The 57671-nt window shown below is 33.9% G+C and carries 43 protein-coding genes, 1 pseudogene and 1 riboswitch (1 of these 45 running past the window's edge); of the genes and pseudogenes, 23 read left to right on the top strand and 21 right to left on the bottom strand.

Annotated elements, in window-relative coordinates:
- On the top strand, window positions 1–155 hold the final stretch of the coding sequence (locus tag PQO00_RS19180) for a LamG-like jellyroll fold domain-containing protein (RefSeq protein ID WP_274186472.1). The gene continues 3415 nt to the left of window position 1, outside the view; 155 of the gene's 3570 nt are visible here — the last part of the coding sequence; its start codon lies off the left edge, out of view; its stop codon occupies window positions 153–155.
- A gap of 658 nt (window positions 156–813) precedes the next feature.
- Here PQO00_RS19180 and hisS read toward each other — a convergent pair.
- The 5 genes from hisS to rpsF form a co-directional block, all read right to left on the bottom strand.
- A complete protein-coding gene (hisS, locus tag PQO00_RS19175) occupies window positions 814–2190 on the bottom strand; it encodes a histidine--tRNA ligase (RefSeq protein ID WP_274186471.1) in 1377 nt (458 codons plus the stop codon).
- 396 nt (window positions 2191–2586) lie between these two features.
- Window positions 2587–3054: a DUF6495 family protein gene (locus PQO00_RS19170; RefSeq protein ID WP_274186470.1), complete on the bottom strand. Its 468-nt coding sequence runs from the start codon at window positions 3052–3054 to the stop codon at window positions 2587–2589.
- 627 nt (window positions 3055–3681) lie between these two features.
- Window positions 3682–4128 (bottom strand): 50S ribosomal protein L9, encoded by a 447-nt coding sequence (gene rplI / locus PQO00_RS19165; protein ID WP_274186469.1) that lies wholly within the window; start codon window positions 4126–4128, stop codon window positions 3682–3684.
- 13 nt (window positions 4129–4141) lie between these two features.
- Window positions 4142–4438, bottom strand: coding sequence for a 30S ribosomal protein S18 (rpsR, locus tag PQO00_RS19160; RefSeq protein ID WP_019388303.1), 297 nt, complete (start codon window positions 4436–4438; stop codon window positions 4142–4144).
- 2 nt (window positions 4439–4440) lie between these two features.
- Entirely contained in the window at window positions 4441–4779 is a 339-nt protein-coding gene (rpsF, locus tag PQO00_RS19155; protein ID WP_135874291.1) for a 30S ribosomal protein S6, read from the bottom strand.
- Window positions 4780–4979: 200 nt separating this feature from the next.
- Between rpsF and PQO00_RS19150 the strand changes: the two genes are divergently transcribed.
- Window positions 4980–5675 (top strand): LytTR family DNA-binding domain-containing protein, encoded by a 696-nt coding sequence (locus tag PQO00_RS19150; RefSeq protein ID WP_102754690.1) that lies wholly within the window; start codon window positions 4980–4982, stop codon window positions 5673–5675.
- Window positions 5676–5717: 42 nt separating this feature from the next.
- On the opposite strand, the gene priA is transcribed toward PQO00_RS19150, so the two are convergent.
- The 8 genes from priA to nadC form a co-directional block, all read right to left on the bottom strand.
- The gene (priA, locus tag PQO00_RS19145; protein ID WP_274186468.1) at window positions 5718–8171 is read right to left on the bottom strand and encodes a primosomal protein N'; all 2454 of its coding nucleotides are present in this window, start codon (window positions 8169–8171) and stop codon (window positions 5718–5720) included.
- A 192-nt stretch (window positions 8172–8363) separates the two neighbouring features.
- On the bottom strand, window positions 8364–8897 hold the full coding sequence (locus PQO00_RS19140; protein WP_274186467.1) for a hypothetical protein: 534 nt from the start codon (window positions 8895–8897) through the stop codon (window positions 8364–8366).
- Between the two features lie 17 nt (window positions 8898–8914).
- Complete coding sequence (locus PQO00_RS19135) at window positions 8915–9847, bottom strand: hypothetical protein (protein WP_274186466.1); 933 nt, start codon at window positions 9845–9847, stop codon at window positions 8915–8917.
- 31 nt (window positions 9848–9878) lie between these two features.
- Complete coding sequence (locus PQO00_RS19130; RefSeq protein WP_274186465.1) at window positions 9879–10835, bottom strand: DUF6175 family protein; 957 nt, start codon at window positions 10833–10835, stop codon at window positions 9879–9881.
- A 17-nt stretch (window positions 10836–10852) separates the two neighbouring features.
- Complete coding sequence (locus PQO00_RS19125) at window positions 10853–11374, bottom strand: hypothetical protein (protein WP_274186464.1); 522 nt, start codon at window positions 11372–11374, stop codon at window positions 10853–10855.
- A gap of 22 nt (window positions 11375–11396) precedes the next feature.
- Window positions 11397–12683, bottom strand: a complete 1287-nt coding sequence (locus PQO00_RS19120; protein WP_274186463.1) for a hypothetical protein — start codon at window positions 12681–12683, stop codon at window positions 11397–11399.
- 176 nt (window positions 12684–12859) lie between these two features.
- On the bottom strand, window positions 12860–13801 hold the full coding sequence (locus PQO00_RS19115) for a YihY/virulence factor BrkB family protein (protein WP_274186462.1): 942 nt from the start codon (window positions 13799–13801) through the stop codon (window positions 12860–12862).
- A 226-nt stretch (window positions 13802–14027) separates the two neighbouring features.
- Window positions 14028–14888 (bottom strand): carboxylating nicotinate-nucleotide diphosphorylase, encoded by an 861-nt coding sequence (nadC, locus tag PQO00_RS19110; RefSeq protein ID WP_274186461.1) that lies wholly within the window; start codon window positions 14886–14888, stop codon window positions 14028–14030.
- Window positions 14889–15015: 127 nt separating this feature from the next.
- Here nadC and rlmH point away from each other — a divergent pair, with 127 nt between their 5' ends.
- Window positions 15016–15489, top strand: coding sequence for a 23S rRNA (pseudouridine(1915)-N(3))-methyltransferase RlmH (gene rlmH / locus PQO00_RS19105; RefSeq protein WP_274186460.1), 474 nt, complete (start codon window positions 15016–15018; stop codon window positions 15487–15489).
- A 162-nt stretch (window positions 15490–15651) separates the two neighbouring features.
- Here the strand turns inward: rlmH and raiA are convergent, their stop codons facing one another.
- The gene (gene raiA, locus PQO00_RS19100; protein WP_274186459.1) at window positions 15652–15951 is read right to left on the bottom strand and encodes a ribosome-associated translation inhibitor RaiA; all 300 of its coding nucleotides are present in this window, start codon (window positions 15949–15951) and stop codon (window positions 15652–15654) included.
- A 147-nt stretch (window positions 15952–16098) separates the two neighbouring features.
- Here raiA and PQO00_RS19095 point away from each other — a divergent pair, with 147 nt between their 5' ends.
- The 11 genes from PQO00_RS19095 (at window position 16099) to thiH (ending at window position 28641) form a co-directional block, all read left to right on the top strand.
- On the top strand, window positions 16099–16671 hold the full coding sequence (locus PQO00_RS19095) for a non-canonical purine NTP diphosphatase (RefSeq protein ID WP_274186458.1): 573 nt from the start codon (window positions 16099–16101) through the stop codon (window positions 16669–16671).
- Between the two features lie 489 nt (window positions 16672–17160).
- The gene (locus PQO00_RS19090; RefSeq protein ID WP_274186457.1) at window positions 17161–19380 is read left to right on the top strand and encodes a bifunctional (p)ppGpp synthetase/guanosine-3',5'-bis(diphosphate) 3'-pyrophosphohydrolase; all 2220 of its coding nucleotides are present in this window, start codon (window positions 17161–17163) and stop codon (window positions 19378–19380) included.
- Between the two features lie 26 nt (window positions 19381–19406).
- Window positions 19407–19859, top strand: coding sequence for a Fur family transcriptional regulator (locus PQO00_RS19085; RefSeq protein WP_274186456.1), 453 nt, complete (start codon window positions 19407–19409; stop codon window positions 19857–19859).
- A gap of 12 nt (window positions 19860–19871) precedes the next feature.
- On the top strand, window positions 19872–21158 hold the full coding sequence (locus PQO00_RS19080) for an adenylosuccinate synthase (protein WP_274186455.1): 1287 nt from the start codon (window positions 19872–19874) through the stop codon (window positions 21156–21158).
- A gap of 1137 nt (window positions 21159–22295) precedes the next feature.
- Window positions 22296–22389: riboswitch (TPP riboswitch) on the top strand.
- Window positions 22390–22515: 126 nt separating this feature from the next.
- A complete protein-coding gene (thiS, locus tag PQO00_RS19075; protein ID WP_274186454.1) occupies window positions 22516–22719 on the top strand; it encodes a sulfur carrier protein ThiS in 204 nt (67 codons plus the stop codon).
- A gap of 117 nt (window positions 22720–22836) precedes the next feature.
- Entirely contained in the window at window positions 22837–24696 is a 1860-nt protein-coding gene (gene thiC / locus PQO00_RS19070) for a phosphomethylpyrimidine synthase ThiC (protein ID WP_274186453.1), read from the top strand.
- 3 nt (window positions 24697–24699) lie between these two features.
- A complete protein-coding gene (locus PQO00_RS19065; protein WP_274186452.1) occupies window positions 24700–25290 on the top strand; it encodes a thiamine phosphate synthase in 591 nt (196 codons plus the stop codon).
- The gene (locus tag PQO00_RS19060) at window positions 25291–26076 is read left to right on the top strand and encodes a hydroxymethylpyrimidine/phosphomethylpyrimidine kinase (protein ID WP_274186451.1); all 786 of its coding nucleotides are present in this window, start codon (window positions 25291–25293) and stop codon (window positions 26074–26076) included. It begins immediately after the preceding gene.
- A gap of 3 nt (window positions 26077–26079) precedes the next feature.
- Window positions 26080–26730 (top strand): thiamine phosphate synthase, encoded by a 651-nt coding sequence (gene thiE, locus PQO00_RS19055; protein WP_274186450.1) that lies wholly within the window; start codon window positions 26080–26082, stop codon window positions 26728–26730.
- A gap of 1 nt (window position 26731) precedes the next feature.
- Window positions 26732–27514: a thiazole synthase gene (locus PQO00_RS19050; RefSeq protein ID WP_274186449.1), complete on the top strand. Its 783-nt coding sequence runs from the start codon at window positions 26732–26734 to the stop codon at window positions 27512–27514.
- An 8-nt stretch (window positions 27515–27522) separates the two neighbouring features.
- Window positions 27523–28641 (top strand): 2-iminoacetate synthase ThiH, encoded by a 1119-nt coding sequence (thiH, locus tag PQO00_RS19045; RefSeq protein WP_274186448.1) that lies wholly within the window; start codon window positions 27523–27525, stop codon window positions 28639–28641.
- Window positions 28642–28654: 13 nt separating this feature from the next.
- Here the strand turns inward: thiH and PQO00_RS19040 are convergent, their stop codons facing one another.
- Complete coding sequence (locus PQO00_RS19040) at window positions 28655–28858, bottom strand: hypothetical protein (protein ID WP_274186447.1); 204 nt, start codon at window positions 28856–28858, stop codon at window positions 28655–28657.
- Between the two features lie 388 nt (window positions 28859–29246).
- Between PQO00_RS19040 and PQO00_RS19035 the strand changes: the two genes are divergently transcribed.
- A complete protein-coding gene (locus tag PQO00_RS19035) occupies window positions 29247–30284 on the top strand; it encodes a LacI family DNA-binding transcriptional regulator (RefSeq protein WP_274186446.1) in 1038 nt (345 codons plus the stop codon).
- 80 nt (window positions 30285–30364) lie between these two features.
- On the opposite strand, the gene PQO00_RS19030 is transcribed toward PQO00_RS19035, so the two are convergent.
- The 6 genes from PQO00_RS19030 to PQO00_RS19005 all read right to left on the bottom strand — a co-directional run bounded on the left by PQO00_RS19030 (window position 30365) and on the right by PQO00_RS19005 (window position 43080).
- Window positions 30365–33178, bottom strand: a complete 2814-nt coding sequence (locus PQO00_RS19030) for a pitrilysin family protein (protein ID WP_274186445.1) — start codon at window positions 33176–33178, stop codon at window positions 30365–30367.
- A gap of 24 nt (window positions 33179–33202) precedes the next feature.
- Window positions 33203–35944, bottom strand: coding sequence for an outer membrane beta-barrel protein (locus PQO00_RS19025; RefSeq protein WP_274186444.1), 2742 nt, complete (start codon window positions 35942–35944; stop codon window positions 33203–33205).
- Between the two features lie 238 nt (window positions 35945–36182).
- Window positions 36183–37535, bottom strand: a complete 1353-nt coding sequence (locus PQO00_RS19020; RefSeq protein ID WP_274186443.1) for a RagB/SusD family nutrient uptake outer membrane protein — start codon at window positions 37533–37535, stop codon at window positions 36183–36185.
- Between the two features lie 12 nt (window positions 37536–37547).
- Window positions 37548–40934, bottom strand: coding sequence for a TonB-dependent receptor (locus tag PQO00_RS19015; protein ID WP_274186442.1), 3387 nt, complete (start codon window positions 40932–40934; stop codon window positions 37548–37550).
- 276 nt (window positions 40935–41210) lie between these two features.
- Window positions 41211–42392 (bottom strand): FecR family protein, encoded by a 1182-nt coding sequence (locus PQO00_RS19010; RefSeq protein WP_274186441.1) that lies wholly within the window; start codon window positions 42390–42392, stop codon window positions 41211–41213.
- A gap of 79 nt (window positions 42393–42471) precedes the next feature.
- Window positions 42472–43080 (bottom strand): RNA polymerase sigma factor, encoded by a 609-nt coding sequence (locus tag PQO00_RS19005; RefSeq protein WP_274186440.1) that lies wholly within the window; start codon window positions 43078–43080, stop codon window positions 42472–42474.
- Between the two features lie 541 nt (window positions 43081–43621).
- Here PQO00_RS19005 and PQO00_RS19000 point away from each other — a divergent pair.
- From PQO00_RS19000 to PQO00_RS18965, 8 genes and pseudogenes are all read left to right on the top strand, one after another.
- Window positions 43622–45706 (top strand): glycoside hydrolase domain-containing protein, encoded by a 2085-nt coding sequence (locus PQO00_RS19000; RefSeq protein WP_274186439.1) that lies wholly within the window; start codon window positions 43622–43624, stop codon window positions 45704–45706.
- A 4-nt stretch (window positions 45707–45710) separates the two neighbouring features.
- The gene (locus PQO00_RS18995) at window positions 45711–46817 is read left to right on the top strand and encodes an alkaline phosphatase (RefSeq protein ID WP_274186438.1); all 1107 of its coding nucleotides are present in this window, start codon (window positions 45711–45713) and stop codon (window positions 46815–46817) included.
- A gap of 39 nt (window positions 46818–46856) precedes the next feature.
- Window positions 46857–49121: a GH92 family glycosyl hydrolase gene (locus PQO00_RS18990; protein ID WP_274186437.1), complete on the top strand. Its 2265-nt coding sequence runs from the start codon at window positions 46857–46859 to the stop codon at window positions 49119–49121.
- Window positions 49122–49139: 18 nt separating this feature from the next.
- Complete coding sequence (locus tag PQO00_RS18985) at window positions 49140–51134, top strand: sialate O-acetylesterase (RefSeq protein WP_274186436.1); 1995 nt, start codon at window positions 49140–49142, stop codon at window positions 51132–51134.
- Between the two features lie 19 nt (window positions 51135–51153).
- Window positions 51154–53451 (top strand): GH92 family glycosyl hydrolase, encoded by a 2298-nt coding sequence (locus tag PQO00_RS18980; protein ID WP_274186435.1) that lies wholly within the window; start codon window positions 51154–51156, stop codon window positions 53449–53451.
- A gap of 44 nt (window positions 53452–53495) precedes the next feature.
- On the top strand, window positions 53496–54479 hold the full coding sequence (locus PQO00_RS18975; protein WP_274186434.1) for a glycoside hydrolase family 43 protein: 984 nt from the start codon (window positions 53496–53498) through the stop codon (window positions 54477–54479).
- Window positions 54480–54516: 37 nt separating this feature from the next.
- The gene (locus tag PQO00_RS18970; protein WP_274186433.1) at window positions 54517–56814 is read left to right on the top strand and encodes a GH92 family glycosyl hydrolase; all 2298 of its coding nucleotides are present in this window, start codon (window positions 54517–54519) and stop codon (window positions 56812–56814) included.
- Between the two features lie 594 nt (window positions 56815–57408).
- A pseudogene (locus tag PQO00_RS18965) lies at window positions 57409–57671 on the top strand (transposase); the annotation flags it as partial.

The raw sequence follows: 57671 nt of genomic DNA, 5'->3' as shown, positions 1-57671 counted from the left end.
TGTTTAATATACTTGGTCAATCTTTATGGCAATTTGAACCTAAAACCAATGTCAATTATATAGAATATAGCGCAAACCAAATTAAAACAGGAAGCTATATATTGAAAATAGAAACTAAAGACGGAAAAGTATCCAAAAAAGTATTAATTAGATAATAAACTTTTTGAATTCCTTAGCGATGCTCAATGTCATTAAGTTAAGGAAATTTGCCCCTTTTTGTCACATTGAGCGCAGTCGAAATGCTAATAAAACTAGAACTCCAATTGGTCTTCGACTTTAGCCTGTCTTGAGCGGAGCCGAAAGGCTCAGACTGACATTACTGCCTTAACTTAATGACATTGAGCGATACTATACTACTAAAAAAGTCTTTACCTATAAAGTGGTATAACCAAGGCTATGAACTCATTTAAAATTTTTGAACGCGCGTACCTTCAGCGTGAAAATTACGAGTAGAACAACGAATTAATAGTTGTTTTTCGTATCAATAATTCTACGCCTTTCATGGTAATAAATGTTAAAAAACGTATTTCATCGTATTTTTATGCATTTAATCGTGTTTTATTGAAAATAAAATGTATATTAGCCTCATGCCTGTTAAATAAAAACAGTAAATTATATTTTGAAAATATAAATCAATTATGAAACCACTTCATTGATAAAACAAGTTAGTTGAGTTAGTTTATTTGAGTTAGTCGCTTAAACCAAAAATCTGCTATTTACTTAACTATGCTTTGAGTCCTAAATTAATTTTTAGGACTCTTTTTGTTTTATATCAAATGATCGTTTCTATTTTCGAAACCGTCTCTTGGAAATTCATTTGGCTTTTACAAGGGAGATTAATGCTTCCAGAGACCCTTTATGCTGCTCTCCAGAAATCATATTTTTCAATGTATAAGTATTTGAGCTTACTTCCTCCTCTCCTACTAAAACGACAAAAGGAATAGCACGCTTATTAGCATGGTTCATTTGTTTTTTCATTTTAGTAGCATCAGGATATAATTCTGAATTTATACCTTGCCATCTTAATTCATTAATAGCCTTTAAACTAAATAAGGCTTCTTTATCACCAAAGTTTATAAAAAGCACCTCAACATTTTTATTGACGGCTTCTGGGAATAAATCCAATTCTTCAAGAACTAAATAAATTCTATCTAAACCAAAACTGATGCCTACACCACTCACATCCTTCATCCCAAAAATACCTGTTAGGTCGTCATAGCGGCCACCGCCACCAATAGAACCCATTTGTACATTTGGTGGTGCCGATACTTCAAAAATAGCACCTGTATAATAATTTAACCCACGAGCAAGCGTTACATCCAATTCTAAAGTTGCTGTAGATAGCCCTAATTCTGAAATCGCCGCATTTATAAATGCCAATTCTTCAATACCCTTTTTTCCTACTTCAGAAGTACTAAGAATACTTTTTAAGCCATCTATTTGAGACTCAAAAGAACCCGATAAAGTGAATAGCGGTTGAAGTTTAGTAATACTTTCTTCTGGAATTCCTTTATTAAGCATTTCCGCTTTTACTTTCTCCTCTCCTATTTTATCTAATTTGTCCAGCGCTACGGTAAAATCTATTAACTTATCTGACGCACCAATAACTTCGGCTATTCCAGAAAGTATTTTTCTATTATTTATTTTAATCGTAATACCCCCAAGTTTTAAAGCTGAAAAAACAGTATCGTATAATTGAATAAATTCAACCTCTTGCCATAAAGATTTGGATCCAACAACATCTGCATCACATTGATAAAACTCTCTAAAACGTCCTTTTTGTGGTCTATCAGCTCTCCAAACTGGCTGTATTTGGTAGCGTTTAAACGGAAACTCAATCTCGTTTTGGTGCTGCACTACATAACGTGCAAATGGAACTGTTAGATCGTACCGGAGTGCTTTTTCCGATATACTTGATGTTAATTTATTAGAGTTTTTTGTATCGTAAGCTTCCTCATTAGCCTTAGATAAATAATCCCCAGAATTTAAGATCTTAAAAATCAAACGATCCCCTTCTTCACCATATTTCCCCATTAAGGTATCGGAGTTTTCAAAACTAGGTGTTTCAATAGCTTGAAAACCAAACGTTTCAAATGCACCGCGAATGGTATTAAAAATATAATTGCGCTTGGCCACTTGTTCTGGGTTAAAATCCCTTGTGCCTTTTGGTATACTTGGTTTTTGAGCCATAATAATTTCCTGCCTTTCGACTCCGCTCAAGATAAACTCCAGCAGGAATCTTTTAAATGATTATTGAATTAGAAGCCATATTGAATTATGGAACGACAAAAATAATTAATGAAAATGGCTTTGCGAGGCTTTTCAATAGAAAAATTCTCTTCCATTTTAATATATAGCTAGATCATTATAAAAAGTCATTTTTATTTACAGCCCAGACCTGTCAGGTCTAAACAATTGAAATACAATTGATAAGATGATATTATTTTTGATTTAAAAAAATATCTTCGAATGACATTTTATCTTGGTTTGACTATATTCATTTTGTCTTGAGATTAAACGCTTCAACTTTGCTCAGGATAAGAATACAGAGACTGAACACTACATACTGAACACTGAACACTAAAATCAATTTATCAACTCATCAAAATACTTAAATAAATCGCCTTTGGTAATTACTGCTCCCTGCTCGATCATTTTAAATTTATCTAAGTTTTTATCATCCGTATACTCTTTATCCGCTTGTAAAAACTCAACGTTTTCATCCATTAAATTTTCACGTAGCCAGTTATATCCTTCTTTAGTGGTTATATCTATATCGTTTTTTAGAGTAAGCGCTATAACATACATTTTTTCTTCAGCTAAACGAAACAAATACATATGTTGTGGAGATATATGTTCCAAATATTCTGCCTTATTTAAAACGCCTTCCCAAATGAGATCGCTAAATACATCTAGCTCCATTTCTGCCAATTCCGGTTTATTGGCCTTAAGATTGGCCCACTCATCTGCAGTAATAGATTGTGTTGCCAAAAAGTTAATAAACTCCTGGTGTAGTTCTTCAAATTGTTCTTTGGTAAGTCTTGAGTATTTCATCTGCGTTTTTTGTTATTTTTATTTTGCAGTAATTTCAAATAAAGGGTATTAAACTTAAGATCCCGCTTTTCAGCGGGATTAGTTCGATTTTCAATCTTGTAAAGTCGATGTCGACTTTACAAGATTGAATCTCACTAAAAAAATACGCCCCTTTATTAGGAGCGCAAATTTAACAATATATCTGTTATTATTTTTAGAAAATGTAACGTAATCCAAATTGTGCTTGCCGTTTGGACACTAAGCTAGAATCGTAACCAAAAGTTTCCGTTTGGTTTGTATTAAAAGTATAATACCAATTATGAATTAAAATGAGCTACAGAAAACGACATTGCTTATTTGTTTTAGCCTGCTGCGAGTTATTTGCATAGCCTAAGCTATGGAAATGATGAGTAAAGAGATAAAAACGATTAATGAATGAGTTTGAATAGCGTATTTTAATTCATAATTGGTATAAGTGCAAGAAATCCAAAAAACAAGAAAAAAAGGTAAGGGTTGTTTTTTCATTTAGTTGTCGTTTAATTTGAGTTAGTCTACTATGCATACATAGTATTTTATTCTAACAAAAAAAAGCCATTCATATGAATGGCTTTACAATATTTAAGAGTTCATTGACTAATTGTCAATATTTTAGTTTGCTTGTGCAATAACTTCAAAAGGTAAATCAACAGACACTTCTCTGTGTAAACGTACAACAGCGTTATATTTTCCTGTACGTTTAATCGTCGCAACTGTAATGAATTTTTTATCAATGGACTGTCCTTCTTTTTCTAGAGCTTCAGCAACATTAATATTATTCACAGAACCAAATAATTTATCTCCAGCACCAGCTTTTGCAGCTATTTTAATTTCCAAGGCTTTTAAAGCTTCAGCAATTTTATTAGCATCATCGATTATTTTCTTCTCTTTAAAAGCTCTTTGCTTTAAATTCTCTGCTAATACTTTCTTTGCAGAAGAAGTAGCAAGAATAGCTTGTCCTTGAGGAATTAAAAAATTTCTACCATAACCGTTCTTAACTGTTACAACATCGTCTTTAAATCCTAAATTTTCAACGTCTTGTTTTAATATAAGTTCCATTGTTATCGGTATTTTATTTTAATAAATCTGCTACGTATGGCATTAAAGCCAAGTGACGTGCTCTTTTTACAGCTACAGAGACTTTTCTTTGATATTTTAATGAAGTTCCTGTTAAACGTCTTGGTAAAATTTTACCTTGCTCGTTTACAAACTTTAATAAGAAATCCGGATCTTTATAATCTATGTATTTAATACCAGATTTTTTGAAACGACAATATTTCTTTTGTTTGTTTGTCTCAATATTCAACGGTGTTAAATATCTAATTTCTCCGTCTTTTTTTCCTTTTGATTGTTGTTCTATCGATGACATAATTAAGCTTTTTGTTTAAGTTTAACTCTTCTTCTCTCTGCCCATGAAATAGCATGTTTATCCAACGCTACAGTTAAATAGCGCATAAAACGCTCATCACGTCTAAACTCTACTTCTAAAGCATTAATTACTTCGCCTGGTACAGTGTACTCAAATAAGTGATAGAAACCACTTTTCTTGTTTTGTATTGGATAAGCTAATTTTTTAAGCCCCCAATCTTCTTTAGCTATCATCTTAGCGCCGTTAGAAACAAGAAAATCTTCGTATTTCTTTACTGTTTCCTTTATCTGGTCTTCAGATAAAACGGGATTTAAGATGAAAACAGTTTCATAATGATTCATAAAAATCTATTTTATTGTTAAAAATTGGGTGCAAAAATAGTTAATATATACATATAAAGCAACAATTATTTTAGTATAATATGCACTTACTTAATTGTGTTAAAATTATGTTAAAACAAACGCTTTAACGATGATTTTTGGTTTTTAGCCGAATTTTTTGTACTATTGTCGATATCTTAACCGAAATAATATAAAATGTTATGACATTAAACTGTGTAGTAGTAGACGATTCGGCAATACAGCGTCTCTCGATCGTTAAGTTAGTGGAGAATCACCCTTCTCTTAACTTGATTGCAGAGTACAGCAGTGCCTTAGAAACCAAAAATGGTTTAAATACGCATCAAGTAGATTTAATTTTTTTAGACATTGAAATGCCGGTGCTAAATGGATTTGAACTTTTAGACGTATTAAACAACAAACCACAAATTATTTTTGTAACCGGTAAAACCGAATATGCTTTTAAAGCATTTAATTATGACGCTACCGATTATTTACATAAACCAATTACAAGAGAACGTTTTAACACCTCTGTAGATAAGGCTTTAGAGCAACATAGATTGACTTTAGACTTTAACGAAGAAGAAGGTGAGCATATTTTTGTAAAAAGCAATCTTAAAAAACGTAAAGTTTATATTAAAGATATTAAATGGATCGAAGCACTTGGTGATTACGTAAAGCTAGTAACAGAAGAAACCAGCCTAGTCGTATTATCTACAATGAAATCTTTCGAAGCTGAATTACCAGAAGGTAAGTTTTTAAGAATTCATAAATCATACATTGTTAATCTTGATAAAATTGACAGATTTAACAGTAAAAATGTTGAAGTAGGAGCTTATGAGATTCCATTAAGCAGAAATAAAAAGACTCAATTGGTTGATGCTTTAAACAATATTTAGAGACTAACCGATACTAAGCTAAACTGGCAAACCCAAGCTAAATTAAAAGTTATCGACATTTAAAATTATTTTAACCGACCGAAAATCTTTTATATTGAAAAAGCTATTATTTATTTTAATGATAGCTTTTTTTGTTTTTGATAATGATTGTTGTTTAGGGATCTTTATGAGGATATTTTTATGAAATTGATTTCTTATTCTAGAAATAGGTGGTGATTCTGGCCCTAGTACATGATCTTTAAAAAGCTGCTTTAAAGACTTTGCCAACCAAGCTGAAGCTACATCTACCTTATGATAATCCTTATGTTTTAAAGTGATCTTTATTTGTTTATAAATAGGCGGGTATTTATAATTATAGCGGTCATTCATTTGCTCGTTGTACATGGCAACATAGTTATTAGTAGAGACTTGCTGCAAAATATTATGGTATGGATTATATGTCTGTATCAATACTTTACCTCTTTCTTGAGTACGCCCTGCCCTACCAGAAACTTGTAACATGAGTTGAAAGCTACGCTCATGTGCTCTAAAATCTGGAAAATTGAGCATATTGTCGGCATTCATGATACCGACCAACTTGACATTTCTAAAATCCAAGCCCTTGGTTAGCATTTGTGTGCCCACTAAAATATCTATTTCTTGTTGCTCTAAGGCTGTAATTATTTTTTCATATCCAAATTTCCCTCTTGTTGTATCTAAATCCATTCTAGCTACCTTATAATCCGGGAACAATGTTTTCACTTCTTCCTCAATTTGTTCGGTACCAAATCCTTTACTATCCAATTCGGCACTTCCACAAGCTTTACAATCTTTTATCATCACCGAGTTATAACCACAATAATGACAACGCAATTGATTTCTATATTGATGGTAGGTTAAACTCACATCGCAATTAGGGCATTGAGGCGAATTACCACAGGTATTGCACTCCACTATTGGAGAAAATCCGCGTCGGTTTTGAAACAATATAATTTGATGCCCTTCCCTTAAAGTTTCGGTCATCTCTTCAATAAGCCTATCGCTAAAATGCCCCTTCATTAGCTTCTTCTTGAACTTGTCCTTAATATCGACCAACTCCATATCTGGCATCAAAACGTCATTGTAGCGCTTTGTTATTTCGACAAAACCATACTTATTTTGTTTGGCATTAAAGTAACTTTCCAAACTTGGTGTAGCAGATCCCAAAAGTATTTTTGCTTCGTGCATGTTTGCCAATACAACAGCCGTATCCCTGGCATGATAACGTGGTGCTGGATCAAACTGTTTAAAAGATTGCTCGTGCTCTTCATCCACAACTATGAGCCCTAAATCATCAAACGGTAAAAATATGGAAGAGCGCGCGCCCAAAACTATTTTTGCCTTCCCAGAATTATTTAAAACATGGTTCCAAACCTCTACCCGTTCTTGCGATGAGTACTTAGAATGAAAAACAGCCACCTGTTCTCCGAAATACTCCTGCAATCGTGTAATTAACTGTGCGGTCAACGCTATTTCCGGCAGTAAATAAAGTACTTGTTTTCCTTTATTTAAAGTATCTTCAATTAACTTTACATAGACTTCTGTTTTACCAGAAGAAGTGACCCCGTGAAGCAATGTTACCGCATGTTTGTTAAAAGCGTTCTTTATTTCTTTTAGGGCTACTTCCTGATATTCATTAAGGTTTTTAGTAGCCTCATTCTCACCTCCAGAGTATTGAACACGATCTGTTTGAATATAATACTCCTCAAGAATCCCTTTATCTATTAATGATTTTATAATAGCAGTTGACGTCCCACTTTCTGTAGCTAAATCGGAAACCTTTACAGGTTTTTTAGTCGTTGCAGAAACAGAAAACAGGGTCATAATGACCTGTCGCTGCTTTGGCGCTCTATTTAAATCATCCAATAACTTTTGAAGTGCCGTTTCTGAAGAAAAGTTGCTATGTAATTTTGCATAACGAACCAATTTAGGTTTGTATTTTTCGTATACTTCTTCTTCCACAAAAATAGCCTCCTTTTCAATCAATCGCTTAATAACCGGTAAGACATTCTTTTTATCAAGGATATTGGAAATATCATGGATTTTTAAGGATGATTGATGGTGCAATGTCTCGTAAACTAAAAACTCATCATCCTTTAATACCGTTTCATCAATGGTCTTCGTCTTATTTTTTATGACCACAGTTTCACTTTCTAAAATAAAAGCACTAGGTAAAGCTGCCCGCATGACATCCCCCAACGTACACATATAATAGTTAGCTATCCATTGCCACAATTGTAATTGTTTTTGATTTACAATAGGAGCATCGTCTAAAATTTGCTGAATATCCTTGGCATCATAAGCCGTTGGTGGCTCATTATGGACTCTATAAACAATACCTGTATATATTTTCGACTTTCCAAAAGGTACAGCAACGCGCATGCCTGCTTTTAAAAAATCAGCCTCAGACGCTGTTATACCATAAGTAAATAGCTTTTTAAGAGGTACGGGGATTATAACATCTATAAAGTGGTTCAAAATTAAGTTTCGATTTCTTGAGTTAAATACGAATATAAATTAAAAACAGAAACCCTTAAAATCATTCTTCACCAAATTATTAATAAAAAAAGACTGTCTCGAAAAGACAGTCTTTAAAAGTGATTTATTCTATAAAGTTTTATTTTTAACCAATAGTAAAATACTTTACTATGATTAGCCATTCTTTTGTTATTATTTCCAAGTAATAGTCCCGTTCATTGTTAGAATAGTTTCAGAGTCAACATTAATTACAGTCGTGTTTTTAAATACAACTTGCTTTTTTGTTTTATCCACACTAAAACCCGATCCGCAATCCGTATCCTCAGAAGAATTATCAGATGGAGATGTGCACACATAACGATATTCCTCACCGTTTTTTAGTATAATCATAGAAATTGCTTTTTCGACATCTGCGTTATCTTCTACATCAAACTGAGCAGCTACAATTACAAACGCATTTGAAAAATTTGTAGGCATAAGTTCACCGTCCTCAATAGTTGTGTTTTCATCCAATAGTGTTACAGATTTTATCGTTCCTGTAGTATCTAATCCATCAACATCTATATTGCCAACTTTTAGTGAAGTGCCTAATAAATCGGTGTCTGTTCCTGATAATTGTATGGTTCCAGAAACAGCGTTATTTTCAGGGTTATTGTCATTATCCTTAGAACAAGCAGACAGGCATAAAATACTTAATACTATTATTACTAAATTAATTTTTTTCATGTTTATTTTTTTAAGCTTTAATACCACCCTCTTACATTATAAGTCATACTTTCTGGTTGATTTTCACCATAAGCAATACCAACATCTCTAGCTGCTTGAATAGTATCTGCTTTGACTTCTAAAACCTTTAAAGCATAGTTCCAATCTCTATCGCCCAATTCCTTTACACGAACTGCTATTTTAGAATATAATGTTTTTACTTGTCCAAAACACGAAGCGCTAGGTTCTATAGAAGACAATAAGAGACCTGCCTCATTTGCGGCATTAATATCCTGGTTCGCTGCCCAAATTGCTGAAGCTTCATTTAATTTAATAGTACAATCCCTGTTAATGGCTTTCGTATAAAGAGACCTGATTTTAGATTTAACAGTATTAAAACAAGTGCTTGCTTCTGGCACACTTGTGAGTACAAATAATGCTTCTTCAAATTGATTTTGCGCTTCTAATGTTTGAGATTTGTTTACCATAAGACCACAGTTTGTATTATAATAATCAATAATTTTAGCTTTTCCTTTCGAAATAAAGCTTTGTATTTGTGGATTTTTTGGTTTTACCATTTTTAAAGCAGACATATATGCTTTAGTCTCATTCGTTCCAACACCTTTTAACTGTAATGACTGGCTTGAAAATAAATTCCCTGCAACACCGTCTCCAATATAAAGTGTTAAATCTAAAGTTAACGCTACCATGGTAGGTGCAGTTCCTGTTATGTTTTTACTTAATACCGTTATATTTGGTGTTATTATAAATCTAGAGTTGTAGACATTATCGCTGATACCGTTTTCGGTTATAATACGTCCTAATTTATTCTTAAGCATACTTTGCGCATAAGATGGAATTCCCTCTGCTTGTTCTGGGATGTAAGCGCCTAATGTAATGCCATTATCGTTTTGCTGAGCTACCATGAAGCTTGAAACTAAAAACAGTGCTATGTATATGATTTTTTTCATCTTGATTATTTTATTGAATGTCTTTAATTCGTTATTTACCTCCTAAAATAATGGTAGCCCTTCCTAAACCTTTCATTACCAATTTATTTGGTATATTATAAGGAGCTCCCTTTAAGAGTTTACTCAATTCATTAACAAAACGCCTTGCATCAATAGCGCGACCGGCTTCGTTATAAAGCGGAATTCTAACTTGCTCAAACAATGCCATAGTTTCAGTCATATCTGTAGTACTAAATCTCCCCTTAACAGTATGATCTGCTAACCAATCTTCTATTTTAAAGCCTAATTCATCACCATCAAATTCTGTTTCTAAATCACCATCCCAATCATCCCATTTTTGAACGCGAACAATTATTTCTCTACCATTTTCAAACATATCATCAAAATGTGTTTGCAATGATTCAGAAAAATTATCCATATGTGCCAATACGGCTTCTGATAGCAAAACGGGTAATTCTGCCGAAAAAGAAGGAGCCCCCGTACCAACTGCTGTAGCTACTTGTTTATCTGTATAGGCATCTAAGCCTTGAAGATTGAATGTTATAGATTTTTTAGGTCCCGTTTTATTAACGGTCCAAGTTAATTGCATAATAATATCTGCTTTGGCTACCTTTTTAAAGGCATCGATCGGGCTTTCACTTATACCACTACCAGAACCTTTAGAGCTTCTCAAATTATCTTCTCCTGCATTTGAGTTTAAAGTTTTAATAACCGATTCCATGTTTTTAAGAGGGAAGCCTCTATCTGCCATCATACCGTTTATTTGACTTATAACTTGAAGCACTTCTGCATTTTCTTGAAATGCTCTTTTATAGTCTGGTACTTTAACTGGCGTGCCTTGATCATCAAAATTAAGTACATAGCCATTTTGGAAACACCAAACATCACTAGGAACCACCATAAGTGTAGGTTTCTTAGCTTGGCTAAATACTAAAGTGTTTATAAGTAATAAAGAGCATATAGCTCCTAAATGCAAAAATCTTTTCATTTGATTGTTTTTAAAAATTAAAATCCAGAAGTTAAACCTCTAATAATACCTTCGCTTTCAAGTCTTTTTCTCAATTGATCGAATTGTACATTCACAACGGCTCCAATCTTATACTCTCTTCTACTTATTTTTAAGCGATCTCCAGCAGCAATGTTACCATCTGTAGCTGCAGATACATATTTTAGATATTCACCACCATCCATAAAAAATGTATCGAAAAACGCCATAAATTTTTCTTCGGTTTCCGCAGACTTCACCAAAGGTTTTAACGAAGTACAGCCTTGACCACCTCCAGCATAACCTTTGAAAATAATACCGTGGATAGCATTTTTCATAGCATGAGAAATAGCATGTTTTGGGTTTTTAGAATAAGACCAAACTTTTACGAGTTTAGAGCCTTGTTTTGCAATGCCTTCGCACTCTATATCGTAACGCCATATTTTTGTGTCTTTATTGGCTTTTTCGTTTTTCCATTGGGCATGTGCATTACCTGCAAAAACCAACAAAATTATTATCACTAAACTGTTTTTTAATTTCATATTTTAAATCTATTTAAGAAAGTTAATTTATTTGTCTTATAAGCATCCCTGAGTAATACTTGTTTTTTGAACCTTTAAATGTTGTGTATTTTATATCAGAAGGGTTTTCTTCGTCTGCTAGATATGTATTATCCCAAATCTTGTCTTTATCAACAGTAATGACTCCTATACGCTTATATTCTATAATGCCTTCTTTATTTATAACCTGTTCTAAAACTTCGTACTTGCTACCCTTTTTTAAACCTTCTTTAAGTCCGATTTTTGCTGACAATGGGTCGCCGCTTAATAATGGTGTTTTAGTTCTAAAGACTTCGTATTCCCTTTGCAATTTAGCGATCACATTATCGGCCGCTCTTATTGTAGCAATTTCAATTAATTCTTCATTGGTCTTTTTAGTTAAAGTAGTACTTTGTATATCTGCCCACCCTGTTTCAACACCAACAAATTCTAATTTAAAAATGGAAGTTTCATCAAAAGCTTTTTTTCTTTCTAAATCCAACGAATCATCATCTGTCCAGAAATCATTATAAAAAATGGCTGCTACTTCTTCATTCCATACTAGTTTGTACAAATAAGCCCTAGTTCTCACAATATAACCTTTACCAAAAACATCTGCTCCTTCTGAGGCAGCAGCAGTAACTAAAGCAGCATCTTTGCCTGCATACGCGCCTACTGTTGAAAGGATGGATTTTGCTTTCGCTGCTACGTCTTCTTTATTGGTGTATTTATAATCATTTACTATTATAAATGTATTTTTAATTAATTGCTCTCCTGCATCTGCTAATAGTGCTTTACCCCGTTCATTTTGGTTAGCAATTTTAATATCTAAGTCTGAGGCATTATACAATCCTCTTTCTGCAACTAAACTCATATCAAAGCCTCCTTTTTCACTTCTGTGAAACCATTTGGCCAACATAGATTTAGCCACACCTAGTGAATCTAAATACTTATGAATAGCTTTTTGATCGTCTTCTTGAATTTTCTTATTGTCATTACCAAGCTTTACGGGTATTTTAGAAAGCAACCCTTTTTTCTTAGGTTTACTATCTACTATTGAATCTACTACATATACCAAATCTGCTTTAGGAATAATCCTAGTATTAACAATATGATTATTAAACTTTTCTGGAATAGGTGTATTAATAAAAGATGTTTGTATATTTTCACTGTATTCTATACTCTCGTCACCTAATATGAGTGTATATAGTGAACTTCTTTTGTACTTAATATCAAGAGGTGTTTCTTGTGAATAAGATTTAAAACACAAAATAGCAACAAAAAGTATTGTTACCTTTTTTAATAACTTCATATAGAGGGATAAATGGTTAGTTAATAGCTCGGTAAAACTAGTTCTTTTTAATTATCAAGCCTATACCGTTTAACGATTTTTTCTAGCACTTTATATAAAAAAACAATTAATAAACTCTTAATGAATCCTTAACTTAGTTTATTTCTTTTAAAAGCATAAGTTTAACAACAGCAAAATCAATAACCTTTACGTAGTTTATTCAAAGAGGCATTTAATTCGTAACCTAGCAATAAAATATTGGAATTGAGCCACAAATAAAACAAAAGAATTAGCAACGCTCCAATAGAACCGTAAAGTTTATTGTACTGTCCAAAATTTTCAATGTAAAGGCCAAATAGATACGATGATAAAATAATAAGCAGGGTTGTAAATAATGCGCCTACAGAAAAGAATTTGGAATGTTTCCCCTCTTGGGTGCCAAAATAGTATAAGGTTGCCGTAGCTAAATATACCATCACAACAAAGAATGTATACTTAGCAATATCTGCCCAAAATACATTTTGACTATCAACATGATAGCCTTTTTTTTCCAGAGCTTCAAAGAATTCCTGTACGACATATATTTGAAAATACCCTAAAACAGCAATGGTAACAATAAGTAAAAAAGCCAGTATCAATGCAATACCCAATGCATACAAGTATTGTTTAAAAACGCTGCGGGTTAATTGTTCGTGATATGAGTTTTCAAAACCAGAAAATACAGCATTCACACCATTTGCCATTAAAGCTATTGACAATACAAAAACAGATGACAATAAGCCTCCTCGTTGTGTTTTATCAATATTTTCAAATATATTTTCAAAGAAAAAATCGGACGTATTTGGTGGTAGAAAGGATTCTAAAAAAGTTAGAAATTCCATTTTAAAATCATCGATCGGGATATACGGAATAATAATGAGCACGAATAATAAAAAAGGAAATAGTGCCATAAAAAAACTAAAGGCAATAGCGCTTGCACGCGTCGTTAAGGCCCCCCTTACAATGCCTATAGCATAAAGCTCTAATAAATCATAAAACGACAACCCCTCGAGACCTGGTAGTTTTATTTGTTTAAAAACGCTCACCAAGACATTTATTACTGGAATCTTATCAAGTTTGTCCTCAATGGGTTTGGTCATTAATCTAGCTTAAAAGTTTAAAATTCCTTGTTTAGTACAAAAAGTTTTAGTGTGTAACAAAAATGAATATAAGTTCTTAAATGTCTGGTCGATCACAGTCGGGACTTTTTTATGAATGGCTTTGACTTTGTAACAAAACAACCTCTCGACTGCGCTCGAGAAGACCCCGTTTTAATTCTTGTTCTGTTAAAAACCTAAACTAATAATTAATAAGCGTGATAAAAAACTATTTTATAGCTTTTAAACTCAAATCCATGTTATGGACAGAATGCGTTAAGGCACCAGACGAAATATAATTTACACCACATTCTGCATAGTGCCTAATAGTGGTTTCATTTATGTTACCTGAGGATTCAATAAGGCACTTATCTCCTATTATTTTTACCGCTTTCCTTGTATCTTCATAATCAAAGTTATCAAGTAATATTCTATATATACCATCATTTTTTAATATTTCTTCAACCTCTACTAAATTTCTGGCCTCAACCATAATTTTTAAATCCTTATTAGTCTCCCGTAGGTACGATTTTGTCATTTCAATAGCTTTCGTAATACCGCCTGCAAAATCAATATGATTATCTTTTAGCATAATCATATCATACAAAGCAAATCTGTGATTTTCCCCACCTCCAATAACTACTGCCCATTTTTCTAATACACGAATGCCCGGTGTTGTTTTACGCGTATCGAGAATCCTAGTTTTAGTACCTTTCAATAAATCAACAAACATTCTTGTCTTGGTGGCAATAGCACTCATGCGCTGCATGGCATTAAGCACTGTTCTTTCTGCTTTTAAAATAGATTGCGAAGATCCTTCTATATACATAACAACATCACCATAAGTGACTTCTGTACCATCTTCAATCCTGACATCCAATCTTAAGTTTTTATCAACGTAAGCAAATACTTTTTTAGCAAAATTAACGCCTCCAATAACCCCTTTATCTTTAACTAAAAGTTTTGCCCTACCTTTAGCATTCTCCGGAATACACGCTAAAGAACTATGATCACCATCTCCCACATCTTCCCGTATGGCATTCGAAATTATCATTTTAACTTCTGTATCAAATTGCTCTTGTGTTATCATAAAATTTAGTTGGTTTACAGCAAAAATAAGAAATTGATTTACTAAATTAAATTTTACATTTATGAAATTTTTATTTTTTCATCTTAAAATATGCTTTTCATAAGCGCTAAATAGTAATTTTGCTACTATGACCATAAAACTTCTCGCCATTGGCAAGACCGATAATAAGGAGCTTCAATCGCTTATTAATGAATATACAAAGCGTTTGGGCTTTTATATTAAGTTTTCACTGGAAATTATTCCAGATATAAAAAATGTTAAAAATCTAAGCGAAGCACAACAAAAACAAAAAGAGGGTGAACTTATTATAAGTAAACTTAATGCTACCGATATTTTAATTTTATTAGATGAAAGCGGTAAACAATTAGATTCTGTTGGGTTTTCTGCTTACTTACAGAAACACATGAACTCTGGTATTAAACAGTTAGTTTTTGTAATTGGCGGCCCTTATGGGTTTTCACAAGATGTTTATAATAAATCAAATGGAAAAATATCATTATCAAAAATGACATTTTCCCATCAGATGGTACGTTTATTTATTATCGAACAACTCTATAGAGGATTTACTATTTTAAAGAACGAACCGTATCATCACAGATAACCCCATTTTGGGTATAATTGGTCGCAGTTTTCAGTCATCAGTTTTCAATCGCAGTCTCAAAGTTAGTAACTCTATAAAAAACTGTAAAGCATAACCCTACTTCTATTTCAACTTCATTTTCGACTTCAGCTTTAGCTTCACCCCTTCTCCAATTCCAAACGGCTAATACGTTTTATAAACTTCTTTTCGTTTTTCCAACTGACGCTCCAGATCTTTGATAGTTTCTCTTACAGATACTTCAAAATTATGCTCATTTGAGGTTGCAAAAATCCGAGGTCCTGGTAAACTTAGTTCTATATTGCAAATTTTGCCTGTATCGTGTTGGTTTTCCTCTTGTTTAAAATGCACTTGTGCACTTATTAAAAACTCATAACGATTAAATATTTTTTTTAATTTTTCTTCAGTGAAGCTTGAAAGTGTTTCACTTACATCTACGCCTACATATTGAATATTTACTGTCATATCTTTTACTTTTTTTTGTTTTAACTTTAATCTAAGATACGCGTTTTTAGAATAATTTATAGTAACAAAAGTCATAAAAAATCATAAAATATTTTTACTTATAAATCATTATAATGGTATTTTTGAAACCTTAAATCCATTTAACGTATGCAACTTGTTTTCGCTACCAACAATCTTAACAAAATAAAAGAAGTGCAGGTTTTGATGCCTGACCATATTACGTTGTTAAGCTTAAATGATATTGGTTGTTTTGAAGAAATTCCAGAAACTCAAAACACCATTGAAGGTAATAGTATCCAGAAGGCAAAATATGTAAAAACACATTATGGATATGATTGTTTTGCCGATGATACAGGATTAGAAGTAGCTGTTTTAAATGGTGCCCCAGGCGTTTATTCGGCCCGTTATGCCGGAGAGCAGCGCAATGCCGATGATAATATGGATAAATTACTAACCGAATTAAGGGCTAAAACTAACAGAAATGCCCAATTTAAAACGGTTATTACACTTCAGCTTAATGGCAAACAATATACTTTTACCGGTATATGTGAAGGCGAAATAACGAATACTAAAAACGGCCCCTTTGGTTTTGGTTACGATCCTATTTTTAAACCTAAAGGATTCCAACAAACCTTTGCTGAAATGGATTTAAGTTTAAAAAACAGTATTGGACACCGTGGAAAGGCCATACGCCAGCTAGTTGATTTTTTAAAATCTTAAATTATTGTGGTGCGATTAAAATTATCGAATATAGCCTGAAGCCTCGCTAAAGCCATATGATACCATCTCCCAATTATAAATATATTATGAAGTGGTTTAAACTTTTTATAATTGGCTGCAAAATGCCCTTTTATCCCCACATTTTATCTTTTTATTACTCCGTAGCGATGCTATGCAGTGCAAAAAAGCCTTTATGTGGGAATACCTGCCTGCGGCAGGCAGGAAATCACTATTTTTCGCTTCAATCAAAAAACATGTGCTCAGCTTGACTGGGTAGTTTAAACCACTTCTATTATTTGAACAATGCTGACTTGGACCAATTAACACTGTTTTTCAAATAGTTACAATCGTTTTTTTTGTTCTTGCCCCTCATAGCCAAGCGATCCTGTATCTTTAGTTGAACATTCATGATTCTTAATCCTTAAAAAACAGGTATAAAAAACCAGATTTCATGTTGGTAGTTAATATTCTTTATGTTATTTTTAATTTATGACAGATGAAGCTATAGAAAAAGAAAATGCAGCAATTACAAAAGCCTACAAAGAATTATTAAAAGTTAGCTATACAACGCTATCTGATGATGATAAAAAATTAATACGTAAAGCTTTTGGTGTTGCTATAGATGGGCACAAGGATCAACGCAGAAAATCTGGGGAAGCCTATATTTTCCATCCTTTAGCCGTAGCAAAAATAGTGGCTCAAGAAATTGGATTGGATGCCACCTCCATTGCTGCTGCCTTACTTCACGATGTCGTTGAAGACAGTCCAAATTACTCTGTAAAAGACATTGAAAAACAATTCGGAAAAACCATAGCCACTATTGTAGATGGACTTACAAAAATATCTTCTTTAAGTAAGGAAAAAGACATGAATGTGTCTCTACAAGCAGAAAATTTTCGTAAAATGCTGCTTACTCTTAATGATGATGTTCGCGTTATCATAATAAAGATTGCAGATAGACTCCATAATATGCAAACTATGGCAGCTATGCGTCCTGATAAACAAGAAAAAATAGCCTCCGAAACCTTATACATTTATGCGCCTTTAGCCCATAGAATTGGTTTGTACAATATTAAAACCGAACTTGAAGATTTAAGCTTAAAATATACAGAACCAGAAGTTTACAATGATCTTTATGATAAAATCAAAGAAAGCAAGGAAGAGCAAGATAAATACATTAAAGCGTTTAGTGAAGTTATACGAAACTCATTAGATAAAGAGAATTTTGAGTACACTATAAAAGGGCGGCCAAAGTCTATTTTTTCGATTAGAAAAAAAATGCTTAACCAGGGAGTATCCTTTGATGAGGTATATGATAAGTTTGCTATCAGAATTATTTATAAAAGCGATGAAGCCAATGAAAAGTTTTTCGCTTGGAAAATATACTCTGTAGTCACAGATCATTTTAGACCCAATCCAATACGCCTCCGTGATTGGATTTCCTCTCCTAAGTCTACAGGATATGAGGCTTTGCACATTACCGTTATGGGGCCTAAAGGGCGTTGGGTAGAAGTTCAAATACGAAGTGAGCGTATGAATGAAATTGCAGAGAAAGGTTATGCTGCTCACTACAAATACAAGCAGAATAAAGAGAAGGAAGATAATTTAGATAGCTGGATCAATAAATTACAGGAAGCTTTAGAAAACCCTCATAGCAATGCGGTAGATTTTGTTGAGCAGTTTAAACTTAACCTATATTCGCAAGAAATATTTGTATTTACTCCTACCGGGGAATTAAAATCATTACCTAAGGGCGCTACATCATTAGATTTTGCATTTAATATCCATACCGAAATTGGCATGAGAACAAGAGGTGCCAAAGTAAATGGCAAGCTAGTACCTTTAAGTCATGAATTACAAAGTGGCGACCAAGTAGACATCTTAACCTCAGAAAGTGCCAAACCCAATGCAAACTGGTTAGATTATGCGACCACGGCAAGAGCTAGAAGTAAAATAAAATCAGCTTTAAAAGAAGATAAAAAACGAATAGGTGAAGATGGTAAGGAAATTCTTAGAAGAAAACTAAAACAATTAAAGATCACACTAAATGAATCTTCCACGAATGAGCTGGTCAACTATTTTAAATTAAAAACAAGTCTGGATCTGTTTTATAGAGTTGGTATTGGTACTATTGACAATACCATGCTTAAAAATTACGCTGCTTCCAGAAGCAATGCTTTAATGAGTTTTATTAAAAATAAAATTTCAAGAAAGGCTCCAATTAAAAAAGAAGATTTAGAAAAAGAAGAAGTTACTGCCAAGTACGATTCTTTAGTTTTTGGTAAAGAAGAAGAAAAACTAGATTATAAAATATCAAATTGCTGTAATCCTATTCCAGGAGACGACGTTTTTGGCTTTTTAACTGTTAATGAAGGCATTAAGATTCATAAAAAAAATTGTCCTAACGCGCTCAGCCTACAATCTAATTATGCTTACAGGATTATGCAGGCTAAATGGGTGGACTCCACACAGCAAGAATTTCTAGCTCAAATTAAGGTTACAGGTATAGATCATATAGGCTTGGTAAGTGACATTACTTCCATTATTTCAGATAATATGCATGTGAATATGAAAAGCTTAAGTTTTGAAAGTGAAGACGGGTTATTTTCGGGAAAAATCAATGTTGTTGTAAAAAATAATACCATCATAAAAAAGCTTTTAGAAAAACTAAAAAAAATTAATGGTATAGATAAGGTTACTAGAGTGTAAAAAAAGTGTAAATTTGCGACGAAATTATGAATGCAAAGGCAGATACAAAAAATCAGGACATAGTTAAAAGCGTATTTACTAGCTTTTTAGAAGGTAACGGGCACCGCAAAACCCCCGAACGCTATGCCATACTTCAAGAAATTTATAATAATACTGAACACTTCGATATAGAGTCTTTATATCTTAGTATGAAAAACAAGAAATATCGTGTATCTCGGGCCACATTGTATAACACCATCGAACTACTACTGGAATGTGGTTTAGTAAGAAAGCATCAGTTTGGAAAAAATCAGGCACATTACGAAAAATCCTATTTCGATAGACAACACGATCATGTAATACTTACAGATACCGGGGAGGTTATAGAGTTTTGCGACCCTAGAATTGAATCTATAAAAAAAACAATCGAAGAAATTTTTGATATAGAAATTAATAACCATTCACTCTATTTCTACGGAAATAGAAAATCAAACACTTAACGAATTTTTACAATGGCAGTAGATTTACTACTAGGATTACAATGGGGAGACGAAGGCAAAGGAAAAATTGTTGACGTACTTACCTCCAACTACAATATTATTGCACGTTTTCAAGGAGGTCCCAATGCTGGACATACTTTGGTTTTTAACGGCAAAAAACATGTCTTGCATACCATTCCTTCAGGGATATTCCACGATGATACTACAAATTTAGTAGGTAATGGTGTTGTTATAGATCCTGTTATTTTTAAAGGAGAACTGGACAAACTAGAAGAACAACATGTAGATTACAGAAAATCCTTGGTTATTTCTCGCAAAGCACATATCATTTTACCAACACACCGTTTATTGGATGCTGCAAGCGAAGCTTCTAAAGGAAAAGCAAAAATAGGCTCAACCCTTAAAGGCATAGGCCCAACTTACATGGATAAAACCGGTAGGAACGGCATTCGTGTTGGCGATTTAGAATTAAGCGATTGGAAAGAACGTTATAGAGCATTGGCCGATAAGCACGAATCTATGATTTCTTTTTATAATGTAGATATAGAATATGATTTAAAAGAACTTGAAGCAGCGTTTTTTGAAGCTATTGATGTATTAAAATCTTTAAAGTTTATAGATTCTGAAGAATATATTTACCAAGCACAAAAATCTGGGCAAACCATTTTGGCAGAAGGCGCTCAAGGATCGTTACTGGATATTGATTTTGGCACCTATCCTTTTGTAACATCAAGCAATACAACCGCCGCAGGTGCCTGTACCGGCTTAGGGGTGTCTCCAAACCAAATTGGTGACGTGTTTGGTATTTTTAAAGCCTATACAACTCGGGTAGGTTCTGGACCTTTCCCTACTGAGCTTTTTGATGAAGATGGAGAAACCATGGCACGTGTTGGTAATGAGTTTGGTGCTACCACGGGGCGTCCTAGACGTTGTGGCTGGCTGGATTTAATTGCTTTAAAATATGCATGCCAGGTAAATGGCGTGACACAATTAATGATGATGAAAGGCGATGTGCTTTCTGGTTTTAAAACCTTGAAAGTATGCACCGCTTATAAATATAAAGGAGACATTATTAAACATTTCCCTTATAATATTGAACCAGAGAATGTAGAACCGATCTATACCGCGTTTAATGGTTGGCAAGAAGATTTAACAAGCATGTCTGAAGCTTCTCAATTGCCACAAGCCCTAAACGAGTATATTACCTTTTTGGAAAAAGAACTGGAAATCCCTATCACCATAGTTTCTGTTGGGCCGGATAGAAAGCAAACTATTTTTAGAAAACAATTGGTTCACTAAATATTATAAATTAAATTATAAAAAAACGCTCCAAAATATTTTGGAGCGTTTTTTATTGCACCATAGTCTCGTCCCGAAAATAGTATTATAACGTGAGTTCGATTTAAAACCTGTCTGCCGACAGCTACGGTGTACCCACATCATGATCTTCTGTGCTTTCTGTATAGGTTTGTCGTACCAGCCTCCCAGACCACTTTTTATAGAGCGCTCAGGTCTCTCTGCTAGTTGTTGGGAAAATACCATAGGGCTGTCCCCGACCTTTCGGAAGGGGAACGAGCGTTTAAAAATAGTCCAGTGGACTATTTTAGCGTAGGTGCCAGACTGCGCGAAGGACTAAAAAGCTTCGAGGTACAGGAGCATTGGCGTTGGTCATGGCGGTGGGGGCGACGCGAAGTTTTGGGCCCGGTTCTTCTCTGGCGACTGCATGAGAAGAAATACCTCTCGAAAGGGCGTCTTTTCTCCTGCCTGCCGGCAGGCAGGTTTGTTACTTTTCTTTGGACGTGCAAAGCAATCGAAGATTCACGAACTCCTATTTATCAAATTAGATCTGTGAGCTAAATCGAAGATTCACGAACTCCGATTTATCAAATAAGATCAGTGAGCTAAATCGAAGATTCACGAACTCCTATTTATCAAATAAGATCAGTGAGCTAAATCGAAGATTCACGAACTCCTATTTATCAAATTAGATCTGTGAGCTAAATCGAAGATTCACGAACTCCGATTTATCAAATAAGATCAGTGAGCTAAAAGTAAGTAAAAAGGGTAATAAGCTTTTGTTCTTTATATTGAAAAAAGATGTGGGTACTCCGTAGCTGCCGACAGGCAGGCAAGGGTGTTTTTAACAATAAATTCGCTAATAATTCGATTTGTCGCCTTGAGCCTTAAATAATTTGAATTATAGTGTGCTTATATGAAATAGAAAACTGTGCTCAGCTTCCTGCCTGCCGGCGAGGCAGGGAGACTGGGTATGAAAGCATAACCTTTGTTAAATGAAAGATAGTGAACTAATCGAATTATTTGGCTTATTTTATTTGTTAATTGGTATTACCCCCATAAATTGTCCGAGTTCGATTTAAAAATGAATGTTTATCGAAAAAATATAGTTTAAATCCAGATTTTTAAATAAGTTTGTATACTAAACTTTAGGGGTGTTCCTTTTTGGAACTGAGACATACCCTTTGAACCTGATGTGGTTAGTACCAACGAAGGAAAAAGTTAAGAAATACATCTGTTATGTATTTCCATTCTTTTTATTTAAATACACCCTATTCTTAGGAGCTGTACTTTTATTTCAAAGCATCTCTCCCAGCCTTTATTAGTTGAAGTGATTTAAACTATTAAAATTGTATTATTTATGATTAAGATATCGGTAAATGAAACGGTATTGGAGATTGAAGAAAGCACTACTATTTCTAAACTGCTTACTAAAATCAAGTCGCCATCTGAAGGCATTGCTTTTGCCATTAACAATAAAATTATAGCAAAAGAACTATGGGACGCATACGACTTCAACTCAAATGATCAGGTTTTAATTATTCAAGCAACTCAAGGTGGTTAATTCTATTCCAGCATTAAACTTATAAAATGAAACATCCATGAATAAAGATCTGATACATAGAGGAATGATTATTATGAATGTTACATATGACCTTTGAAAAACAATAAAAATAAACACGTGAAAACAAAAGACACAGCTCCAAAAGAAGGAAAAATTTCAAGAAACCCGTTTCCTAATTCCAAAAAAATCTATGTGCAAGGTACTATACACCCCGACATACAAGTGGCCATGAGAACCATTTCCCTTAGCGACACTAAAGATGCTATGACCGGGAAATTAACGCCTAACGAATCGGTAACCGTATACGATACATCGGGCCCCTATACAGACCCAAACAAGGACATTGATGTGCATCAAGGCATTGCCCCCATTCGCAAACCTTGGATCTTGGATCGTAATGACGTAGAAGCATTAGACCAATTTACTTCCAAGTATAGCAACGAACGCTTAAACGACGCTTCATTGGACCATATGCGTTTTTCCTTGCTCAAAAAACCATTACGCGCTAAGGAAGGAAAAAATGTGACCCAATTGCATTACGCAAAACAAGGCATCATAACACCAGAAATGGAATATGTTGCGATTCGCGAAAATCAAAGAATTGATGAGATGACCGAAATTAAAAAGCAACACAAAGGTGAGCACTTTGGCGCTTCAATTCCTTCTAAAATAACTGCTGAATTTGTGCGTTCAGAAGTAGCAAGAGGTCGTGCAATCATTCCTTCAAATATTAACCACCCAGAAGCAGAACCCATGATTTTGGGACGAAATTTTTTAGTGAAAATCAATGCCAATATTGGTAATTCTGCCGTCACATCCTCGATTGAAGAAGAGGTTGAAAAAGCCGTTTGGGCATGTCGGTGGGGTGCAGATAATATCATGGATCTATCTACGGGTGAAAACATTCACGAAACTCGGGAATGGATTATTAGAAACTCACCGGTTCCTGTAGGAACTGTTCCTATATATCAGGCTTTAGAAAAAGTAAATGGTGTTGCCGAGGATTTAACATGGGAAATTTTCAGGGATACCATTATTGAACAAGCAGAGCAAGGCGTAGATTATTTTACCATTCATGCCGGGGTATTATTAAGATATGTGCCTATGACGGCCAAACGTGTCACAGGAATCGTTTCCAGAGGAGGTTCTATTATGGCAAAATGGTGTCTGGCACACCATAAGGAAAATTTCCTTTACACCCATTTCAAAGATATTTGTGCCATTTTAAAACAATACGATGTGGCCTTTTCTTTAGGAGATGGATTACGTCCAGGTTCGATTGCAGATGCGAATGATGAAGCTCAATTTGCCGAGCTGGAAACATTGGGTGAACTAACCAAAATCGCACGTAAAGAAGAAGTACAATGCTTTATAGAAGGTCCTGGTCATGTGCCCATGCACATGATCAAAGAAAACATGGAGAAACAACTAGACGTTTGTGATGAAGCGCCTTTTTATACATTAGGGCCACTAACTACGGATATCGCTCCTGGTTATGATCATATTACTTCTGGAATTGGTGCTGCTATGATTGGATGGTATGGGTGTGCCATGCTTTGCTATGTTACCCCAAAAGAGCATTTGGGACTCCCTAATAAAGATGATGTTAGAACTGGTGTCGTTACCTATAAATTAGCCGCACATGCCGCCGATTTGGCAAAAGGGCATCCTGGGGCACAGCATAGAGACAATGCATTAAGTAAAGCGCGATTTGAATTTCGTTGGGAAGATCAGTTTAACTTAGGCCTAGATCCAGAATTAGCAAGAGCATATCACGATGAGACCTTACCTGCCGATGGTGCTAAAATAGCCCATTTCTGTTCCATGTGCGGCCCAAAATTCTGTTCGATGAAAATTTCCCAGGAAGTACGAAACTTTGCAGCCGAAAATGATATTGTTGATAATGAAGTCATTCAAAAAGGGATGGAAGAAAAATCGAAAGAATTTAAAGAAAAGGGAAGTGAGGTATATTTATAATCCATGATTGTATTAATAGCTCCAGAAAAGGATATTCACAAAGAAATTTTAATTCTAAACCAGCTCTTCGAAGCTGGTTTGGAATACTACCACTTGAGAAAACCCGAAAAAAATTATCAAGAACATTGTGACTATTTAAATCAAATAGATCTTAAATACCATAATCGAATTGTGGTTCATCATTTTCACGAGCTAATCAATACGTATAACCTAAAAGGTATTCATTTTCAAGAACAAAAAAGAAGAGACCACATAGATAATCCAGGACATTATTTTAAAGGATTAAATATGTTTGGCAAAACAATCAGTAGCTCATTTCACGAGCCTGAGGATTTAGACAACTGTGAGTTTGAATTTGACTATCACTTACTAAGCCCTGTTTTTTCTTCCATTTCCAAAGAAGGTTATAAAGGCAGGGGTTTTGATGTAAACCATATTGATAAACGAATTGTCGGAATGGGTGGTGTCACAGCAGACAACCTTACCGAGTTTAAAAAATTAGGGTTTAAAGGTGTTGGTGTCTTAGGAGGCATTTGGAATACTAAAGAACCCATAGAAATTTTTAAAAAGATGCAAAATCACTTCGGGCAATAAATGGACAAAAACAAATATATATTAACCATTGCCGGTCATGATCCTTCTGGAGGTGCCGGATTAACATCAGACATCAAAACGTTTGAGGCACATGGTTTGTACGGGTTATCCGTTTGTACAGCAATGACCGTTCAAAATGATTTGGATTTTAAACAATGTATTTGGACAGAAGTTGATGTGATTATGGCTCAAATAGACATCCTTTTTGAGCGCTTTGAGATCCATGTCGTGAAAATAGGGATCGTAGAATCCTGGAAAACGTTAGATCTTATTTTAAACAAATTGCATCAGCTAAATATTGATATTAAAATTGTTTTGGATCCAATTATCAGAGCAAGTGCAGGTTTTGATTTCCATGAAACCGAAAACCAGGATTTACTGGACAATATATGGAAACAGTGCTTTATCATGACGCCCAACTATGATGAAATTCAACGTTTATATCCAAAATTAACGATTGCACGTACCATTGAACATATCTCCAAGGCCACCAATGTTTATTTAAAAGGCGGACATCGAAGTCACAAAAAAGGTTGGGATACCTTGTACCACAATGGAATTGTCATGGTAAACATCCCTCCAAATACGGATAAAGTTTATGAAAAACACGGTAGTGGCTGTGTGCTATCCGCTTCCCTGGCAAGTAATTTTGCTTTGCAAATAGCGTTAGAAGATGCCGCAAAAAATGCAAAACAATACACCGAACAGTTTTTGAATTCCGATAAGGGCCTATTAGGTAAGCACAAACAGAATACCGACACCCGACACCTAATCCCTAATCCCTAATATATGCTCCCTAAGCTACATTACATATCACAAGGCAACACCGCAAAAGAACATCTTAAAAACATCCAAAAAGCCTGCACTTCCGGGATAGAATTGGTACAGCTGCGTTTAAAGAATCTATCCGAAAAAAAGATTTTAAAAATGGCCGAAGAAGCCAGGGAAATTACAGGTCATTTTCAAACACGCCTCATTATTAATGATCATTATAAAATTGCAAAAAAAGTAAAGGCAGACGGCGTACACTTGGGAAAAAACGATACGAGTCCAACCATAGCAAGAAAACATTTAGAACCCTGGCAAATTATTGGAGGTACGGCCAATACACTTGAAGACTGTGAAGCATTAATTGAAAAAAAAATAGATTATGTAGGTTTGGGACCTTTTCGATTCACTACAACCAAAAACAATTTAAGTCCCCTTTTAGGAGCAAACGGTTACCTAACCATTCTTGAAGCATTACAAACGGACATTCCTATTATCGCTATTGGCGGTATTACCATACAAGATGTTCCCGAAATTTTAAAAACAGGTGTTTACGGGATGGCCGTTTCGGGAGAAATTACCAAAAACTTTAATAAAATTAGTCAATTCAACAAACTTTTAAACAATCCTTCAGAGCAGGAACAGGTTTGGAATCCTAATCAAAAAATATAACATGACAACAGATACACTTAAAATAGCCGACAAAACTTTTAAGTCGAGGTTATTCACTGGAACAGGTAAGTTTAGTAGCGTAAATAAAATGCGCGAAGCTATCCTAGCCTCAGAAAGCGAGTTGGTTACAGTCGCATTGAAACGTGTGGATTTAGAAAATGAATCGGACGATATGCTCGTTCATTTAAATAAAAATCAAATCCATTTACTCCCCAATACCTCTGGAGTAAGAACCGCTAAGGAAGCCATATTTGCAGCAGAATTAGCTAGAGAAGCACTTCAAACCAATTGGGTAAAACTGGAAATACACCCAGATCCCAGATACCTACTCCCCGACCCTATTGAAACCTTAAAAGCCGCTAAGGAATTGGTAAGACTCGGATTTGTAGTCATGCCTTATATTCATGCAGACCCTGTGTTATGCAAACGTCTGGAAGATGTGGGCGTACCATGTGTCATGCCCTTAGGCGCCCCTATTGGAAGCAACAAGGGCATAAAAACACTTGAGTTTTTAGAAATTATTATCGAACAAAGTAACGTTCCCGTTATAGTTGATGCGGGTATTGGTGCGCCATCCCACGCTGCATTTGCTATGGAATTGGGTGCTGATGCCGTTTTGGTCAATACCGCTATTGCCGTATCCCAGAACCCAGTAGAAATGGGAATGGCTTTTAAAATGGCCGTTAAAGCTGGTAGGATGGCTTATAACGCCAAACTAGCTCCCATTAAAAATCAGGCAGAAGCCAGTAGCCCACTTACTTCTTTTCTAAACGATTTAAATTAACACAAATCATGTCTTTTAAAAATACATTTGAAAAATACGATTGGGATACTTTAGAAAAAGAAATTTACAAAGTACCCCCCAAAGAAGTTGAAAAAGTACTCCTCAAAGACAAAATTGAATTAGAAGATTTCAAAAAACTAATTTCTCCTGCTGCTAAACCCTATATAGAGCAAATGGCACAACGAAGCAATGCCATTACCAGAAAACGTTTTGGAAATACCATTCAAATGTACATCCCTATGTACCTGTCCAATGAATGTCAAAATATCTGTACCTATTGTGGGTTCAGTATGGATAATGGTATTAGAAGAAAAACTTTAAGTGATGCTGAAATATTAAAGGAAGTGGCACACATTAAAAAATTGGGATACGACCATATTCTTCTGGTAACGGGAGAAGCAAGCAAAACTGTTGGAGTTTCTTATATAAAACATGCTATAGATTTGATTCGCTCTCGATTCTCAAATATTAGTATCGAAGTACAACCTTTAGATCAAGATGAATACGAAACCTTAATTAGCTCAGGTTTGTATGCTGTTTTGGTATATCAGGAAACCTATCATAAAGCCACCTATAAAACACATCATCCAAAAGGTAGAAAATCTAATTTTGATTATCGATTGGATACACCCGATCGATTGGGTAAAGCGGGAATTCACAAAATTGGTCTAGGCGCTCTTTTTGGACTTGAAGATTGGCGAGTGGATAGCTTTTACACGGCTTTGCATTTAAAATATTTGCAAAAAACATATTGGAAAACCAAATATTCCATCTCTTTTCCAAGGCTTAGACCCCATCAAGGCGGATTAGACCCAAAAGTAGAGATGACCGATACTGATTTGGTACAATTAATTTGTGCCTACAGGTTATTGGATGAAGACGTTGAATTATCATTGTCTACTCGCGAAAGTGAAACATTTAGAAATCATAGTATTCACTTGGGAATTACATCCATTAGCGCAGAATCCAAGACAAACCCTGGAGGCTATAGTGTAGAACCTGAATCACTTGAGCAATTTGAAATTTCAGACGAGCGTACTACCGAACAAATTAAACAGATGATTCAATCTCAAGGCTATGAGGTTGTCTGGAAAGACTGGTCCAAATCATACATGAACACTAACTAATACCCATAACTTATTAAACATGGATGCTCCAATTAACAACATAACAATGGCTGTAGTGCCACAAGCATCCAAAAATATTTGGGGAGTTATTTAGAATTGAAATTTCTTTGTACCAAAACACAAGAACTAATGTATAAAGTACCGCAATGGCAGAAACCCCTGTAGTGGTAAAAATTCCCGTAACATAACCACTAAATACGCTATCAATAGGAACCAATTTCTGTTACTAATTTTAAAGCGTTTCGTATAATAATGTACGGCTCCATATATCATATTGTAAATCATGTTTTTTTAACAAAAACGTGTACGTACATATATTTAACTATTTCTGAATGTCCGTAATCATGCATAATGATATTTTTGTCATTCAGAACGAAGTGAAGAATCTGTTGATAATCGATGAGATCCCTCTTTGCCTCGGGATGACAAAAACAATATATTTTTAGGTTTATAACAAATTACGTACAATCAATAACTATTTAATTTCATTTGGAAAAATAGAAGAAAATCTCCCAGTATTTAATATTTTCGTCTATTATTGCTTTTTAAAGCTTATATAACAACGCTTTTGTGTTTTATAAAAAAGATTCATTTAAAAACAAGAATTGAAAACAATTAAAGATATTGCAGCTTTGGCAAACGTTTCTATTGGAACCGTGGATCGGGTTATTCATAATAGACCTGGCGTTTCAAAAAAAACCAAAGAACGTATTGAAGAAATAATCCAGGAACATAACTTTCAAATAAATAAAACCGCCAGAACACTTGCATTAAATAAAAAATATGATATTGCGGTTTTAATTCCTGCTATTGAGTCTTCATCCGATTTTTGGTATCTTCCAAAAAAAGGTATTGAAAAGGCATCCAAAGAAAATGAAATCTATAAAACCTCTGTAAGCTACTTTCACTTTAATCTATTTGACTCCAATTCTTTTAAAGAAGCTTTTGATAAGCTATTGGAAAACTCTTTTGATGCTGTATTATTAGCACCTGTTTTTTTAATTGAAACCCAAAAACGACTCATAGAGTTAGAACAAAGGAAGATCCCTTATGTATTTATTAATATTGAATTACAGGGGGCCAGCAATATTTCCTACATAGGACAGCATTCTTTTGATAGCGGGGCACTTGCTGCTAAACTTATGTCATTGTTAGTACATAGAGAAGAAGAAGTTATCATAGTAAAAGTTAGAAAAGACAATATTCATCATTCGGCTATTGAAGATAGAATTTCAGGTTTTAAATCGTATTTCAATACGAAAGCTTTGCCTATTAAAATACATGAAGTGATTCTTCCTAATACCAAAGACCAAATAGCTATTGACACATTTATTTACAAAACACTATCCAATCAACGCATTAAGGGTTTGTTTGTTCCATCCAGTAAAGTTAGTATTATGGCCAAATACATAGAAAAACACAAATTAAAGCACCTAAAATTGATTGGTTACGATTTAAATGAGGAAAATGCCGTTTTTATTAAAAATGAAACCATTGATTTTCTTATTGACCAGAATGCTTTTTTTCAAGGTTACGAAGGAACAAAAACACTATTTAACTTTATTATAAATGATATTGTCCCTGAGAAAAACAAGTATTTACCTATCAAGCTTTTAACAAAGGAAAATATTAAATATTTGTAAGTTTTTCACTTAAAAAGTGAAAAACTTACATGGTGTTGATAAATCACTTGCTGCTCCAATAATACTGTCTGGGCTATGTTTTAATTTTCTGGTATTAAAATCAATTCAACATAATTATCCATATTAAAATAAGTGTTGGCAAACTTTTGAAAATCTTCTGAAGTCATTTTATTTATACCTGTTTCGTAATCTAAAATAGCGTCATAACCCAAACCAAATTCATGGGCCGTTTTTAATTTAGAAACCCAATATCCATTTAGTTTTAACTGGTCCCGTGTATTGGCCAACTCCGCTTCTTTTATTTTATTTAAATCAGCTTTTAAAGCGCCTTTCGCTTTTATCTTTTCAATTTCTTCTAAAACTTTTTCGATTAATTTTTCAACGTTTTCTGGAGCACAGGTAAACTCTACACTCATACGGTACCAATGGTAAGGTCTATCGGATGCAAAACCAGAAACCCGAACACCATAAACGCCTGCCATTTTTTCACGCAGTTCTTCTGTTAATTTAATTTTTAACAATTTAGCAAGTAGCATTAATTCTTTTCTTTTTTCTGGAGAATAGTCAAGCTCTCCCGTAAAGTTCATAACGACTTTACTCTTATCATCCATACCTTTTTTAAATGTTTTTTTAATAACACCTTTGGGTCTTCTTAACCCAATATCATCCCATGAACTTTTTTCTTGCAAATTGGATGGAAGGCTCCCTAAATATTGGGCAGCAAAGTTTTTTAAGGCAGGAATCTCAAAACTTCCTACAAAAATAAACGTAAAGCCATTTGCAGATGAAAATCGATTTTTATAAAAATTATAAACTTCATCTAGTTTTAATTCTTTTTCAATTTGTTGTTCTGTTAATGGAATACCCCTCAAATGATTATGAGTCATAACTTCGCTTTTCTTTTTTTCAAAGAAAGCCCCTGGACTATTATCTTGGTCTTTATATGTGGATTTTAAACGTTCTTTATACGCATTAAAAACATTTTTATCTTTATTGGGTTTCGTAAAATACAAATGAACCATTTGCAACATCCTTTCCAAATCTGCAAATGCACTGCTTCCTGAAAACAACTCGTCATAAAAATTAATATAAGGTGTTACTTTTACTGTTTTACCCATATTTAATTTTTTTAAATCAATTTCAGAGATATTATTTATCCCGCTAGCTCCTATTATATTTCCTGCACTTCTAGCAGATACATATAAAGAGTCTGGTGCTTTAGAACTCCCACCGGGCCTGAAACCGCTCATGGAAATTAAATCGTTTTGAAACTGTGTGGGTTTTGCTATGACAGTTACGCCATTTGAAAATGTCCATGTAGTTACATCTGTTTCTTTATTGTATGCTGTATTGGTAATTTTTCCTGGGCCTGGTTTTTTATTCATTAACTCAGCACTAGAAAGTGTGTCTTTATAAAAGTCAACTTCTTTAATTTTACTTTCAGATACTATTTTTAACACCTCTTTTTCGGTTGGGAGCTTTAATCCTTCTTTATCTATGGCATTGATTACTATTGCTATGTTATTATCCTTAACCCATTCTTTGCTTATTTTGTTTACCTCATCAACGGTCATGTTTGGCAATATGTTTTTATAATAGCTATAGATAAATTCTTCTCCTGGAATCGGGTCGTTATCTGTAAAATGGTCTGTGTACTGCTCAACATAATAGGTATTTGGTATTTTTCCTTCTTCCTTTCTATAAATATTGGCATTATTTAGTAAAAGTGCTTTATAGCGTTCTAATTCTGAAACAGTAAAGCCATAACGTTTTGCGCGCTCACTTTCCTCTAATAAAGCTTCAATACCTTGGCTAACTTTATCTTCCTTAAGTATGGCTCTCAAATAATAACTATCCATATTCCCTAAAAATTTACCTATACCAGCAGTAGCCGATAAAAAAGGGGCATCTGGTTCCAGCTCAACTTCAGATAGCCTCTGGCGCAACATACCGGTATACAATTTCTGTAAAACTTCTTTCTTGTAATCTTCTAACGTTACAACTTCTCTTTTTTGTTGTTTATGATAAATAGAAACCTTAACACCTTTGGCTTCTTTATCGGTTATTACGGTAACCGTAGGCTCAATGTTTTCGGGAATCGTGTAATAAGTCCGTTCCTTTGGTTTTTTAACTGGTTCTATACCACTAAATATTTTTTTTATTTTCGCTTCTGTATCAGCAACATCAAAATCACCAACCAAAACCAACGCCATTAAACCTGGACGGTACCAATCTTTATAATAACGTTTTAAAGCCCCGTATTTTGAATTCATAATAACATCCAACGTCCCTATGGGCGCCCTTTTGGCATATCTGGAATTGTTTGTAATTACTGGAATAGATTGGTAGTACATACGCATATTTGCGCCACTTCTTGCCCTTAATTCTTCGGCTACTACACCTCTTTCATTATCAATCTCTTCATGGTCAAATGTGATGCCATCGGCCCAATCACGAAGTACCTGTAAGCTGGTATTAAAGATAGTTTTATCTTCAGTGGGAACAGACAGCTTGTAAACCGTTTCATCAAAACCTGTATGGGCATTTAAATCGGCTCCAAATTCTATACCTATGCTTTGCAGGTAATCTATAAGTTCATTTTTTTCAAAATTTTTAGTCCCATTAAATGCCATGTGCTCAATAAAATGTGCAAGACCTAGTTGGTCTTCACCTTCCAAGATAGAGCCTGCATTTAATACTAAACGTAGTTCGGCCTTGTTTTCTGGTTTTGCATTGTGTTTTATATAGTAGGTAAGGCCATTACTAAGTTTACCTACCTTTACTGTGGGATCTATAGGGATTTCTTTATCTAAATCAAATTCATGGGACTGTGCAATAATGTTAAAAGCGCTAAGCCATAAAAAGAAAATGATACTAATTTTGATGTTTTTCATAATTGATGATTTTTAATATTTATTTTAAAATCTGGATTTATTTATTCTACTTGTTTTTTTTCTTCTCCCAAAATTTCCAAACTTCCAACTAAAATTTAGCATAAAGTATTGCTGTAAAACAGTACTTTGAGAATCTAAAATAAAATTGGCAGTAGCAATTCTTTGTGCATTGGTATTTTGATTTAATAAATCATAAACTTTTAAGGTTAAGAATCCTTTATCTTGGAACATAGTATAAGTTATAGATGAATTCCATAACCATGAGCTCTTTTGGAACCCCACTGGAACATTAGGGTTAAGGACATAACGAATGTCGTTTCTCCATTCTAACTTTTTCGGAGCATACGTAATTGTTTTTATATCCAGTGAATGCTGTATAAAACTTTGTTTTTCAAAACTGTCTAGGTTTAAATTGGTTTTTGAAAAAGAAAGTTTATACATCGGATCAATTTTAAAAACATTTTTCCATTCAAAAGTGACCCCTATTCTTGGTATAATAGACGTTGTTTGAGATTTATATTTTTCATTGTTAAAAAAATTAATGTTTTTTATTGTTATCGAATTAGTTCCAATATTTAATTTAAGACTTCTAACAGGGTCTATTTGTATTTTTTTATTGTAACTAGCCACCAAAAAAAGATTATAGTTTCCATCTATATTTGTAAATGTTGTATTGTTAACAAGGTCATCATTAACAATACTTTTAGTAATCACCTGATTTTCCATAAAATTTAATATCGCTCTGGTATTAAAACCAGTGCCCTTTTGTATATTGAATTTATTAAAGCCTACAGCAATAGTATGAGTGCTAGTTGGCTTTAAATCTGGGTTACCCACAATAATATTTAACGGATTTGTTATATCTTCATAAGGCTGTATTTGGTTAATTTCTGGAGGTTTGTTTTGTAATTGGTATCGTGCATATATGTACTCGTTTGGATTAAACTTATAATTTAAAAAACCAAATAGCTCTAAAGCATTATAATCTCTTTTTAAATTTAAATTTGGACGGAGTTTATCTTGATTTTCAAGAGTTTGAAACACATAGCCACTTTCAATCCTTGTATTCCATTTGCCTCCAACATAACTAAGTGCTACAGCTGGTTTATTTCTGATATTATTATACATAAAATCTGTGCTTAACCGACTGTTAAAAGTTGAATATTGATTATTGATACTGTCAAAATCGAATGTACTTTTTATACTTTCCCTTTTTTCTTTTCGATAATCATATTTAAAATCCAAATAAAGCTTTTTATCAATTATAAAATGCCTATAGGTTAGTTGAGTTTCCAAACGATTGTAGTTTAAATCTCCATCAATAAATTGATTTTGGTTTGTTGTTGTTGAATTTAAAATTTCAGTTGTTGAAATATTATAATCATCACTTTCTGAATCATTGAATTGATTGCTCATGCTTAATCTCATGAAAGACCCTTTTTCTCCAAATCTTTTTGTTAAATCAATTCTATTGCTAAAATCTTTATCTGTTTTTTTATTGTTAATGATACTATTTGACCTATTTATTAACACATTATTTTCATCTAATGATTCTTGATCTCTTGTAGAGAACTGATTGCCTTTGTCTAACGTAAAAGATGGTGCAACGTTTATTAGAAACGTTGAGTCTATTACAATATCAAATTTTAAGTTTGCAGTATGTTTCTCTTTATCATTAATTGAACTCGTACTTGAATTAGAAAAGAACTTACCATCGGGCAAAATATTTTCGGAGTTTCTAATTGATTTATTTTCTGTATTGCTTCCAGAGTAAAAGTAGTCTGTATTCATTTCAGCATCTTTACCAAAGTCATCAGCATAAGATGTCCCAAATGATTTAGACTTTATAATTCCTTTATTACTACCACCAGGAATAAAATCACTTACATTATTTAAACTAACACTTCTCCTTTGAGCACCATTAAAATTGTATCCTGGTGCATTTATATTGTTTCCATTAACTAATGCGCCAATTTGTTTATCATTATTGAAATGGTTTGCAATAGCTGCATATTCATTGCGTTCATGGGTACCTAAACCTGCAACGGAACGTCCAAACCAACCTTTATTCTTTTCCTTATTGGTAGTTAAGTTTACTGTTTTGTTTTCTTGTGCACCTTTTTCACCCGTAAATGCTTCCGATTTTGTTCTAGTATCACTAACCTGAACCTTATCAATGATATCTTTAGGCAAGTTTCTTGTTGCAATGGTTGGATCATCACCAAAAAAGGTTTTTCCATTTAACAAAACTTTATTTACAAGCTTTCCGTTTATTGTAATTTCTCCATCATCATTAACTTCAAAACCGGGTAATTCTTTTAATAGATCTTCAACAGTAGCATCTTTTTTAGTTTTAAAAGATTTTACATTAAATTCTATTGTATCCTTTTTAATGGTAATAGGCGAACGTGATTTTATCACAACCTCATCTAATAAATTTGTATTGGGTTTAAGATTGATTGTTCCTAATTGAAACTCTTTTTTTGTAAGTGCAAGCTTTATGAAATACGGTTGAAATCCAATATGGGATACATACATGTTTAATTCTTTTTCAAAAGTGCTGCCTTCTAAAAAAAAACTTCCTTTTTTATCTGAAATAGTATATGAAACCACAGTGCTATCCTGAATTTTCTCTAAGTGAATGGTGGCTGATTCTAAAGGAGTATTTCGGTCTGACAAAATAATTCCGGTAATCTTAAAAGAAACTGATTGCGCATAAAAGTTAATTGTATATAAAAAAGTAACTAATAAAAATATTTTTTTCATAATAGCTTTTTGTCGGCAAAAGTATCTATCCCTTTTTCTGTTTTTTGTAAAAAATAACATGATAAACAGGCATACATTTAATATTTATTTGAATAAAATGGTGTAGTTAATTCCATTAATAAAAATGAAAAAATGTTAGCATTTATTAACTCTTAATTCAGAGGTTTTAAAAAAACAGAACTTTAGACTTTTAATATCTAAAGCCCTGTTGAATAAAAATTGACTAACTCAAATAGTTTTAAATACCTTCGTAACCTGGGTTTTGATCTGCGAGAGTAAGTGACCCGTTTCCATTAATTTCTTCTTCTGGAATTGGTAAAATGTATTGGTTTGAACTTGTAATTGTGGGTTTTAATGTCATGGCTTTATCAAAGCGAATGGCTGCAAACCACTCACTACCATTTTCGAAAGCCAGTTCTCTAGCAATTTCATTAAAAATATCATCTTTAAGTTCGTCTATGGTAAGGGCAGGTGAATCTCCAATACCAGCTCTGTTTCGTATAACATTTAAAGGCTCACTTGCCTCCAGTAACGTAGCTCCACTAAACGCCAGTCCTTCAGCTTTTATTAAATACATTTCGGCTAAACGTAAAAAATAAGTTGGCCTATAAACAGCTGCATTATTGGTTTTCAAAACCGTAGTACCACTATATGTAAATGGTCTTCTTGGGTCACTATCCATTAGCGTAGCGAACCAAGTACTATTTGAGGTTCTACCTGTGTAAAAACGTTTTCTGTTGTTATCCTCAGAATCTGAATTTTCATCACGATAAGTCATTAAAATCATTTCTGATGAATTTAACCCTTTACTAAACGCCGTTTCAAAGTCAGCTTCAAGAGTCGTAGTTCCCTCGTTAATAACTTCATCTGCTAAAGCAGCAGCCTCAGCATATTTACCTTGATAGAGCAACACTTTAGATTTTAGCGCTTTAGCAGCTGTTTTAGATGCCCTGTATGTAACTGTATAATCTGGTGCATCTGCAATGGCTTTATCTAAATCCGATAAAATTTGGGTATAGCATGCTGCAACCGTATTTCTGGCTTTGTGTCTAGTAACAAAGTTTGAGGGCTCGGTATGCAATATAATACCTAAGTTACTGGTTTCATCAAAAAATTGTCCAAAGTACCTTAACGCATCAAAAGTTGCCATTGCCCTTAAATAGTGCGCTTCGCCAAGAAGCTCTTTTCTAACTTCATCAGAAATCAATTGATCAGATAATTGAGATGTTTGAACTATTGAATTATTTGCCAAATCCATAACCTTATATATAATCAACCAATAATCTCTTACAAAAATATTATCAAACTGTACCTCATTATTTGAAAATTGCCCATGTATTGAACCTGCGCCGGAAACACTCATGGAACCTATCATAGCACTGGGTATCAACTCAGAATACATGTAATAGTATGCTGAAACTCTGGATGTAATAGTCGTGTATACACCATTTAATAAAGCTCTGGCATCTGTTTCATTTTTTACTACATTTTCAGCAACTAAATTGTTAGGCGGATCATTTTCTAATACATCTACTAATTCACATGAGTACAAAAGAAGTAATGTAACTAAGTATATTGTTGTGTTTTTCATAATTATAATTTTTTAAAATCCTATTCTTATACCTGCAGTGAATACTTTTGCTATAGGAAAGCGATTGTTGTCCCTTCCTGCACTAATATCATTGCCAAACAAATTTGAAGCTTCTGGATCCGCTCCTGGGTAATTTGTTATTGTAAATAAATTTTGGGCAGTTATATAAATTGAAATGTTATCAAAAAATTTAATCTGCTCTAATGACTGTTTTGAAAATGTATAGCTAAAATTTAATGTCTTTAACCTTAAATAAGAAGCATTATTAACATAGTGGGAAGATATTCTATCATTATTATTTGGATCAAAATAGACCAATCTTGGTATATCAGTATTGGTGTTTTCTGGTGTCCAAGCATTTAAAACACTTGTTACTTTGTTTTCACCAATAAAAGTGCTGGCAAAGTTTGTATCTCTTGCTAAGCTAAATGAATCTACCTCATTGCCTACAGAGAAAGTGAAGAATGTAGACAAAGCAAATCCTTTGTACTGAAATGTATTATTAAAACCTCCATAAAAGTCTGGTTGTGTATCTCCAATAACTTGCTGGTCTAAAGCTGTAATTACACCATCGGGAACACCATCTGGACCTGTTAAATCTTTAAACTTTATATCTCCAGGAGCTGTTTGACTATTTTGATATGTTCCTGTAGGTGATGCTGTATTCAAAACATCTATGTCTTCTTGATTTTGAAAAAGTCCTTCGGAAACATAGCCATAAATCAACCCAATTGGACTACCTTCTTTAAGCCTTCCTCCTCCTGGAAACCCTGTTAAGAATCCATTATCATCCCTAAAGTCATCTGAGATTTTAGTTAACTTATTATCATTTTTACTTACATTCAATGATACATTCCAACTAAAATTTTGAGATCTTATAACATCCCCCTTTAATTCTAGCTCTAAACCAGTGTTTTTGGTATTTCCAATGTTAGCGATTATCCTGTTAAACCCAGTACTTCCTGGGGTTATAGCAGTAAACAAAGCATCTTTTGTTTCTTTTAAATAATACCCAAAACCGCCACGAAACCTTCCTTTAAAAAAAGAAAAATCGACACCAAAATCAACTTGCTCCGTCGTTTCCCATTTTAAACTGGCATTGCCTAACTGAGATGCAATAATAGACGGATCTGGTCCGTAATCTTCAGTCTCAAAAAGGGTTCGCCATGCATAATCCCCAAAATCCTGTTGACCAGTTGTTCCCATACTGGCCCTAAGTTTCAATTCGTCTACAAAATTGCTTTCACTCAAAAAATCTTCATTTGATATCCTCCATGCCACTGCTGCTGCTGGGAAAAAGGCATATTGATTATCTGGAGCAAATTTTGAAGATCCATCTACCCTTGCGGATAACGTTAATAAGTACTTATTATCAAAATCATAATTAACACGTCCAAAATATGACGCTAAACCAGAACCAGTTTCAAAAGACGATGCATCTGTAAATACAGTGGCACTTGAAACATTCGTTAATACATCATTAAAAAAACCTTCTCCCCATCCTTTTACATTAGAGCTTTTATTTTTTTCAAAAGAGGCTCCTAATACAGCATTAATATTATGCTTTTCAATTAACTTATCATAAGTTAGTGTACCTTGTAGTAAAGTATTAGTACTGCGACTTCTACTTTCTTGCGCATAACCATCACCATTACCTTGTAATCTACTCCAACCTCCTACAAATGTAAAAAGTGGGTAAAAACTTTGTTGGTTACCTGCATTATAGTTAAGAGAAAAAAGTGTGTTAAGGTTTAATCCTTCTGCTAATTTTAATTCGGTATACATAGAACCTAATAACAAAAGTGTTTTGTTAGTGTTGGTCGCTTTAGAACGTGCTACTGGGTTTTCAGAGTTATATTGTGATGAAAATGAGTAATTGCCTTCTTCATCAAAAACAGGAAGATCTGGTCTAAAACTATAAGTAAGCTGTGTAAGACCTCCATCTTTAGCATCTTGTTTGGTTGATGAAACATTTATTCTAGAGCCAAACGTCCAATTTTCACTGATTTTAGTGTCCAAATTTAGGTTGAAAGAATAGCGATCGAAACCTGTTTTGTTATAAACCCCATCTTGAGTATTAACACCCAATGATGTACTATACCTGGTGTTTTCCGACCCGCCAAGCACATTCAAATAATAGTTTGTTGTAATTGGTGAGCCTGGGCTAATTTCATCCTCCCACTTAGTATCTGCATCTCCAAAATAAGAACCATCTAAAACAGCTTGGGCAAAGGCATCGTTTCTCGTTCCATTTTCTACAGCTGCCGTCCAAACTTCTCTAAATTGTTGTGCATTTAAAACTTCTAGGGTTTGCGCATTTTGAAAACTCATAGATACTGTAGCATCAAACTTAGTCTCATTTGAATACACACCTTGCTTGGTATTAATAATAATAACACCATTTGCAGCTCTGGAACCATAAATAGCTGCAGCTGATGCGTCTTTTAAAATACTTATAGACTCAATATCTGCGGAGTTGATATTACCAATAGGTGTACTTAAACCTTCCTGATTAAGTTCTGTTCCTAAATTATTTCCTTCTGGTCCACCATTAGGTATATTACTATTGGGAGCTAGAGGAATACCATCTATAACATACAAAGGTTGATTGGATCCTAATAAAGATGTATTCCCTCTTATTCTTACTCTTGCAGCTCCTCCTGGTTGACCTGAGGAACTAGTAATGTTAACACCTGCTACTTGACCTTGTAGTGCATAGTCAAGATTAATGGTTGGTACTTGATTGGTTATATTTTTAGCATCAATAGTACCTACTGAACCTGTTAAGTTTTCCCTTTTCACTTTTCCATAACCAATAATAACAGTTTCATCCAGACTTGTAATTAGTTCTTTTAACCGAACATCGATCACAGTTTGGTCTTTTACTAGGATTTCTTTTGTTTCATAGCCCAAAAAAGAAAAAACCAAGACATTTTCCGAAAATGGCACAGTAATACTGTAATGGCCATCAAAATTTGTAGCGGCACCCTTGATTGTCCCCTTAATTAATACCGTCACACCTGAAAGTGGCAATCCTTTTTCATCGGTTACAGTACCCGTAACCTTGATCTGTTGTTTTTTGTCTTCAGGGGTTTTCTTTTTAATTATTACTCTATTATCTTTTGTTAGAATAAAATTAAAATCCTTACTATCAACACTTTTTAATAACAGTCTGCTAAGTCGAAAACGCCCCTTTTTAAGTTCAACCCTTGGTAGGTCTTTAAATAAATCTGATCTATAAATAAAAGAAAAATCAGTTTGTTGGTCAATGATATCGAAAACTTCTTCTATAGTCACTGTCATATCTGTACCAATGACAACTTTAGTATTCTGCGACAGGAGATTCCCTGATGAGAAACTAAATACGGATGTACAGAATAACAATATAAACGTTCTCATAATGAAAGTCAACACTCTTTTTCGTTTAGTCAAAAGAGTATATGTAAATTTAATTTCCATAAATTTGTTCTGTGTTAGTTAATAAATTAATTAATACGTCTAAGGGGAAGTGATGGGTTGTATGTCAGAATTCGGTCCCTCTTCCCTTTTTAATTTAGATGTTAATTTGGTGAATAACATAGCGTATATTCATAAATTAACAGCAAAATTGTCTTGCCATATAGGCATTTTCTTTAGTTATTTCACACCATATATTTCATGTTTTAGTTAAAATTATTATTTGATCAATACTGTTTTATCATGTATGTCGTAGTTAATATCAATGATTGACAAAATATTTGTAATGCTTAATTTTTTCTCTAAGGCACCATTAAAAGTAATATCTTCAAGTTCCTTATTTTCAAAAACCACATCAATTTCATACCAACGAGATAAAATCTTCATAATATCTTTTAGAGATTTGTTTTTAAAACTAAATACGCCATCTTTCCAAGCTATTTCTCTGTAAACATCAACTGATAAAACCTCAATATTGTTATCTTTTAAATTTACGTTTGACTGTTGGTTGGGAAATAATACTTGATTAGTGCTTTCTAGATTTATAGCTATTTTTCCCTCTACCAAAGTGGTGTAAATATTAGTTTCATCTTTATAGGCTTTTACATTAAACTCAGTACCCAAAACTTCAATTTCCTGAGATTGGTTTAGTACTTTGAATTTTGAACCTTTATGTTCTGTACTTGGAGACACGTCAAAATAAGCTTCACCATATACCAATTCGACTTGTCTGGATTCACCATCTACAAATGTTACCGGATATTTTAATTGGGATTCTGAATTTAGCCAAACCTTTGTCCCGTCTGATAATGTCATTTTAAATTGCCCTCCAGTAGGAATTGTTAAATAATTGTATGCTATTTCTTTTGAGTTTTCCCTATTGGTGCCATATACAATTTCTTCACCATTACTTGTAATATTGCCCGTAACATAACTTTGCCCTTTTTCCAAGCTTATATCTGCCCCGTTCTCTAGGGTTAAAATAGCTTTATCTGTACCTGCTTTAATATGGTTATTTACTATTACAGGTTCACTGGATTGTGGCTCTTTTTTATTAAAGAACACTGAAACCGAAATTAACAGTATTACTGAAGCTGCCGCAGTTACAGCATACCTTCTTTTTCTAGATGGCTTGATAAACGTAGGCTTCCTTGGTTGATTCTCTTTTAGATTTTTCCATACTTCATTAAAATCTTCTTCTGAGGCTTGATAATCCTTAAAGGTGAATTGACGAATCAATTTCCTAGCTAAATCAACGTCAGCTTGTTTTTCGGGATTATCACTAAGCCACTTTTCCCAAAATAAATTGGTCATTTGGTCATCTTGTAATACCCAATTTTGAAAGTAAGTATCCGAAGCGAGCTCTTCGGGAGTAAAGTCTAAATAATTTTTAACTGACATAACTATAAACAATAACTGTTTATATACTACAGGCAATATTTTTAATTTTTACCCCATGGAAAAGAAACTTTTTTTCTTTTTAAGTGAAAAAAGAAAAAAACAACAGTAGAATAATAGATTCTTTTATAGCTGACAAAGCTCTATATATCAATTTATAAGTTGCTTTAGCATTGATTTTTAAAATTTCTGATGTCTCTTCGTAGGAAAGGTTATCATAAAACCTTAAATAAATCGCTTCTCTCTGGCGAGCAGTCAAAGACTTAATGGCTTTACTCAGCATATGTTGATTGTTGGCTTGTTGTTGGCTGTTGATCAACTTTAGTTCGTGCGAAATTTCGAATTCAAATTCACTTTGTATAAATGACTTTTTTTCTTTGCCCAATTCTCGCTTTATTTTTCGTTTAAGACATTTTAGAAGATATGGTTTTACCGACTTAACATTCACGAGTATTTTTTGATTTTTCCAAAGTTCAGAAAAGAGCTCTTGGATACAATCTTTTACTAAATCCTTATTTCTACATATTTGCATACCATAAGCAAAAAGGTTTTGAAACATATTTTCATACACCTCTGCATAGAACGCTTCAAAACTTTGTGATTCCTTGTAAGAAAGAGGTTTAACACTTTTTTTGCCCGATTCAAGATCACGTTTAGAAGTTGATTTTGTATGTGCAACTTTTAAATTCACCAAAAAATATTATATGTGTAAAGTTATAATAAATTTACGTATACGCAATATATGGTTAATGTATAGGCTCTAGATTTCAACTCAAAAAAGGGCTCAAACCTTTTAATAATCAATGCGGCTATACGTTACCGATTTACAATGAATATAGCTAATTCCAAGGTTCTATCAACCCATTATATAATCAAATGCAGTTATTCCATAGTAGGGTAACCAAAATGGGAAACTTAAATTAATACACTTAAATAATTCCCATATAAAAAACACCATAGACCTTAACTAAATTGGCAGAATCAGTTAATAATCAATCTTAACAAATATTTCAGGGCCCAAAGCCATAAACTTTAACGATTAAAACAGCAGGCAAGTATTATAAGTAAATCGTTTTAGTAAATTTTTATATATTAGCAACTTTAAATCATCTTATTGTTAGATAATAAAAATAAACCCTTAACAAACCTGCGAATCTCGTACATTACAAAATAAATATTTACGATTATAATAATGGTGTAAACTATCCATTTGATATAGAACCAATAAAATGATGAAACAAATATTATTTATTAACCTTTTAAGTCTATTTTTTGTTTGTTGTGGCACAACAAATCAAATAAAAACCAAAACGCCATCTCCTACAGAAAAAGTAAATGTTTTTTTGGGCAGTTCAGGTGATCATGGGCAAATGTCTCCATCTGCCTCTTCTCCTTTTAACATGCTAAGCATAGGTCCACAAACAAATCCACACATACATACTGGCTATGAATATTATGCAGAAAGATATGAAGGGTTTACGCATACCCATTTAGAAGGTGTAGGTTGTACCGGCAGTGGAGGAAATATTTTAATAAAACCTGTATTAAATAAAGATATTGATACCAAATTACTGAAAAAAGAGCAACATGCTAGCCCTGGTTATTATGAGGTTTCCTTCAAAAATGGCATAAATGCATCCATGAGTGTAAATCATAATTTTGGATTAGAACAATACACTTATCCTAATGATAGTGATGAGAATGGATTGTTTATCGACCTTTCTTTTGCGCTTTCTAATCGATTTATTTCTGAAGAACATACAATTAATAATAATGTCATTTCAGGTTCAATTGATACGTATACCACTTGCCATAGAGGCGTATATAGAATTTACTATGCTATAGAAATTTCTAATATAAACAAATTTGAAAAATTAAGTGATCACAAATATTATGTCCCAATAAATCAAAATACACAAAAAGCAACGGTACAAATTGGTTTTTCTTCTGTAAGTATTGAATACGCAAAAAACAAACTTGGTAAAACCAATTTAGAAACTGTAAAAAAATCTTCAAATAACGAATGGAATTCATTACTATCACATATAAAAGTACAAGGAGAAGTAGATCGAGAAGATTTATTTTATTCACTTCTATATAGAGGCTTACAATCTCCTTACAAGATTAGTGAAAAAGATGGCACATATGCTGCTACAAATGGAACCATTCAAAAAGCTGATTTTATGGTATACAATGGTTGGGCCATTTGGGATAATTACAGGGAACAACTACCTATGTTGTCTTTAATTTATCCAGATAAATACGCAGACATTTCAAAATCTATTGCTAATCTCTATAAATATGGGAAAGAAGATTGGGCAACAAAACATGAACCTTCCCCAACGGTTCGTACAGAACATGCTATGGTGGTTTTATTGGATGCTTATGAAAAAAATTATCCCATAGACTTTCTTTCTATTAAAGATTCAATCATTGCTGAAGTAAATAAATTAAGTTTTGGCTCACCAGATAAAGCCTTGGAATCTTCTTATGATTTTTGGGCAGCGTCTAAAATAATGAAAATTTTAAAAGATGATGAACTCGCAAAAACCTATCATACTAAATCTTTAGAATATAAAAAATACTGGGAAAAAGATTTTGCAGACCTTACCAGAAATGATGTTGATGAAATGCAAGCTAGAGGTTTATATCAAGGAACTATTTGGCAATACCGTTGGTTTGTTCCTTTTGACATAGTAGGTCTTAAAAATTTAATTGGTAGTGAAAAACAATTTATAAAACAATTAGATCAATTTTTTGCTGAAAATAACTACAACCCCTCAAATCAACCAGATTTACAAGTACCAGGCCTTTATAATGCCACAAAACAGCCATGGAAATCGCAAAAACTATTTCGAAATCTATTGTTAGATTCCATTGTACAAAAATACCATTATGGCAATGGTAAAGGTAAAGACCCTTATGTAGGGCGTATCTACAAAAACTTGCCTAAAGCGTTTCTTAAAACCATGGATGATGACGCAGGAACCATGTCGTCATGGTTTGTTATGCGTAGTATGGGATTATCTGCAGTAAATATTGGAACGCCTGTTTACTACCTAACGGCACCAATTTTTGAAAAAGTAAGTATCAATTATTCCAATGGTAAAAAATTTGAAATTGAAGTTAAAAACTATCATAAAGACCATTTTTATATAAAATCTGCCACTTTAAATGGAAAAGCCCTTAATCAGAATTGGTTACATCATGAAGATATTATAAAAGGAGGTAAATTAGTTATTGAAACATCTAATGTGCCTAATAAAAACTGGGGGACAACAAACACATTTGTCACAAAAGCACAAACATCCAAATAAAATTATGAATTTTAAAATAATCATTACGTTTTTTATTATACTTGGATTCATCTCATGTAAATCAACAGCTGAGCTGAAAGCTCCAAAAAATGTTATTCTGTTAATAAGTGATGGCACTGGATTATCTCAAATATCTTCTGCTTTTTATTATAAAGAGTCCATACCAAACTATACGCGTTTTCAAAACATCGGCTTAATAAATACGTCGTCATCAGAACAAGATGTAACAGATTCGGCTGCTGGAGCCACAGCTTTTGCTTGTGGAGTTAAAACTTACAATGGCGCAATTGGTGTGGATGCCAATAAAAAAAACGTAAAAAATATAGTTGAAATCGTATCTGCTAAAAATATTAAAACAGGGGTCATTGCTACAAGTGCTATCACCCATGCAACACCTGCTAGTTTTTATGCTCATGTATTTAACAGAGGCCAAGAAGAAGACATAGCCTTGCACTTAACAAAATCAGAAATAGACTTTTTTGCGGGTGGTGGTTTAAACTATTTTACCCAACGTAAAGATGGTCAAAATTTATTAAATACATTAAAAAATAATCAGTTTACAATCAACACAGATACCTTAAGTGATTTTTCAAAAATTGAATCTACACAAAAAGTAGCATTCTTATTAGCAGAAAAAGAAATGCCCAAGATAGAAGATGGAAGAGGGGATTTTCTTTCCAAAGCAACAGAACTAGGTATTGAGTTTCTAAACAAAGATAACTCAGGATTTTTCTTAATGAGTGAAGGCTCTCAAATCGATTGGGGAGGACACAATAATGATGCCCCCTATTTAATATCTGAATTAATTGATTTTGATAATGTTATTGGTAAAGTTCTAGACTTTGCCGAAAAAGACGGCAACACATTGGTAGTTGTAACTTCTGACCATGAAACAGGAGGATTTACGTTGGCTGCAAAGAAAAAGAAAAGAGAAGACGGCAGTGAATATAGTGATTACAGTGAAATAGGCCCCACTTTTTCTACAGGGGGACACTCGGCTACTTTAATACCCGTTTTTGCTTATGGCCCAGGATCAGAAAAGTTTATCGGGGTCTATGAGAATAACGAAATCTTTGAAAAAATACTTAATGTTACAAATTGGGATAAATAAACTTTTTTGTGAAATTTTAGTCATAACTAATAAATAAAAATGAATACCATTAAAAGTATATTTAAAGCAACTTTAATGATTGTTTTGTTAATGCCAAACAATCTGGCCTTTTCACAAACCTCCCAACCGGTAGATTATGTAAACACGCATATGGGGAATATAAGCCACCTTCTAGTCCCCACTTTCCCAACCATACATTTACCAAATAGTATGCTAAGGGTGTACCCTGAACGTGGTGATTACACAGGGGACTTATTACACGGATTACCTCTTGTTGTTACCAGTCACCGAGGAAATTCCGCCTTTAATTTAAGCCCTTATCAAGGTTCTGAAAGCAACCTAAAACCAATTATAGATTATAGTTATGATTTAGAGAAATCTACGCCCTATTCATATTTCGTTTATCTAGATGAACAACAGATTTCAATAAACTATGGTATATCGCATCAATCGGCTCGTTACGAAATACAATTTGAAAACGATAAAGAATCCTATCTTGTCTTAAATTCCCATAATGGGGACATGTTCTGGGACGGAAAAGCCATTTCTGGCTTTCAAAACCTAGCAAACAATACTAAAGTATATCTCTATTTAGAACCTCAAGTAAAGCCTAAATCCGTTCTAACATATACAAATAACGGATTAACAGAAAATACTGTTGCTCGAGGAAATAATGCTTCTTTAATTTTAAAATATGAAAAGGGGAACCAAAACATTCCTGTTAATTATGGCATTTCTTTTATTGATGTGGAACAAGCCAAACGAAATATGGATCGTGAAATCCAAAATAAAACAATAGCGGATTTACAAAAGGAAGGAAGAAAAATTTGGAATGAAGCCTTAGGGAAATTCACTATTGAAGGCGGTAGTAACGATGATAAAATAGTATTTTATACGTCATTGTATCGTTGTTACGAAAGACCCGTTTGTATTTCTGAAGATGGCAGGTATTTTAGTGCTTTTGATGGCAAGGTTCATGATGACAAAGGCCGTGATTTTTATACTGATGATTGGATTTGGGATTCCTATCGCGCACACCACCCGCTACGTATTTTAACAGACCCAGATAAAGAAGAAGATATTTTGCATGCCTTTTTATTAATGGCTGAACAAATGGATAATTATTGGATGCCTACTTTTCCTGAAATTACAGGAGACAGTAGAAGAATGAATTCAAACCATGCAGTAGCATCTTTTATTGATGCCTATCGAAAAGGACTAAAAAACTTTAACTTAAACAATGCCTTTCTAGCTTCAAAAAATGCCATTACACAAAAAACTTTAGCTCCCTGGTCGGGAAAACCTGCTGGCGAATTAGACCAATTTTATAAAGATAACGGTTACATTCCTGCATTAAAAGAGGGAGAAAAAGAAACAATACCTGAAGTTTCTTCGTTTGAAAAGCGCCAACCCGTCGCTGTAACATTAGGCACCTCATATGATGAGTGGTGTCTATCGGAAATAGCTACAGAACTAGGAAAAAAAGATGAACAAAATTATTTCAGGGAAAAATCTTTCAATTACCGTAATCTATTCAATCCAAAAACCCATTTCTTCCATCCTAAGGATAAGGAAGGTATTTTTATAGAACCTTTTGATTATCGCTTTTCTGGAGGTATTGGAGCTCGTAATTCTTATGGTGAAAATAATGGATGGACATACCGTTGGGATATACAACACAATATAGCAGATTTAATAAAACTCATGGGAGGAGAACAAAATTTCATTCAAAATCTTAATGATTTATTTTCAACACCTATGGGGAGAGGTAAACGCGAGTTTTATACACAACTACCAGATCAAACAGGTAACGTTGGCCAATTTACCATGGCTAATGAGCCTTCATTACACATCCCATATTTATATAATTATGCGGGGCAGCCCTGGAAAACCCAAAAGCGAATTAGAAAACTGTTAAAAGACTGGTTTAGAAATGATTTAATGGGTATGCCGGGTGATGAAGATGGCGGTGGCATGTCTTCTTTTGTGGTATTCTCCAAATTAGGGTTTTATCCAGTAACTCCTGGATTGCCAATGTATACTATTGGAAGTCCTGTTTTTGAAAAATCCACAATTCATTTAGAAAATGGCAAGCAGTTTACCATAGTCGCAAAAAATGTATCCAAAGAAAACAAATATATTCAGTCAGCAAAACTAAATGGAAAAACATGGAGCAAGCCATGGTTCACACATAATGATATCATGGGAGGTGGGACACTTGAATTAATAATGGATAATAAAGCCAATAAAAATTGGGGGAGCTCTAAAGAAGATGTGCCACCTTCTTTTATTTATAAAAATTAAAAACGAAAAACTTTCAAAATGAAAAAATTAATGATTCTGCTTTTTTTAGGTGCCATATGCGCTTGCAAAAATCAAGATGGCAAAACGGTTGTAAAAAAGCTTACCGTATCTTCATTGTTTACAGATCACATGGTTTTGCAACAACAAGATTTGGTTTCCGTTTGGGGCGAGTACACTACAAATAAAAAAATTACGATATCGGCGAGTTGGGGCGCAACCCAAGAAACAAAAGCAGATTCACTGGGAAAATGGCACACAAAGTTACAAACGCCCAAAGCTGGAGGTCCTCACAGTATAAAAATACAATCTTCTGATGGTGAGATTGAAATTCAGGATGTTGCGATAGGCGAAGTTTGGCTGGCTTCAGGACAATCAAATATGTATATGCCACTAAAAGGCTGGCCTAACGAAAGCGTTAATAATTCTGAAAATGTGATTGCTAAAGCCAAAAACCCTAACATACGATTTTTTAAAGTTCCTTATGGACTATCAACGACTCCGCAAGATTCAATTGTTGGAAAATGGCTAGTATCATCGCCAACAACAGCAGAAGATTTTAGTGCAACGGCTTATTTCTTTGCAAAGAAACTCCAAGAAGCATTAAATGTCCCTATAGGCATTATCCAATCGGCAGTAAATGGCACTCCCGCAGAGGCATGGACAAGTAAAAATGGATTAAGGGAATTGGGTGATTTTAATACTATCATGGATGAAATGTCAGGCATCGAATCAAAAACCAAAGCATGGTTTAAAGATTTTAAAAAGCAATCCATACCACAAACCGAAGCAGAATGGAAAAGCTTAAGCTTTAATGATGAATCCTTAGCAAATTTTGATTATGACGATTCTAACTGGAGCCATACAATGACAATACCTAGTCGTTTCGATTTAATTAATAACAAGGAATTTGATGGAGCTGTTTGGTTGCGAAAAACATTTGTTATAGACAACTTAAATGATATCCCAGATGATAATACCTTAATAATTGGAGGGGTGGACGATATGGATGCAACATATATTAACGGAAAATATGTTGGTGGATTAGTAGGCGTAGGATATCACCATACTTTAAGAGAATTTGCTGTTTCAAAGGCAATCTTAAAAGAAGGTAAAAATACTATTGCCATTAGAGCGATAGATACAGGTGGACCAGGGGAAATAATAGGTCCAATCCAATTAAAATCCAAAACAAAATCATGGGGCATTGCATTAGAAGGACAGTGGAAAAAAAAGTTGATAGCCGATATTTTTAATGGTCAATTTATTACTTATGATGAAAATACAGAGATGTCTGGACGTCCAAATTTAAGAAACCTAAATTCCCAAAGCCCCAATGTACTTTATAATGCCATGATACATCCACTAGTGCCTTACAACATAAAGGGAGCCATTTGGTATCAAGGGGAATCTAATGTGGGGAGAGCAGAACAATACAAAAATTTATTTCCTTTAATGATCAAAGATTGGCGTAAACAATGGAAATCTGATTTTCCTTTCTATTTTGTTCAAATTGCACCTTTTACCTATGGTGGTAACGAAAAAAATAAATCACAACAATTACGAAATGTACAACGACTAGCTTTGGAAACGGAAAAGACAGGAATGGTAGTTACTTTAGATATAGGAGACGAGTTTAAAATACATCCTTCAGAAAAAGAAACTGTAGGAAACCGTTTGGCTAATTTGGCACTTAGTAATGAGTATGAGAAAAATTTAGTGGCATCCGGGCCATTATTTAAAAATGTAGACGTAGAAGAAAATAGGCTAATCATTTCTTTTGATAATATTGGAAGCGGATTAATGGCTGGTGAAAACGGCTTGATAAATTTTGAAATTGCCGGAGCAGATAAAAACTATAAACCTGCCAACGCCAAAATTGTGGCTGAAAAAGTGATCGTTGATAACGCTAACATTTCAACCCCGGTTTATGTAAGATATGCTTGGAGTGACAAGAGTACAGCATCCCTATTTAACAAAGAAGGTTTACCTGCTTCCACCTTTACATCTGAATAACAGCAAATTAATTTATAACATGAAATTTAAAATTTTATTTCCCATTTTACTCTTTTCTGGAGTTTCTTTGATCGCACAACAAAAAATCAAAAACTTGGCAGATTATGTCAATACATTACAAGGCACAAACTCCAAACACGAATTAACGAGGGGCAACACCTACCCCACTACTGCTTTACCTTTTGGGATGAATACCTGGACCCCACAAACTGGAAATAACGGTGATGGATGGAAATATCAATACTTCAAAGACAAAATAAAAGGCTTTCAACAAGCACATCAATGCAGTTCTTGGAGTAATGATTATGCCGTTTTTTCATTAATGCCTGTCACTGGAGCACTTAAATTGAATGATCAAGAAAGAGCTTCAGGTTTCAGTCATGACAATGAAACAGCAAAACCATACTACTATCAAGTAACATTAGAAAATGGTACAAATACCGAAATAGCTCCGACAGAACGCGGCGCGCATATACGTTTTACCTTTCCAAAGAAAAAAAATGCCTGGTTAGTTATAGATGGATACACGGGAACGAGCTCAATAACCATTGATGTAAAAAACAGAAAAATTACTGGCTATGTTAGAAATGGTAGAGGTATGGATAGGATAAATGGCTTTAAAAACTATTTCGTAATTCAATTCGATAAAGCCTTTACAACGCACGGCATTTGGAATAATGAGTCCAATAAAAAATGGGAAGCTAAAGTTTCTGACGAAGGAAAAGGTATTGGAGCCTATTTAAAATTTAATCCAGAGCAACGAGTTCAAGCAAAAATTGCCTCTTCATATATTAGTATTGAGCAAGCAGAACTAAACCTAAAATCAGAGTTAGGAAATCATAAAAAGTTAGAAACAACAAAAGCAATAGCCAAGAATGTATGGAATCAACAACTTAATAAAATAGTTGTAGAAGGAGGAACCCAAGAACAATTTAAAACCTTTTATTCCTGCTTTTTTAGGGCCAGTTTATTTTCTCGTAAGTTCTATGAATTGAATGAAAAAGGAGAACCGTACTATTATAGTCCATACGACGGTAAAATTCACAAAGGCTATATGTACACCGACACTGGCTTTTGGGATACTTTTAGAGGTCAATTCCCGTTAAATGCATTAATGGAACCTGAAATGCACGGTCGTTATGTGGCTGCATTATTAGATGCTTACGATCAATGTGGATGGTTACCTTCATGGTCGTTCCCCAGTGAGGCTGGCAGTATGATCGGTAATCATGCTATATCCCTGTTAGCAGATGCCTGGGCGAAAGGCTTAAAAACATTTGATCCCCAAAAAGCATTAGAGGCTTATTTTCACGAAGCAACAAATAAAGGGCCGTGGGGGCCAGCTAACGGACGAGGCAATTGGAAGGATTATTTTACTTTGGGTTATGTTCCTTATCCAGATGTTAGGGAAGCAACCGCTAAAACCCTAGAATATGCTTATGATGATTTTTGTGGTTACGCTTTAGCAAAAATGACCAACAACACATACTATCAAGACATTTTCTCTAAACAAATGTATAATTATAAAAATGTATTCGACCCTAAAATTGGTTTTATGAGAGGAAAACAAAAAAATGGTCAATGGGTGCCTAATTTCGATCCTTATGAATGGGGAGGTCCTTTTACCGAAGGAAATGCATGGCACTATCTATGGTCTGTTTTTCATGATGCAAAAGGCTTAATTGATTTAATGGGTGGTGAGGCTAATTTTAACAAAAAGCTAGATTCGGTTTTTTCTATTTCAAATAAAATTGTAGTTGGGACATATGGCGGTAGAATACATGAAATGACAGAAATGGAAATGGCAAATATGGGACAATATGCACATGGTAATCAACCCATACAGCATATGCCCTATCTTTATAATTATTCAGGGCAACCATGGAAAACGCAGGCAAAAGCCCGTGAGATCATGGAAAAATTGTATAATTCCACAGAAAATGGATACCCTGGTGATGAAGATCAAGGCCAAACATCGTCATGGTATGTACTAAGTGCTATGGGTTTATATAGTGTATGCCCAGGAACCAATGAATATGTTATTGGAAGTCCTGTTTTTGAAAAAACGACGATACACCTTGAAAACGGGAAAACATTTGTGATCAATGCCAATGGAAATTCAAAAACCAATGTGTATATCCAATCGGCTAAATTGAATAATAAAACGTATACCCGTAATTATATTACATATCAGGATTTGGTTGCTGGAGGTGTATTAAATTTTGAAATGGCAAAATCACCAAATGTCTTAAGGGGTGTGGATGAATCTGACAAGCCTTTCTCTTTATCATCCCATAATAAACAAATCACAGACTAAATCGTTTTATGAATATTAGTATATTTACTCAAATAAAATAAATCATGAAAAAAAACATATTATTATTATTGTTAGGAATAAGTATTACGGTCTCCTGTAAGAGCAATAAAGAAAAGCCTCAGTTAGCAGGAAACCCTATTTTTTCTGGATGGTACGCAGACCCCGAAGGCATTATTTTCGATAACGAATATTGGGTATACCCCACTTTTTCTGCACCTTACGAAAAACAAGTGTTTTTAGATGCTTTTTCTTCTAAAGATCTTGTAAACTGGAAAAAACATGAAAAAATTATAGATACCAGTGCTGTAAAATGGGCTCATAAAGCCTTATGGGCGCCTTCAATAATAAAAAAAGACGACAATTACTTTCTCTTTTTTGGAGCAAACGACATTCAAAATAATGAGGAATTAGGAGGTATTGGCGTTGCTATTTCTTCAACTCCAGAAGGTCCTTTTAAAGATCATTTAGGGAAACCATTAATTGATAAATTCCACAATGGCGCCCAACCTATAGATCAATTTGTTTTTAAAGATATAGACAATCAATATTATCTCATTTATGGTGGTTGGAAACACTGTAATATAGCTAAACTTAACCCAGATTTTACTGGTTTTGTTCCGTTTGATGACGGAACAACATTCAAAGAAATAACGCCAGAAAGTTATGTTGAAGGTCCCTTTATGTTTGTAAAAGATGGTAAATATTATTTCATGTGGTCTGAAGGTGGTTGGACCGGCCCTGATTATAGTGTCGCCTATGCTATTGCAGATTCTCCTTTTGGTCCATTTAAAAGAGTAGATAAGATATTGGAACAAGATAAAAATATTGGTACTGGTGCTGGTCACCATTCTGTAATAATTTCAAAAAAACAAGATAAATATTATATAGTGTACCATAGAAGACCATTAACCGAAACCGATGGAAACTCCAGAGTCGTCTGTATTGATGAAATGAAGTTTGATAAAGACGGATATATTCTACCTGTAAAAATCACAAATGAGGGTGTCGCTACGAATAGATTAAAATAAATTATTAAAAACGTAAAACTATCAATAAATAATCCATATGAAAAAAACATTTTTTAACTTAATAGTAATTGTATCGTCCATACAACTATCATTAGCACAAACCCAACAAATACATAAGGTCGACAGCCCTGTAGATTGGGTTAATCCGCTAATGGGAACAGATTCTAGCCCGGGCCTATCTACAGGAAACACCTATCCGGTAATAGCACTTCCTTGGGGGATGAACTTTTGGACGCCACAGACAGGCAAAATGGGACATGGCTGGGCATATACTTATGATGCTAATAAAATAAAAGGGTTTAAGCAAACACATCAGCCATCTCCTTGGATGAATGATTACGGACAATTTTCAATTATGCCTGTTACAGGTAAAGTGCGTTTCAAGGAAGAAGAAAGAGAAAGTTGGTTTTCCCATAAAGCAGAAATAGCAACGCCCTACTATTACAGTGTTTATCTAGCAGACCATAATGTAACAACTGAAATAACACCGACCGAAAGAGCATCAAGATTCCGTTTTACGTTTCCCGAAACGGAAGAGGCTTCTATAGTTATTGATGCCTTTGATCGAGGTTCCTATGTGAAAATAATTCCTGAACAGCAAAAAATTATTGGTTATACAACTCGTAACAGCGGTGGTGTTCCTGAAAATTTCAAAAATTATTTTGTCATAGAGTTTGATACCCCTTTCGAAATCTCAAAAACTTATAATGATGGAAATCTTTCCGATGCTTTAGAAGTAAAATCCAATCATGCAGGTGCAGTCATTGGTTTTAAGACTAAAAAAGGACAAATAGTTAATGCTAAAGTTTCCTCATCATTTATAAGCCATGATCAAGCCGAAATAAACCTTAAAGAAATTGGGGATAACGATTTTGATCAATTGAAAGAAAAAGGCAAAGAAATATGGAATAAAGAATTGAAAAAAATTGAAATTGAAGGTGCAACTCCAGCACAAATAAGTACGTTCTATTCTTGCCTATACAGATCATTATTATTTCCAAGAAAGTTTTTCGAGTATGATGTTAATGGAAAAATAGTTCATTACAGCCCATATAACGGAGAAATTAGAAGTGGTTATATGTTTACCGATACTGGTTTTTGGGACACATTTCGCTCTCTTTTCCCGTTCTTAAACTTGATGTATCCAGAGTTAAGTGCTCAAATGCAAGAAGGCTTATCTAATGCATATGATGAAAGTGGATGGTTACCGGAATGGGCCAGCCCAGGTTTAAGAAATATTATGGTCGGTAACAACTCCGCATCCGTTGTATCCGATGCCTATTTAAAAAGTGATGGATCATACAAATACAATATTGAAAATTTATATGAAGCGTTAACTCATGGGGCAAATAATGAAGGTCCTATGACCGCTGTAGGTCGTGCTGGCGCCCCTTCGTACAATAAATTAGGATATGTTCCTTTTGATATAGGAATTAATGAAACCGCAGCTAGAACCCTTGAGTATGCCTATGATGACTTTGCAATTTATCAATTAGCAAAAGCTCTAAAAAAACCGAAAAAAGAGATTAAATTATATAAGAAGCGTAGCTTAAATTATAAGAATTTATATGATTCAGAACATAAGCTTATGCGTGGTAAAGACAGTAACGGTAATTGGAGAACGCCATTTAGTCCTTTCGATTGGGGCGGAGATTTTACAGAAGGGAATAGCTGGCATTACTCATGGTCTGTTTTTCACGATATGCAAGGTTTAATTGACCTTATGGGCGGACAAGAGGTATTTGTTTCTCAATTAGATAAAGTCTTTTCGCTACCTCCTATTTTTGGCGATAAATATTATGGTGGTGTCATTCATGAGATTCGTGAGATGCAAATTGCAGATATGGGGCAATATGCTCATGGCAATCAACCTATTCAACATATGATTTATTTATATAATTATGGAGGTCAACCTTGGAAAACCCAATATTGGGTTCGTGAAACCATGAACAGAATGTACAACCCTAATCCAGATGGTTATTGTGGTGATGAAGACAATGGACAAACATCGGCTTGGTATGTATTTTCAGCTATGGGATTCTACCCAGTAGCACCAGCCACAGATCAATATGTGCTTGGAGCGCCTTTATTTAAAAAGACAACGGTTCACCTAAATAACGGTAAAAAAATAGTTATCAATGCAGAAGACAATAATGCTGACAATCGTTATATCCAAAGCATGAAAATTAATGGAACTAAATACTCTAAAAACTGGTTGAGCTTTAAAGAATTAGTAAAAGGTGCTGTTTTAGATTTTGATATGAGCGACACTCCTAATAAGCAGAGAGGTATCAATAAAAGTGATTACCCCTATTCCCTTTCTAACGAAAAATAAATCGACTTTTATAGTCTTGGGTTCAAAATATTTTTAAATATTGGAACTCCATATTTTGTCAAACCAATAAAGAGCCTCCGTTAAAAACGGAGGCTTATATTTTTGCCCATTAACCAAAAGTGATTGCCACGATAAGTTCTCTGTTTTTAAACCCCCGCTCCCGCTAAACTGCGTTTAGTGCCGTACCGAGTAAGAAAATAAAAAGTTAAAAGCTACTTTAGAGATGGGGTAGCTTTTTTGTGGGCTAAAAGTTAAGAAGTAAAACCTGTTTAGTGCCCGCTAGTGCTAGTTTACCGTAATGGCTACCGCTAGGATTTCCTAGTGGCGGTACGAATAAGAAAAACCCGTATCAATCTTAACTATAAAATTTAACTATTTGTAAATAAAAAATATAGTTATAAGTAAAAAAGTTGCTCTTTTTTAAAATAGTTTTTTTATTTGTTTTTCCTTACTCTTGCCTGCTAACTCAGAACGCCACTAGGAAAACCTAGCGGTAGCGTTCACTATTGTGGGGGCATACTAGCACCATGAGGGGCAATAAAATATTTAATAAAAGCTTTTTTGGAAATATGTAGCTTTTCGTACATTAGAACCATGAGTAGAAATTATAAGTTTCATAACAAGTCAGGTTTATATACCCAATCGAGTTGAGCACAAGCTTTGTAAGTTTTGCCACTGTAAATTGGATAGATTTGTTTACCAGGCAAATTTACTTTGGTATTTTGTCGAAAAGTGTAGATTATTGCAGAAAAGAGAAAGGTATGGAACTATATGCCTATTGCTTTATGCCGAGCCATATACATTTGATCTTTAGGTCGGCATATGAAGATCCATCAGGGCTGATACGGGATTTTAAA

The organism is Flavivirga sp. 57AJ16, assembly GCF_028736925.1.
GTDB lineage: Bacteria > Bacteroidota > Bacteroidia > Flavobacteriales > Flavobacteriaceae > Flavivirga.
This window is presented reverse-complemented; position numbering and strand designations above follow the sequence as displayed.

Excerpts from the sequence above, each read along its gene's own strand:
- hisS (WP_274186471.1), bottom strand. The coding sequence starts at position 2,190 with ATGGCTCAAAAACCAAGTATACCAAAAGGCACAAGGGATTTTAACCCA.
- PQO00_RS19170 (WP_274186470.1), bottom strand. The coding sequence starts at position 3,054 with ATGAAATACTCAAGACTTACCAAAGAACAATTTGAAGAACTACACCAG.
- rplI (WP_274186469.1), bottom strand. The coding sequence starts at position 4,128 with ATGGAACTTATATTAAAACAAGACGTTGAAAATTTAGGATTTAAAGAC.
- rpsR (WP_019388303.1), bottom strand. The coding sequence starts at position 4,438 with ATGTCATCGATAGAACAACAATCAAAAGGAAAAAAAGACGGAGAAATT.
- rpsF (WP_135874291.1), bottom strand. The coding sequence starts at position 4,779 with ATGAATCATTATGAAACTGTTTTCATCTTAAATCCCGTTTTATCTGAA.
- PQO00_RS19150 (WP_102754690.1), top strand. The coding sequence starts at position 4,980 with ATGACATTAAACTGTGTAGTAGTAGACGATTCGGCAATACAGCGTCTC.
- PQO00_RS19140 (WP_274186467.1), bottom strand. The coding sequence starts at position 8,897 with ATGAAAAAAATTAATTTAGTAATAATAGTATTAAGTATTTTATGCCTG.
- PQO00_RS19135 (WP_274186466.1), bottom strand. The coding sequence starts at position 9,847 with ATGAAAAAAATCATATACATAGCACTGTTTTTAGTTTCAAGCTTCATG.
- PQO00_RS19130 (WP_274186465.1), bottom strand. The coding sequence starts at position 10,835 with ATGAAAAGATTTTTGCATTTAGGAGCTATATGCTCTTTATTACTTATA.
- PQO00_RS19125 (WP_274186464.1), bottom strand. The coding sequence starts at position 11,374 with ATGAAATTAAAAAACAGTTTAGTGATAATAATTTTGTTGGTTTTTGCA.
- PQO00_RS19120 (WP_274186463.1), bottom strand. The coding sequence starts at position 12,683 with ATGAAGTTATTAAAAAAGGTAACAATACTTTTTGTTGCTATTTTGTGT.
- PQO00_RS19115 (WP_274186462.1), bottom strand. The coding sequence starts at position 13,801 with ATGACCAAACCCATTGAGGACAAACTTGATAAGATTCCAGTAATAAAT.
- nadC (WP_274186461.1), bottom strand. The coding sequence starts at position 14,888 with ATGATAACACAAGAGCAATTTGATACAGAAGTTAAAATGATAATTTCG.
- rlmH (WP_274186460.1), top strand. The coding sequence starts at position 15,016 with ATGACCATAAAACTTCTCGCCATTGGCAAGACCGATAATAAGGAGCTT.
- raiA (WP_274186459.1), bottom strand. The coding sequence starts at position 15,951 with ATGACAGTAAATATTCAATATGTAGGCGTAGATGTAAGTGAAACACTT.
- PQO00_RS19095 (WP_274186458.1), top strand. The coding sequence starts at position 16,099 with ATGCAACTTGTTTTCGCTACCAACAATCTTAACAAAATAAAAGAAGTG.
- PQO00_RS19090 (WP_274186457.1), top strand. The coding sequence starts at position 17,161 with ATGACAGATGAAGCTATAGAAAAAGAAAATGCAGCAATTACAAAAGCC.
- PQO00_RS19085 (WP_274186456.1), top strand. The coding sequence starts at position 19,407 with ATGAATGCAAAGGCAGATACAAAAAATCAGGACATAGTTAAAAGCGTA.
- PQO00_RS19080 (WP_274186455.1), top strand. The coding sequence starts at position 19,872 with ATGGCAGTAGATTTACTACTAGGATTACAATGGGGAGACGAAGGCAAA.
- thiS (WP_274186454.1), top strand. The coding sequence starts at position 22,516 with ATGATTAAGATATCGGTAAATGAAACGGTATTGGAGATTGAAGAAAGC.
- PQO00_RS19065 (WP_274186452.1), top strand. The coding sequence starts at position 24,700 with ATGATTGTATTAATAGCTCCAGAAAAGGATATTCACAAAGAAATTTTA.
- PQO00_RS19060 (WP_274186451.1), top strand. The coding sequence starts at position 25,291 with ATGGACAAAAACAAATATATATTAACCATTGCCGGTCATGATCCTTCT.
- thiE (WP_274186450.1), top strand. The coding sequence starts at position 26,080 with ATGCTCCCTAAGCTACATTACATATCACAAGGCAACACCGCAAAAGAA.
- PQO00_RS19050 (WP_274186449.1), top strand. The coding sequence starts at position 26,732 with ATGACAACAGATACACTTAAAATAGCCGACAAAACTTTTAAGTCGAGG.
- thiH (WP_274186448.1), top strand. The coding sequence starts at position 27,523 with ATGTCTTTTAAAAATACATTTGAAAAATACGATTGGGATACTTTAGAA.
- PQO00_RS19030 (WP_274186445.1), bottom strand. The coding sequence starts at position 33,178 with ATGAAAAACATCAAAATTAGTATCATTTTCTTTTTATGGCTTAGCGCT.
- PQO00_RS19025 (WP_274186444.1), bottom strand. The coding sequence starts at position 35,944 with ATGAAAAAAATATTTTTATTAGTTACTTTTTTATATACAATTAACTTT.
- PQO00_RS19020 (WP_274186443.1), bottom strand. The coding sequence starts at position 37,535 with ATGAAAAACACAACAATATACTTAGTTACATTACTTCTTTTGTACTCA.
- PQO00_RS19015 (WP_274186442.1), bottom strand. The coding sequence starts at position 40,934 with ATGAGAACGTTTATATTGTTATTCTGTACATCCGTATTTAGTTTCTCA.
- PQO00_RS19010 (WP_274186441.1), bottom strand. The coding sequence starts at position 42,392 with ATGTCAGTTAAAAATTATTTAGACTTTACTCCCGAAGAGCTCGCTTCG.
- PQO00_RS19000 (WP_274186439.1), top strand. The coding sequence starts at position 43,622 with ATGAAACAAATATTATTTATTAACCTTTTAAGTCTATTTTTTGTTTGT.
- PQO00_RS18995 (WP_274186438.1), top strand. The coding sequence starts at position 45,711 with ATGAATTTTAAAATAATCATTACGTTTTTTATTATACTTGGATTCATC.
- PQO00_RS18990 (WP_274186437.1), top strand. The coding sequence starts at position 46,857 with ATGAATACCATTAAAAGTATATTTAAAGCAACTTTAATGATTGTTTTG.
- PQO00_RS18985 (WP_274186436.1), top strand. The coding sequence starts at position 49,140 with ATGAAAAAATTAATGATTCTGCTTTTTTTAGGTGCCATATGCGCTTGC.
- PQO00_RS18980 (WP_274186435.1), top strand. The coding sequence starts at position 51,154 with ATGAAATTTAAAATTTTATTTCCCATTTTACTCTTTTCTGGAGTTTCT.
- PQO00_RS18975 (WP_274186434.1), top strand. The coding sequence starts at position 53,496 with ATGAAAAAAAACATATTATTATTATTGTTAGGAATAAGTATTACGGTC.
- PQO00_RS18970 (WP_274186433.1), top strand. The coding sequence starts at position 54,517 with ATGAAAAAAACATTTTTTAACTTAATAGTAATTGTATCGTCCATACAA.